41 protein-coding genes (1 of these 41 running past the window's edge) are annotated in these 57,671 nt (G+C 50.2%); 21 read left to right on the forward strand and 20 right to left on the reverse strand.

Going from position 1 to position 57,671, the window contains the following annotated elements; genetic code table 11:
* The first annotated feature begins 783 nt into the window (after positions 1-783).
* Both ilvA and H164_RS0109115 read left to right on the forward strand, forming a co-directional pair.
* Positions 784-1,995 carry a threonine ammonia-lyase gene (gene ilvA / locus H164_RS0109110; protein WP_025829870.1) on the forward strand — a complete coding sequence of 404 codons (1,212 nt, stop codon included), beginning with the start codon at positions 784-786 and terminating at the stop codon, positions 1,993-1,995.
* A 5-nt stretch (positions 1,996-2,000) separates the two neighbouring features.
* Positions 2,001-2,375: a RidA family protein gene (locus H164_RS0109115; RefSeq protein WP_019968327.1), complete on the forward strand. Its 375-nt coding sequence runs from the start codon at positions 2,001-2,003 to the stop codon at positions 2,373-2,375.
* A 19-nt stretch (positions 2,376-2,394) separates the two neighbouring features.
* Here the strand turns inward: H164_RS0109115 and H164_RS0109120 are convergent, their stop codons facing one another.
* Together H164_RS0109120 and H164_RS0109125 are read right to left on the reverse strand one after the other, a co-directional pair.
* On the reverse strand, positions 2,395-2,592 hold the full coding sequence (locus H164_RS0109120) for a hypothetical protein (RefSeq protein WP_202898926.1): 198 nt from the start codon (positions 2,590-2,592) through the stop codon (positions 2,395-2,397).
* A 187-nt stretch (positions 2,593-2,779) separates the two neighbouring features.
* The gene (locus H164_RS0109125) at positions 2,780-3,958 is read right to left on the reverse strand and encodes a phosphoribosylaminoimidazolecarboxamide formyltransferase (RefSeq protein ID WP_019968329.1); all 1,179 of its coding nucleotides are present in this window, start codon (positions 3,956-3,958) and stop codon (positions 2,780-2,782) included.
* 84 nt (positions 3,959-4,042) lie between these two features.
* Between H164_RS0109125 and H164_RS0109130 the strand changes: the two genes are divergently transcribed.
* Together H164_RS0109130 and H164_RS15545 are read left to right on the forward strand one after the other, a co-directional pair.
* The gene (locus H164_RS0109130) at positions 4,043-4,306 is read left to right on the forward strand and encodes a hypothetical protein (RefSeq protein WP_019968330.1); all 264 of its coding nucleotides are present in this window, start codon (positions 4,043-4,045) and stop codon (positions 4,304-4,306) included.
* Positions 4,307-4,529: 223 nt separating this feature from the next.
* Positions 4,530-4,670, forward strand: a complete 141-nt coding sequence (locus H164_RS15545) for a hypothetical protein (RefSeq protein ID WP_154652134.1) — start codon at positions 4,530-4,532, stop codon at positions 4,668-4,670.
* Between the two features lie 535 nt (positions 4,671-5,205).
* Here H164_RS15545 and H164_RS0109135 read toward each other — a convergent pair.
* The 3 genes from H164_RS0109135 to H164_RS0109145 all read right to left on the reverse strand — a co-directional run bounded on the left by H164_RS0109135 (position 5,206) and on the right by H164_RS0109145 (position 8,423).
* Entirely contained in the window at positions 5,206-5,961 is a 756-nt protein-coding gene (locus H164_RS0109135; RefSeq protein ID WP_019968331.1) for a porin family protein, read from the reverse strand.
* On the reverse strand, positions 5,958-7,109 hold the full coding sequence (locus tag H164_RS0109140; RefSeq protein WP_019968332.1) for a PCMD domain-containing protein: 1,152 nt from the start codon (positions 7,107-7,109) through the stop codon (positions 5,958-5,960). Before H164_RS0109140 ends, H164_RS0109135 begins: the two co-directional genes overlap by 4 nt.
* Before the next feature lie 72 nt (positions 7,110-7,181).
* On the reverse strand, positions 7,182-8,423 hold the full coding sequence (locus H164_RS0109145) for a D-alanyl-D-alanine carboxypeptidase/D-alanyl-D-alanine-endopeptidase (RefSeq protein ID WP_019968333.1): 1,242 nt from the start codon (positions 8,421-8,423) through the stop codon (positions 7,182-7,184).
* Positions 8,424-8,557: 134 nt separating this feature from the next.
* On the opposite strand from H164_RS0109145, the gene H164_RS0109150 reads away from it, so the two are divergent.
* From H164_RS0109150 to H164_RS0109175, 5 genes are all read left to right on the forward strand, one after another.
* On the forward strand, positions 8,558-9,958 hold the full coding sequence (locus H164_RS0109150; protein ID WP_019968334.1) for a threonine/serine exporter family protein: 1,401 nt from the start codon (positions 8,558-8,560) through the stop codon (positions 9,956-9,958).
* A 143-nt stretch (positions 9,959-10,101) separates the two neighbouring features.
* Entirely contained in the window at positions 10,102-11,409 is a 1,308-nt protein-coding gene (gene eno / locus H164_RS0109155; protein ID WP_019968335.1) for a phosphopyruvate hydratase, read from the forward strand.
* 397 nt (positions 11,410-11,806) lie between these two features.
* A complete protein-coding gene (locus tag H164_RS0109165) occupies positions 11,807-12,694 on the forward strand; it encodes a LicD family protein (protein ID WP_019968337.1) in 888 nt (295 codons plus the stop codon).
* Positions 12,691-13,410 (forward strand): IspD/TarI family cytidylyltransferase, encoded by a 720-nt coding sequence (locus H164_RS0109170; protein WP_019968338.1) that lies wholly within the window; start codon positions 12,691-12,693, stop codon positions 13,408-13,410. The genes H164_RS0109165 and H164_RS0109170 overlap by 4 nt, the downstream gene beginning before the upstream one ends.
* A 10-nt stretch (positions 13,411-13,420) precedes the next feature.
* Positions 13,421-14,455: an NAD-dependent epimerase/dehydratase family protein gene (locus H164_RS0109175; protein WP_025829876.1), complete on the forward strand. Its 1,035-nt coding sequence runs from the start codon at positions 13,421-13,423 to the stop codon at positions 14,453-14,455.
* A gap of 562 nt (positions 14,456-15,017) precedes the next feature.
* Here the strand turns inward: H164_RS0109175 and H164_RS0109180 are convergent.
* From H164_RS0109180 to H164_RS0109220, 9 genes are all read right to left on the reverse strand, one after another.
* A complete protein-coding gene (locus tag H164_RS0109180; protein ID WP_019968340.1) occupies positions 15,018-18,299 on the reverse strand; it encodes a glycosyl hydrolase in 3,282 nt (1,093 codons plus the stop codon).
* Positions 18,300-18,325: 26 nt separating this feature from the next.
* Positions 18,326-19,627, reverse strand: coding sequence for a histidine-type phosphatase (locus H164_RS0109185; RefSeq protein ID WP_019968341.1), 1,302 nt, complete (start codon positions 19,625-19,627; stop codon positions 18,326-18,328).
* 70 nt (positions 19,628-19,697) lie between these two features.
* The gene (locus tag H164_RS0109190; RefSeq protein ID WP_019968342.1) at positions 19,698-21,656 is read right to left on the reverse strand and encodes a glycoside hydrolase family 97 protein; all 1,959 of its coding nucleotides are present in this window, start codon (positions 21,654-21,656) and stop codon (positions 19,698-19,700) included.
* Between the two features lie 548 nt (positions 21,657-22,204).
* Positions 22,205-22,969: a glycerophosphodiester phosphodiesterase gene (locus tag H164_RS0109195; RefSeq protein WP_019968343.1), complete on the reverse strand. Its 765-nt coding sequence runs from the start codon at positions 22,967-22,969 to the stop codon at positions 22,205-22,207.
* Between the two features lie 48 nt (positions 22,970-23,017).
* Positions 23,018-24,031 (reverse strand): DUF6528 family protein, encoded by a 1,014-nt coding sequence (locus H164_RS0109200; protein WP_019968344.1) that lies wholly within the window; start codon positions 24,029-24,031, stop codon positions 23,018-23,020.
* 14 nt (positions 24,032-24,045) lie between these two features.
* Positions 24,046-25,626 carry a RagB/SusD family nutrient uptake outer membrane protein gene (locus H164_RS0109205; protein ID WP_154652135.1) on the reverse strand — a complete coding sequence of 527 codons (1,581 nt, stop codon included), beginning with the start codon at positions 25,624-25,626 and terminating at the stop codon, positions 24,046-24,048.
* A 10-nt stretch (positions 25,627-25,636) separates the two neighbouring features.
* Positions 25,637-28,957, reverse strand: a complete 3,321-nt coding sequence (locus tag H164_RS0109210) for a TonB-dependent receptor (protein WP_019968346.1) — start codon at positions 28,955-28,957, stop codon at positions 25,637-25,639.
* 142 nt (positions 28,958-29,099) lie between these two features.
* The gene (locus H164_RS0109215; protein ID WP_019968347.1) at positions 29,100-30,101 is read right to left on the reverse strand and encodes a FecR domain-containing protein; all 1,002 of its coding nucleotides are present in this window, start codon (positions 30,099-30,101) and stop codon (positions 29,100-29,102) included.
* 193 nt (positions 30,102-30,294) lie between these two features.
* Complete coding sequence (locus tag H164_RS0109220) at positions 30,295-30,894, reverse strand: RNA polymerase sigma-70 factor (protein ID WP_019968348.1); 600 nt, start codon at positions 30,892-30,894, stop codon at positions 30,295-30,297.
* 186 nt (positions 30,895-31,080) lie between these two features.
* Between H164_RS0109220 and H164_RS0109225 the strand changes: the two genes are divergently transcribed.
* On the forward strand, positions 31,081-32,709 hold the full coding sequence (locus H164_RS0109225; RefSeq protein ID WP_025829880.1) for an alpha-L-fucosidase: 1,629 nt from the start codon (positions 31,081-31,083) through the stop codon (positions 32,707-32,709).
* 28 nt (positions 32,710-32,737) lie between these two features.
* Here the strand turns inward: H164_RS0109225 and ybeY are convergent, their stop codons facing one another.
* From ybeY to H164_RS0109240, 4 genes are all read right to left on the reverse strand, one after another.
* Entirely contained in the window at positions 32,738-33,163 is a 426-nt protein-coding gene (ybeY, locus tag H164_RS0109230; protein ID WP_025829881.1) for an rRNA maturation RNase YbeY, read from the reverse strand.
* Entirely contained in the window at positions 33,163-33,678 is a 516-nt protein-coding gene (coaD, locus tag H164_RS0109235) for a pantetheine-phosphate adenylyltransferase (protein ID WP_019968351.1), read from the reverse strand. The genes ybeY and coaD overlap by 1 nt, the downstream gene beginning before the upstream one ends.
* Before the next feature lie 84 nt (positions 33,679-33,762).
* Positions 33,763-33,921 carry a hypothetical protein gene (locus H164_RS15710; RefSeq protein WP_155808032.1) on the reverse strand — a complete coding sequence of 53 codons (159 nt, stop codon included), beginning with the start codon at positions 33,919-33,921 and terminating at the stop codon, positions 33,763-33,765.
* Positions 33,922-34,423: 502 nt separating this feature from the next.
* Positions 34,424-35,926 carry a sulfatase gene (locus tag H164_RS0109240; RefSeq protein ID WP_238315154.1) on the reverse strand — a complete coding sequence of 501 codons (1,503 nt, stop codon included), beginning with the start codon at positions 35,924-35,926 and terminating at the stop codon, positions 34,424-34,426.
* 348 nt (positions 35,927-36,274) lie between these two features.
* Here H164_RS0109240 and H164_RS0109245 point away from each other — a divergent pair, with 348 nt between their 5' ends.
* The 11 genes from H164_RS0109245 to H164_RS0109295 all read left to right on the forward strand — a co-directional run bounded on the left by H164_RS0109245 (position 36,275) and on the right by H164_RS0109295 (position 54,974).
* Complete coding sequence (locus H164_RS0109245; RefSeq protein WP_026356322.1) at positions 36,275-39,454, forward strand: SusC/RagA family TonB-linked outer membrane protein; 3,180 nt, start codon at positions 36,275-36,277, stop codon at positions 39,452-39,454.
* 12 nt (positions 39,455-39,466) lie between these two features.
* Positions 39,467-41,170: a RagB/SusD family nutrient uptake outer membrane protein gene (locus H164_RS0109250; RefSeq protein WP_019968354.1), complete on the forward strand. Its 1,704-nt coding sequence runs from the start codon at positions 39,467-39,469 to the stop codon at positions 41,168-41,170.
* A gap of 81 nt (positions 41,171-41,251) precedes the next feature.
* Positions 41,252-43,183 carry a heparinase II/III family protein gene (locus H164_RS0109255; RefSeq protein WP_019968355.1) on the forward strand — a complete coding sequence of 644 codons (1,932 nt, stop codon included), beginning with the start codon at positions 41,252-41,254 and terminating at the stop codon, positions 43,181-43,183.
* A gap of 4 nt (positions 43,184-43,187) precedes the next feature.
* Positions 43,188-45,272: a beta-glucuronidase LacZ4 gene (gene lacZ4 / locus H164_RS0109260; protein ID WP_081622281.1), complete on the forward strand. Its 2,085-nt coding sequence runs from the start codon at positions 43,188-43,190 to the stop codon at positions 45,270-45,272.
* Positions 45,273-46,030: 758 nt separating this feature from the next.
* The gene (locus H164_RS15920; RefSeq protein ID WP_155808034.1) at positions 46,031-46,228 is read left to right on the forward strand and encodes a peptidase associated/transthyretin-like domain-containing protein; all 198 of its coding nucleotides are present in this window, start codon (positions 46,031-46,033) and stop codon (positions 46,226-46,228) included.
* Positions 46,229-46,260: 32 nt separating this feature from the next.
* Positions 46,261-49,368 carry a SusC/RagA family TonB-linked outer membrane protein gene (locus H164_RS0109270; RefSeq protein ID WP_019968358.1) on the forward strand — a complete coding sequence of 1,036 codons (3,108 nt, stop codon included), beginning with the start codon at positions 46,261-46,263 and terminating at the stop codon, positions 49,366-49,368.
* A gap of 17 nt (positions 49,369-49,385) precedes the next feature.
* On the forward strand, positions 49,386-50,978 hold the full coding sequence (locus H164_RS0109275) for a RagB/SusD family nutrient uptake outer membrane protein (RefSeq protein WP_019968359.1): 1,593 nt from the start codon (positions 49,386-49,388) through the stop codon (positions 50,976-50,978).
* A gap of 23 nt (positions 50,979-51,001) precedes the next feature.
* Positions 51,002-51,892: a hypothetical protein gene (locus H164_RS0109280; RefSeq protein ID WP_019968360.1), complete on the forward strand. Its 891-nt coding sequence runs from the start codon at positions 51,002-51,004 to the stop codon at positions 51,890-51,892.
* A gap of 5 nt (positions 51,893-51,897) precedes the next feature.
* On the forward strand, positions 51,898-52,584 hold the full coding sequence (locus H164_RS0109285) for a fibrobacter succinogenes major paralogous domain-containing protein (RefSeq protein ID WP_238315143.1): 687 nt from the start codon (positions 51,898-51,900) through the stop codon (positions 52,582-52,584).
* A gap of 9 nt (positions 52,585-52,593) precedes the next feature.
* Positions 52,594-53,619, forward strand: a complete 1,026-nt coding sequence (locus tag H164_RS0109290; RefSeq protein WP_019968362.1) for a TlpA disulfide reductase family protein — start codon at positions 52,594-52,596, stop codon at positions 53,617-53,619.
* Positions 53,616-54,974 carry a TlpA family protein disulfide reductase gene (locus H164_RS0109295; RefSeq protein WP_019968363.1) on the forward strand — a complete coding sequence of 453 codons (1,359 nt, stop codon included), beginning with the start codon at positions 53,616-53,618 and terminating at the stop codon, positions 54,972-54,974. The genes H164_RS0109290 and H164_RS0109295 overlap by 4 nt, the downstream gene beginning before the upstream one ends.
* 211 nt (positions 54,975-55,185) lie before the next feature.
* On the opposite strand, the gene H164_RS0109300 is transcribed toward H164_RS0109295, so the two are convergent.
* Positions 55,186-55,902 (reverse strand): hypothetical protein, encoded by a 717-nt coding sequence (locus H164_RS0109300; protein WP_019968364.1) that lies wholly within the window; start codon positions 55,900-55,902, stop codon positions 55,186-55,188.
* A 79-nt stretch (positions 55,903-55,981) separates the two neighbouring features.
* Positions 55,982-57,671, reverse strand: partial view of a methionine--tRNA ligase gene (gene metG / locus H164_RS0109305; RefSeq protein WP_019968365.1) — the 3' portion only. 374 nt of this gene lie beyond the right edge of the window; 1,690 of the gene's 2,064 nt are visible here — the last part of the coding sequence; its start codon lies off the right edge, out of view — the gene reads right to left on this strand; the stop codon is at positions 55,982-55,984.

The raw sequence follows: 57,671 nt of genomic DNA on the forward strand, positions 1-57,671 counted from the left end.
TCTTCAAATAGAAGATGACTGAAAATGTACTTCTCATTGCTTTTGTTCCTTTCGTTTGCAAAATTATTTACTGTGGAGCAGTTGTCCACTAAGCAAATCAAGGGGAACGCGGAATAAGAAACCGACGGATGGAAATTTTCAGCCTAACAGCCTATTTCAGAGCGAATTTCCTTGATTTTCCACCTGTCTATCATCCCCCTTGCAGGGGTTACGAATAGGAGACGGAACGCTGTCACTGTTTGGCATAAAGACCGTACACGGTTGGCTTTACGCTGCTTTCAAAAGTCCTTTTAAGTCTTTGATTGATAACTTTATCGCTTCATTTTTCCAAATTTCAGATTTTATATGTACTTTCATGAGGTGAAATGAGCCATATTGCGCGGTAAAATGGGTGAGATTATCGTGCAAAATGGCTATGATTGGAACGTAAGGTATAAGTCGTTGATTATCAATGTGGCTGACTTGACGGGTTACCCGAACGCATGTAGGGACCTTAACTTTGACCTTTGAACATTGAACTTTGACCTTTATGAATAGTCCTATTATGAAGATGATTTGCAGACAAGAGGCATGTAGGGACGCACGGCTCGTGCGTCCGCTCCGTAACCCGCGTGCGTTCGCCCAAGTCATCGCCATGGATTTCATGGAAAGGGCAGCCTTTTTAGCCTTCTTGCCTTTTTACTTTTATCCGCTTTCCTTTTCACTTTTTTTCCTTTTTCCTTTCATACTTTTCCAAATTATAGTGTTAACTTTGCAGGAGAATGTTGGTTCATGCACTATGATATGTTGCAATTAGACGATTTTTATAAGGCGCGTTACGTCTTGAGCACTGTGTTGCGCAAGACGGAACTGGTTCATGCCAAGACCATCAACCCCGAAGTAGACGTCTATCTCAAGCCCGAATGCCTGCAAAAGACAGGATCGTTCAAGCTACGTGGGGCATATTTCAAGATTTCCCGGCTCTCCGACGAGGAGAAAGCCAAGGGCGTTGTGGCCTGTTCTGCAGGCAATCACGCGCAAGGTGTGGCTTTGGGCGCCACAGCCATGGGCGTGAAGAGCCTGATTTGCCTGCCCGAGGGTGCCCCCATCAGTAAGGTTGAGGCCACACGGAAGCTCGGTGCCGAGGTTATGTTGGTGCCCGGCGTGTATGACGACGCCTATCAGACGGCCCTACAGCTGCGCGATGAGCGGGGATATACCTTCGTTCACCCATTCGATGACGAGAATGTCATCGCCGGTCAAGGCACCATCGGGCTCGAACTCCTTGAGCAGCTGCCCGATCTTGATGCCGTTGTCGTGCCAGTGGGCGGCGGTGGACTGATTTCGGGCATCGCTTTTGCCATCAAAAGCCTCAATCCTCGCGTGAAAGTCTACGGTGTTCAGGCCGAAGGTGCACCGAGTATGGTCAACAGTTTGCATGATCATGCGATTGAATGTCTGCCGAGTGTGTCGACCATTGCTGACGGTATCGCCGTGAAGGAGCCGGGAAAGCTGACGTTCGAGGCCTGCGCTGAATATGTAGATGGGCTTGTCACCGTCAGTGAAGACGAGATATGCGCGGCCATTCTGAAGCTCATTGAGTCGGAAAAGATGGTGGCCGAGGGTGCAGGTGCAGCGAGTGTGGCCGCCGTAATGTTCAACAAAGTGCCCGTGAAAGGCAGGAAAACCGTGTGCATCGTCAGCGGTGGCAACATCGACGTAACGATATTGAACCGCGTTATCAACCGCGGACTGGCCAAGAGCGGCCGTTTCTGCACGCTCGACCTTGAACTTGATGACCAACCGGGCAAGCTTGTCGAAGTATGCACAGTGATTGCGCGCGCTGGAGCCAATGTCACGGGCGTTCATCACGACCGTTCGGCCAACCGAAAGAAGGTGAATGCCTGCATGTTGCGCGTGACAATGGAGACCAAAAACCAAGCACACATCAACGAAATCCTAAAGGCTCTCGACGCGAAAGGCATCACCATATTGAATAATCCTAACTTAAAATAAAACGTATGAAAGCTATCCACACAAACAATGCGCCTGCCGCTATCGGTCCGTATAGTCAGGCTATCGAAGTAAATGGTTTTGTCTTCGCGTCAGGACAGATACCTATCGACCCCAAAACGGGCAACTTTGTCGAAGGAGGTATCAAAGAACAGACCACACAAGCCCTCACAAACGCCGGAAATATACTGAAAGAAGCCGGTACCGACCTTGCACACGTCGTCAAAACCACGGTATATCTGGCCGATATGGCCGACTTTGCCGCCATGAACGAGGTCTATGCCACTTTCTTCTCGCAGCCCTTCCCTGCCCGTTCGGCTGTGGCCGTGAAGGATTTGCCTAAAGGTGCGCGCGTTGAAGTAGAGGTGTTGGCCGCGAAATAAGGGACAGAAGGTCGGAAGTCTATTTTCTTTGTGACTTCCGGTTGGCCCGTTGTTCACGGTATTTGGCCTTTTGACGGGAACTTCCTGAGCCATGTGCGCCCGTAACATACTTCTTTTTCTTGGCTTTGGTCTTCACTTTGTCGTCGTCTTTCTTTAGTCCCGACGCTCCTTTGAAGCTGATGCCGTGCTCTAATATGCTCTGAAAATCGTCCAACATGAGTCTGTTCTTTGAAGTTTGAACATTGAGTTTTGACTTTGAATATTGATGTTTGAACTTTGAACTTTGACCTTTGAACTTTATGATTTGCATTGAATATATGAACTAATCATAAAGTTCAAACTTCAAACTTCAAAATTCAAAGAACAAGATGATAAAGTTCAATGTCCAAAGAGGGTAAATAGAGTTAATGATGAAACAGGCGAATGCCCGTGAAAGCCATGGTAATGCCGTACTTATCGCAGGTGTCGATGACGTTATCATCGCGAATTGAACCGCCAGCCTGCGCAATATAGCGGACCCCACTCTTGTGGGCACGCTCGATATTGTCGCCAAATGGGAAGAAAGCATCGCTGCCGAGGGCCACGTTTGTGTTGCGGGCTATCCACGCTTTCTTCTCTTCTTGCGTCAGCACGGTAGGCTTTTCGGTGAAGAACTGCTGCCATACACCGTCGCGCAACACGTCATCATGCTCCTCACTGATGTAGACATCGATCGTATTATCGCGGTCGGCACGTCGTATTCCGGGCTTGAAAGGCAGGTTCATCACCTTAGGACACTGCCTGAGCCACCACGTATCGGCCTTGTTTCCGGCCAGACGTGTGCAGTGAATACGGCTTTGTTGGCCGGCACCAATACCGATAGCCTGTCCCTCTTTCACGTAGCAAACGGAGTTACTTTGCGTATATTTCAACGTAATAAGGGCGATAATCAAATCACGTTTGGCCTCATCAGTGAACGCTTTATTCTTGGTTGGGACATGCTCAAACAGTGAAGGTACGTCGAGTTTTATCTCATTTCGGCCCTGTTCAAAGGTGATACCGAACACCTGTTTTCGCTCTATAGGCGCAGGAACATAGTCAGGATCAATCCGAATAACATTGTAAGTGCCCTTGCGTTTGTCTTTCAATAACTCGATGGCTTCGTCAGTATAGCCCGGAGCTATCACGCCATCGCTGACCTCACGCCTGATCAATGTGGCCGTAGCTGCGTCACATACGTCGCTCAAAGCAACGAAATCGCCATACGAACACATGCGGTCTGCACCGCGGGCACGGGCATAAGCGCAGGCAAGTGGCGAAAGAGGAAGCGCATCGTCCACAAAATAAATCCTTTTCAGCGTGTCGCTGAGTGGCAATCCAATGGCGGCTCCCGCAGGAGAAACATGCTTGAAGCTCGCTGCGGCTGGCATACCGGTAGCCGCTTTGAGCTCTTTCACAAGCTGCCAGCTGTTGAGTGCGTCGAGAAAATTGATGTAACCGGGTCTGCCGTTAATGACTTCGAGTGGGAGTTCTCCGTCTTCCATATAGATTCTGGAAGGCTTTTGGTTGGGATTACAACCATATTTCAAAGCGAATTCTTTCATTTTGGAGTTAATTGAACTTTTTGCAAAGGTAATAAAAAATAATGATTACCTTTGCAGCACAAGAACTTTATTTCCAAGTATGTTATGAAGCGGAGAATGGAAGAACTGTTGAAAGAGGTCAGAATGAAAGTCGGTGAGCGGCAAGGGACAGGGAATGACTATGAAAGGTTATCCGGATTATTCTCCCGTCACCATGTCAATCTTGCACCATCTTCATTAAAACGATTGTGGAGATACCTCACCGGGGCCGAAAAACCATCGACGGAGATGCTTGACCGACTGGCGCTCTTCGCCGGATTTCAGGATTGGAAGAGCCTGAAAGAAACGTTTATGGACGAGAAGGAATGAGCATTAAGCTTTGAACTTTGATGTTTGAACATTGCAATACGCCCATGATAGGCATGTAGGGACCTTGACTTTGACCTTTGAACATTGAACTTTGACCTTTAGGATTAGTCCTATTATGAAGATGGTTTGTAAGCAAGAGGCATGTAGGGACGCACGGCTCGTGCGTCCGCTCCGTTGAGAATGTAAGTCAATATACATAGGTTTGTGCGTCCGCGCAAGGGATTTGAAAGCAAATAGCGTGGTTGTTGGAGCGAATGCACGCAGCATTTTGAGCGGACGCACGGACCGTGCGTCCCTACATGCACTCGCGCAACTTGCCATCTCAACCATTTTGCGCATCAATATAGCCATGACAAGCATGTAGGGACGCACGGCTCGTGCGTCCGCTCCGTTGGAAATGTAAGTCAATATATATTGGCTCGTGCGCACGCGCAAGGTGAATGGCAAGCAAGTAGAACGGTTATTGAAGCGAATGCACCCAGCGTTTTGCGCGGACGCACGAGCCGTGCGTCCCTACATGCACTCGTGCAATTCGTCATATCAGGCGTATTGATTACCAACGACTTACACCTTGCGTTGCAATATCAGCCATTTTGCACGGTAATCTCACCCATTTCACCGCGTAATATGGCCCATATTACCGTGCAATGTGGCTGATATTGCAACACCATTCCAATGCGATGATTTTACGATTAATGACAGTAAGGGAAATTAACCGATAGTTCTTGCAACGCCATTCTTGCTACTATGCTTTCCAATATCCCCCACGCTATTCGCCCTCCCCTCCTTTGGAGGGGTCGGGGGAGGCTCTACTCCGCCCTAAAGAAGCCCTCGCTGTTGGCCCTCCCCTCCTTTGGAGGGGTTAGGGGGAGGCTCTTAAACACTGAGGTAGGCCCCCCTCACAGCTCATACACCACACCTACCGTTGCAAAAATGGGGTAGAGGGTTTGCTCAATGGTCTTGAAACCGCTGTGATGAATGCCGGTCAGGCCCCAATTCAGGTCGAGATAGCCGCCTAATCTGTCTGCAAACAGCCAGTCACAGCCAAGAGTCAAGCCCACTTGAAAGCGGCGCATGTCGTCACTAAAATCGTAATCTCCGCGCTGACCCGGCCCTTCTCCGATGCTGATTTTAGCTCCCGTGGGACCCCCGACGCGCAGATAACCGCCGTGAGCACAGCCTTCAAACTGTTTTGAAACAACGTAAGAGAGATACGGACCGGCCTTCAGTCGCACCTTATCGCCCACATGCAGGGTCGCCATCACGGGCACCGTGAACATCCATTCGTTTACTTTCGTCTTGGCATCGCCCGTGTATTGGCCCTCAAGATATTGGCTTCCCTGACTGAAGGCCATGTGATAATTCTTCACACGAGCGTCTTCCTGCATGCCTTTGTTCTCGAAACGGAGGCCCGACATGATGCCTATGCCGCTGCAGAACCGCCTTTCTACGTCGATACCCAACTGGAAATTAGGCATCAGGGTGTAGCTGTTCAGCCGGCGAATGCTGCGAGGAAGCCCCACGGGAGCCGTTCCTCCGACGGAATAACCCAGCCGTGTCGTGAACGAAATGTCGTTTTTAGAACAGCATTGTGCCTGTGCTGTGCCGGCTGTCAAGACGATGATGCCGGCCAAGATGAACTTTCTCATGGTCATTTCTCCTCCTTTTTGCAAATGATTCTCACTTTGTCGACGCACAAGGTTGAGCCGATGGCACCGATGAATTGGTCGCCGCGCTTACTCGAAGAGAACACGATGGCCAAGCTATAGCCGTTATGTTCGAGCACGTCGAGGTCGATATTGCTGACGTATTTGAATGAAACTTCGAACGCTGTCCACGCTTTCTGCGGCTTCACATAGCCCATGTCGGCCGTTGCGATGATAAGCGGTGAGGTCTTGATGTTGGTGCCGTCGAGCACAACGGCATTGCCTTTGGCGTCGTGGTTGCGGTAGAACACGGCGTAAACGGCGGCACTATCCTTGATATCCACCGTATGGAGCTCCTGATCGGTCACATGTTCGGCCGGATTATACGTATAATAGCCCGTGAAACGAATGGGTTTGCGATTGAAGGGATGCCCAAATCGCGTGGCTTTCAAGGCGTCTGCAAGTGCATTTTGCAGGTCGAAGGCACCGTAAAAGAGGTTACCTGCGGCGATAGGTTTCTTGACCATCTTGCCCAATGCGCCCGTACTTCGGGTGGTCATCTGCACACCTTTGCCCTCCATCCCATTGATTGGAATCGTCGGGTCGGCGTCAATCGGTTGGTCCCATGCCGACAATGAGAAGCCGGCATTGCCCGTTCCCCACACGTCTTCCATGCCGTTGGGTCCTTTTTCCTGCCATTTATAGAAGTCGACAAGGCCGGTCAGGTTGTCTTTGGCCACGTTTTCGAAGTCGAACTTCACCACGTCGCCCACCATCTTTGCGCTGCCTTGGAAGCTGACACGATAGACACGGCTGCTGTTTCCGTCCTCTGAAGTGACGGTATATACCACAGGTCCGCGACCGAAATCATGTGCCGAGCCATTTGCCGGCGTGATGGTTGCGCCCTCGGTCAGCCTGAACTTCGGTGCAAAGACAGTCTGTTTGGGCTTTCGTTTGGTGCGGAAAACAATGTCAACCGTGGTAGACGGAATGTTGACCAGCGTGTCGTTGGCATTGTAAAAAACGTCTCCCGGCTTCTCAATGCTCACGAATGCCTGTTCGATATCACACTCTGCGTTCGGTGCTTCTTCCTTGATACACGACGTGAATGCGGCACAAAGCAAGGCCACGGACGCCATTCTGAAAATCATCTTCATCGTTATGCGTGTTAAAAACAATGCAAAGATACGAAAAAATTGCCTTTTTTCCGTTTTTATCTTTTTACTTTCTTACTTTTCAACCATTATCTCGCAGAGCTTTCTTTGCAGCACTCGCGCGTCAAGTACCGACATCTTGTGGTCCATAATGGCAAAGGTAAGCAGATGACCGTTGCTGTCTTGACAGTAACCGGCAAGCGAACTGATACCGTAAGGGTGGGAGAGTGTGCCCGTTTTTCCGTGCACTTTGCCTTGCAATTTGGGGCTTGCCAGCTCACGACGCAGCGTACCGTCGATGCCGGAAACGGCCAGATGGTTGTCCAACATGCGGTAAATGGCCTTGTTGTGATAGCCATATCGCAGAACAGTGGTCAGCGTTCGGGGTGAAACTTGGTTGTGAATGCAGAGTCCGCAGGCGTCATGTATCACGTGAGAGGTGTCTCTTATGCCCAGTTCATTGCGCATGAAGCCACGCAGATAGGCCAGTCCGGTGGCGATAGGTTCGCCGTTCGGGTTGACATGATGGCCGATGGTGTAGAGCAAAGCCGTGGCCTGTGTGTTGGAACTGTTCTTCCACATGCGGTCGATGACGCGGTCGATGGAACGGTAGAAACGGAAGATGCAATGCGAACCGCGTGGCGTTCGGCCCCGAACCACCTGCTCATCGTCAATAGAAATGCCCGCTGTTCGGAGCGTATGCTTGAGGGCTTTCTCAACACGTTCGGCTCCCCTGTAGAACAAACCATATCGGGAAAACGCCAAATCCCACGGATACCAGTGGACTTCGCTCTGCACCGGGGCTGTCAAAACAAGGTCGATGACGAGCCGACCGTCAAGTTTTCGGATGCCTTTACGGCGCAAGGCACGGGCAAACATGTCGAGGTCGGGCTCGTTCACCTGCGGATCCAAGCCGGCCTTGAAGCTGATGTCACCCTTGAAAGTGCCGTCTTTCGTGACGCCTTTTGTGTAAAGCGATGTGGTATAAAGATATTTTGTGCCAAGCAAATGCAGTCCCGCTATGCCGCTCAGGAGCTTCAAACACGAGGCTGAAGGCTGCACCGTGTCTTCGTTACAGCCGTAAACGGGCTTCTCTGCCGTGAGGTCATAGACATGAAAACCAAAGGCCCCGGCCGGTCGGGGCAGTGCAGCAAAGTCGGAAAGTCGGTGCCGGAGTGCCGTGTCTACAGGGATATTGCCTGCCTCGGAGTCCGTTCCTGCCTGTCCGTTTCCTTTGTTCTTGCTGCCGCAACCGCCCATCATCGCGGCTGCGAGGGCTAGCATGAGCCCTATCCTGAAGCTTCTTTTGATGTCCATTGCTTTGTTTTTGTCGTCATGCAAAAGTAATAAAAAAACTTGAAACGGGCTGTTTCGGCGTGCGAATAATCGAGATAGGGCCGACCATATTCGGAAAAAAGCATTAACTTTGCACCGCAATTCAGACAAAGACAATGAAAGATAGCATCGTATTGAAAGAACATGAGGAGGTTGTGAACCGCAAATTGGGCCTCCTTTTACAGACAGGTTGTCTGCTGATGGAGTGCTCTGCCGACACGACACGCATCATGCGGACCCTCAAAAGAACCATCGCTTTCCTCGGACTTCGCAACGAAAACCTTCATCTCTACGTCAACTACGACATCTTGATGGTGAATTATCACGACGACACCCACTCGTTTACGAAGTTCCAACACTGTAAACGACACATCATCGACATGGCCGTTATCTCCGAAATGAGCCGACTTTCATGGAGTTGTATCAAGGAAAACCTCTCTTTGGACGCCTATGCGGAGAGGCTGCATCAGCTGGGTAAGAAGAAAAACCGGTACACGCCGTGGGAAGTATCCATTGGAAGTGGCTTCGCATGTGGCGGCTTTTGCGTTCAATTCGGTTGTGACTGGACATCGTTTTTCTATGCATCTATCGCCGCAATATTGGGCTTTCGGCTCAAGATGTTCCTTGCGAAGAAGGGCACGAATGCCTATGCCGGCATCGGAATCTCAGCCTTTGTGGCAACGATGTTGGCCTGGCTTTTCACGTTTCTCTCAGTGGGTCCGGTGGCTCATGCAGTGCCTGCGTTTCTCCATTCGGCCACTCCTTGGCACCCGTTGCTGGCCTGTGCGCTCTTCATTGTGCCCGGAGTGCCGCTGATCAACTTTGTGAGCGACATGCTCGACGGCCACATTCAGACTGGCATCACGCGGGCTTTGAACACGCTAATCATGGTGGGAGCGATGTCATTCGGCATCGCCTGCGCCATTAAAATATGCGGAATAGACAACTTCGTGACCGACCTTCCGATCACACCTCACCACAATTATTTTGAATATGCCATTGCCGCAGCCATCTCGGCCATGGGTTTCTCGATGATATACAACACACCTCGCCGTCTGCTTCCAGTCATTGCGGTGGGCGGAATCATTGCCGTTTGCTGTCGGAATTTCGTGAACTTAGGAGCCAGCAACGGTAACATTGGCCTCGACCAAGGCGTGATTATCGGTTCGTTGACAGGCTCCATGCTCGTCAGTCTCATTATTACTCGCGCCCAACATTGGTTCCATACGCCCCATCAATGCATCTCCATACCGAGCGTTATCCCCATGGTTCCGGGCGTATTGATGTATCGTGCGCTCTTTGCCTTCATCGAAATGACGGGCGTTATCGGTCAAGTGACGGTGGCCATGAACAATCTTATCAAGGCTTCGCTCGTCATCTTGTGCATTGCTTTGGGCGTGGCTTTGCCTCATATCTTCGTGCATCGGTTGCTTGAAAGCAAGCGTAAGCAACGTCTCTACGACTTGCTTTGCGAGCGACATCGCATCAATAAAGAGCAAAAGTTGCAGGAGAAGTGACCCGCTTCGGGTGCTTCTGTCTGCAAAACAGCCGAAACACGTAGCCGAAAAAATGCAAAACATTATATATAGGTATTGCATATAATAAAAAAAATGGCTATCTTTGCCTGAAAATATATAGTATCAACTTAATAAAAGAGATTATGAAGATTGAAAAAATTCATGCAAGAGAAATCCTCGATTCAAGAGGTAACCCGACAGTTGAAGTAGAAGTGACGCTCGATAACGGCGTGATGGGCCGTGCAAGTGTGCCGTCTGGGGCATCAACCGGCGAGAACGAGGCCCTCGAACTCCGCGATGGTGACAAGCAACGTTACTGTGGTAAGGGCGTATTAAAGGCCGTAGAGAACGTCAATAACGTGATAGCTCCAGCACTGAAAGGGGAAAATGTGCTTAACCAACGCGCCCTCGATTACAAGATGCTTGGCTTGGATGGCACCCCAACAAAGAGCAAATTAGGAGCCAATGCCATTCTTGGTGTGAGCCTTGCTGTTGCACAAACGGCTGCCAAAGCCCTTAATATTCCATTGTATCGTTACATCGGTGGCGCCAATACTTACGTGCTTCCGGTTCCTATGATGAACATTATTAACGGCGGAGCACATAGCGATGCGCCGATTGCTTTCCAGGAGTTTATGATCCGTCCAGTAGGAGCTCCGAGCGAAAAAGAGGCAGTTCGCATGGGTGCAGAGGTGTTTCATGCATTGGCAAAGAACCTGAAAAAGCGCGGACTTTCAACGGCTGTGGGAGACGAAGGAGGCTTTGCTCCTAAGTTCGATGGCATCGAAGACGCGCTCGACTCTATCATTCAGGCCATCAAAGACGCCGGTTATGAACCCGGAAAAGATGTAAAAATCGCCATGGACTGCGCCGCTTCGGAGTTTGCTGTACAGGAGAATGGCAAGTGGTTCTACGACTATCGCCAGCTGAAGAACGGCATGCCGAAGGACCCAAACGGCAAGAAACTCACGGCAGATGAGCAGATTGCTTACCTTGAGCAGCTCATCACGAAATATCCTATCGACTCTATTGAGGACGGACTCGATGAGAACGACTGGGAGAACTGGGTGAAGCTGACCACAAAAATCGGCGACCGTTGTCAGTTGGTAGGCGACGACTTGTTCGTGACCAACGTGAAGTTCCTCGAAAAGGGCATCAAGATGGGTGCGGCAAATTCTATTCTTATCAAGGTCAATCAGATTGGTTCGCTCACCGAAACCCTTGAGGCTATCGAAATGGCTCACCGTCATGGTTACACAACCGTGACCTCTCACCGTTCCGGAGAGACCGAAGATACGACGATAGCTGATATTGCTGTGGCAACAAACTCAGGTCAAATCAAGACAGGTTCGATGAGCCGTACCGACCGAATGGCCAAGTACAACCAGCTCATTCGCATCGAAGAGGAACTCTGCTGCACCGCACAATACGGTTACAAGAAGTTGAAATAAGAGCGAAGTTCCTGTTTCGAACAACGCATTATTAATAACATGGAAAAAGTGTCCGACCACATTCGGGCACTTTTTTTATGATTTATGCCTTCCGAAACTACCCCTACCGGTTTATAGCGGAGTGCAAATTACGCATCAATACGGCTGGTTCTGTTGTTCTTTTTAAGCCATAGAAAGGGAAACAAGTCCTCCATACGCTCCCCACGCCCATAACCATTACCCTGTATAACAACAAAATCCGGGGAGAAAAGCCACGTACTAATTGCCATGGAAAAGGTAAGAATGAACCCAAATAAAGCAACAAATATTCTCCATTCATATTCAACTGTGCCGAGAAAACGGATATTTTAGCGACGAAAGCGGCTGCAAATGAAAAAAAATATGTAAGTTTGCAGCTATGCAAGAGGTGACAAAAGAACTCCAACCACGGTGGAACGCCGTTATCATTGACGTGCTTTCGGTCTTTATCCGCATCTGCGAAGCGCAGGGACTACGCTATTTCTGCGCGGGAGGAACGGCCATTGGGGCCGTGCGCCATCAGGGAATGATTCCTTGGGACGACGATATCGACGTGTTCATGCCGCGTCCCGACTACGACCGCTTCCTTGCTTTGGCGGCCCATTCGATGCCCGAAGGCTACGAAGTACTGTCACCTTACGCGACGAAAGACTATCCGATGTACTTCGCCAAGATGTGTAATGCACGCACAACGCTGCTCGAAAACGAGCGAATACCCTGCGTCTTCGGACTCTATATCGACATCTTTCCCTTGGACGGTGCCTGCGACGACGTGGAAACATGCTATCGGGAGAAACGCCGTTTCAAGCGGTTGATGAACAAACTGGAGGCCGTTTCCACGCACAACAGCTTCGGTGAGTACGTTGGTCTGCTGGCGAAGCGGCGCGAATGGGGTCGTTTTGCCGTGAAGACCGTGGCTTTTTGCTGTCGTTCGTGGCTCAGACGGTGGCTCTTGAAACAGATGGACAGCATCGCATACGGCCATGATTACGCCATGTCTTCAAGGGTTGTCACCTACAGCGGGGCCTATCAACGGCAGGAAATCTACCCGAAAGCATGGCTCGAAACGCCGCAGATGTTTGCCTTCGAGGGCCTCATGGTGAACCTGCCCCACGACTACGACGCCTATCTCCGCCATTTCTTCGGCGATTACATGACGCTTCCGCCCGTGGAACAGCGGGCCTCGCATCACCAAAAGGTATTTTTCGACCTTGACAAACGCCTCGATTTGAAAGCTATCAAACGCATATTGAACCTCAAAAAATGAACATTGCCGTTATATTTGCCGGTGGATCGGGACTTCGGATGCATACGAAATCGAAGCCAAAACAGTTTCTCGATCTCAATGGAAAGCCCATTATCATCTATACTTTGGAGCTTTTCGACAACCATCCCTTGATAGATGCCATCGTTGTTGCCTGCATCGAAGGGTGGATTCCCTATCTGGAAAAGCAGCTAAAGAAGTTTGAAATCAACAAAGTGGTAAGCATTGTGCCCGGCGGAACGACCGGACAAGACTCCATTTACAACGGACTTTGCGCCGCAGAAGCCTATGCAAAGGGCGACAATGCCACGGTGTTGATACACGATGGTGTACGACCTTTGATCACTGAAACAACGATAACCGACAATATAAATAAGGTGGAAGCGTGCGGATCGTGCATCACCTGCGTTCCTGCAACAGAGAGTTTCGTTGTCAAACAAGCTGATGGAAGCCTCGAAATTCCGCCGAGATCGGCCTCTCTGATAGCCCGTGCACCGCAGTCATTCAAGCTGAATGACATTCTTACAGCCCACAGAAAGGCCATCAAGGAAGGCCGCCATGACTACATAGACTCGTGCACCATGATGAATAGTCAGGGCATGACGCTGGGCACAATCATTGGTCCGATGGAGAACATCAAGATAACCACGCCGACAGACTTCTTTGTTTTGCGGGCCATGGTGAAGGTGCATGAAGACCAACAGATATTCGGTTTATAGGTTGTTTGGCATGAATAAGGTTTTAGAAAACGATATCAAGGCCTTCAAAACGCATTTCGAACTTGGCTCATCTTTGGTCGGAACGACGGTTTGCGTAACGGGAGCGACGGGCCTTTTGGGCAGTTTGGCAGTGAAATGCCTGCTGAGTATCGGTGCAAAAGTGGTGGCCGTCGTTCGCGATGTGGCCAAGGCCGGACGCGTGTTGGGTGCCGAAAGCGACCAGCTTCGCTATTATGTCTACGATTTTTCGTCGGACAACGGAACCTTCATGCCTCCCGTTGCAGTGGATTATGTCCTTCATTTCGCCGCTCCAACGGCTTCCAAGTATTTTATAGACAAGCCGGTAGAGACTATCGACACGGTGTATCGCGGCACAAAAGCCGTGTTGTCGTATGCCATGGAACAGCCTTTGAAGTCGTTGGTCTTTGCCTCTACGCTCGAAATCTACGGCACGATAACCGACGATTCTACCCCCATTACGGAAGAAGTGCAGGGCTATATCGACCCCATGTCGGTGCGCAGCAGTTACCCGATGGCTAAAAGACTCGCCGAAACCCTGTGCCATAGCTATGCCAAGGAGCACGGATGCCCGGTCAAGATAGCCCGTTTGGCGCAGGTATTTGGCGCAGGTGTGGCCCCTGACGACACGCGTGTGTTTGCCCAATTCGCCCGTTGTGTCATTCAAAATCAAGACATCACGCTTCACACAACGGGCGACCTTTGCCGCTGTTATTGCTACACCATGGATGCCATTTCGGGCATTCTGTATGTCATGTTGAAAGGAACGGCCGGCGAAGCGTATAACGTTTCCAACCGCGAAACCTATATTTCGATTCGCGAAATGGCCGAGATGGTGTGCCGAGAGTTCGGTTCTTCCATTCGCACGGTGGTCAGGTTGCAAGGCGACATGGGCTATTCTCCGACGACAAAGCTGCTGCTTTCGGCCGCAAAATTAGAGGCCTTGGGCTGGAAACCGCGGTACGATTTGCACGAAATGTACGACAGATTGATAAGCTCCATGAGGGAAACGACGGCGGCACTTTGAATATTGAACATTGAAGTTTGAGTATTGAACTTTGAAGTTTGGGGGCTTTGAACATTGAAGTGTGAACTTTGAACTTTAGGATCAGCCCTATTAAAAAATGATTTGTAGGCAAGAGGCGTGTAGGGACGCACGGCTCGTGCGTCCGCGCAAGGTTAATAACAAACAAACAGCACGGTTGTTGGAGCGAATGCACGCAGCATTTTGAGCGGACGCACGGACCGTGCGTCCCTACATACGCCTAATCGGTTTTTCATATCAGCCATTTTACGCGATGAAATGGCTGAGATTGCACAGTGAAATGGGTCATATTGCGCGGTAATATGGCTGACATTGGAACGCAGAATGCAAGTCGTTGATTATCAATGTTGCCGACACTCCGTTCCGTTTGAATACATGTAGGGACGCACGGCCCGTGCGTCCGCTCGCGTTTCAGTTGACAATTGACGCGTAAACGGGCGAACAAGTTGATTGTTGCGCAGCATGTAGGGACGCACGGCCCGTGCGTCCGCTCCGATGTCCATGCGTATTTGTCTCCCATCATTTATCGATTGGGACCGTCACTTCACTTCAAACGATAGGCACGGAGCACGACGGGGCCCAGCAATCCCGATGGCCGAAGGGGTGAATCGGCCTTGTAAAAAGGATAACTCGTGTAGGAGTGTGGCGTTTTCACGTTCGGTTGACTGTCGCCAATCAACCGATTCGGCCAGAGATTGGTGACCTTTACCTCCAAACAGTTAATGCCTTTGCGCAGTGCCGGCCTGATGTTTGCCACGTAAGGAGACTTCCAAAGCACGCCCATAGACCGGCCGTTGACGACGAGTTCGGCCATATCGCCCACCTTTCCCAAATCCAATGTCACCCTTGAAGCCCGTTTCAGCGTTTTGTCGAGCCGGAAGTGCGTGGTATAAACGGCTGTTCCCGAGAAGTATTTGACGGCGGTGTCGGCCAATTCAGTGTAAGAGCGCAATTTATCGAGGTGCATTGGGCCGGGACCGTCGGGCGTTTTGCCGAAAGAAACGTTCCAAGTTGTAGTCACGGGCCACGTGCTGACGAGTTCTTCCCGTGGCGTTTCGAAATGTGTTAGCGTAGTCGGTTCGTCAAACACGACAAACAGCGCGTCGTTCTCCGTCAGATGGAGCCGGACGGTCGTTTGTTCGTTCTCCATTCGATAGGCAACGGCCTCTGTTCTGCCCGTTTCGGGATGCCACAACCGCGGTCTGCGCCCCGTCACACGAAAGGCAATGTCGGCCATTCGCTGTCGGGGGCGCATGTTGCCTATCCAATAGATTTCGGCTTCGGGTAAAGTGCGGTGGACAAAGCGTAGGTCTGACATATCATTACAGGTAACGTCGGGCCTCACGGCCATTGCCTTCAAAGCGTCTTCTACCCGCGATGCAACGAGAACATTGGGACGGTTGGTGTGCCATATGTCGTTTATCAAGCGGCGAAACTCTTCCTTGTCGCCCGTCAGCGATGGCTCCTCGACGGGTTCTTGGCCGCTGACGAACGCTCCCTGCCTGACCAATGCGGCAATCTTCCGCAGTACGGGAAGCGACATGCGGGCAGCATTCTTATCCAAGAAGAGCAAATGATAACGCGCTCCACTGGGTGTTTGCAGTCGATTGTCGTGACAAGAGACGAGATGCATCAGTGCGTCGGCGTTGATATAATCGAAAGCGTAGCCTGACGGTATGTCGGGAAGCTGCCACGAGAAGATTCCGGTGATGCAATTGTCCTCACCGTAATAGTAAAGAACATCGGCCACGTTGTGCCCCTGCTGCAACAAATAAGAGCTACGTGCAAGGTAATTGATCCAAGGTTTGGCCTGATTGGCCCACGTTTCGTGCCGATTGAACCAATGACCATACTGCGCCAAGCCCAGACCCGGCCGCTTGTCGTCGACGGGTTGATGGGCCGAGTCGTGCAAGAAGAACTTGTTCACGCCACAAGCCAATGCCAAATCGGCCACGGGTTTCAGGTTGCCGGGAAAGAAAGCATAGGCGCGGTTGTTCAATCCATCGACCGTGAAACTCTCGCAGGCGACGATTGGCTTTCCATAAAGATGGGCCGTGGAAGCCGTTTCGCGGATATCGCATTCAGACATGACATGGTTTGCGCCGCCAGCACTGTCACGTGCCCAGATGGCGGCCATCGGAACGTCGGCCCATTTCTTCACTTCCATTCCGTCAGCCAAATAAATACGGCCGTTCTCGTGCGACTCAAAGTAGGTCTTCATGCCCCATTGCCTCAACACCCTTGCGGTTTGTCGGTACAGATTGTCGGCAATCAGTTCGCCGATGGTCTTGCGCCAATCCCACAGGAACTGTTCGCTCTGCCGCACACTGCCAATGGGTTGCCCGGTCAATACTGGCAACCACTTGAGTAAACCGTAGCCGCGGCGTCTCTCAAACTCCTCGGCCATGCGCTCGGTCCACGTTTCCCATCCCGCTTCATAGCTGTCGATGAGGAACGAACGAATACCTTTCGCCCCCATGTTTCCCTTAGTTGCCTGACGATACATCTGCAGATAGGTCGTAAGGTAATCGGAAACGGCTGCCGAATCCAGCTTGTCGACTTCCAATCCCGTGGCTTCGGGCGGTGCCGGATGGTTTTTCTTCCCTGTAAGCGAGCAGCCGAAGCGATAAATCCGCCATACACCTGCCGGGGCATTCCACGTCAAACGTCCGTCGGGAGCGACTTTGTCTGTCAGCAAGACAACATCGGCAGCCGAAGGTACATCGGCATCTTCGGGCGTTGCATAGCGCATCATGTCGTGCGGCGAGGCATAACCGGCCTTCTCCTCCGCGTGGTTTATCTTCGTCACGGGGTAGAATACCAACTCTGAGACCTTGATATCGCGGGCCGGTTTGGCTCCCCGCATCGCGGCTTCGAAGGTCTCTACGACAGGATTGTCAAACACAATGCGAAAGACCTTGGCCGTTGTGGGAGGGATTGTGACGGTCTGACAGACGATGCCACCGTGCGGAATGTCGCAAATACGGCGGAAATGCACGCCATCATCGCTCACCTCGACATGTTTCAACACCGGCGCAGGCGCACAATACCAGTTGTGCCGCGCCCTGCCGTCGGCTATACGGACAGCTTTCATGGTCTGGGGTGTGGCAAAGCGATATTGTATCCACGCATAACCGCGGCCGTCGTCGCGTGGCAAAGAAGACGCATTCGTCAGGTCACCGTCTGTCAACTGACCGACCGTAAAGCGGCCCCCGCTTGATTCCACGACTGCGCCGAGCTGCGACAAGCTCCTGTCCGACGAGCTCAAGCGTACGCCCACCACGGCGATGTCATGGTAATAGCGGTCGGCTTCGGTCACACCTCCGGTCTTCAGGTTCTGATAGCGGCCGGGCATCTGATAAGGTTGAGGCAGCGATACCGTGATTTTCCGCCCGCCGTCAACGACAAATTCGCGCCACACCAACTTTTTCATCGCGCGTGCGGGGCTGACCCACGGACCACCGGTATTGCTCCAGCCCGGCGCACTCGTAATACCGCCCTCCATCTGCAGCGAGTCGAGAAGATGCAAAGCATATCGGAACGCATCTTGCCAGCCCTCGTCCATATAGATCAGACGCTTGCCCACAACCTGCGGCGTCTTCATTCCCGCATCGAAATGGTGAAGTCCCGCAATTCCCACGCGATCCATCCACAGGATATCCTTGCGGATACCGTCTTTCGTTACGTTCCCATTCATCCAATGCCACCAGACACAAGGGCGCGCCGAGGCTGGCGGAGCGACGAACAGCCGCTGCAACTGGGCCGTCTGCGCATACAGTATAGACCCCGAAAGCAGCAGAAAACTGAAGAAAAAATAGCGTTTCATCGTCCAAATTATTTGTGGTTACATTTCTAATTGCCCTGCAGATGCCCCGCATAGCGTTTCAGTTTCTCAAACACATACGCCTTGAAGTCTGTCCAATGATAATAAGCTTTGGCCACGACCGGAAGGGGCAACATCGCTTCGTTCTCATTCAAAAGCACTTTGAAAAGCACATCTTTCTCTCCGCGCATGCGACGATAGAAAACGAACTGCAGGTTACAAGCCATCGGGTAAATCCGATAGTTGCGCCAACCGCCCTCGGCCAATTTCTCCAAATCGGTTATCTGTTTTCCGAAGCCATTGACGTCGAGCAAACAAACCAACGGCATCATCATCGTATCGTGCCCATAGCGCAGCGTTACACCCGGACGTTCAAGCGCAATACAGCTGTCGGCCTCTTCTATAATCCTGCGAATAAGGAAACGCTGCGAATATACCTGCAGTCCCCCGTTCAGCGGACTCGGGCCATAGTTGATATACCACCACGCGTTCTTGCGCAACCAGCAATCATACAGCTCCTCGTCGGTGAACAAGTCGTAAAGAGTCTCGCTATGGCGCAGCTCTGTGCTTTGCACATTGCAGGCCAGATGATAAAGCTGGTCGTTCAATTGCAGGGCATTGATGGAGTCCCGCCAATAACGTTCGTCGTTAAACAGCTTCCGCATCAGGGAATCACACCGCGCATGACGTGCAGAGAAAGCCGCGAAGGCCTCCTTGGCAGTGGGCGTCATTTTCAGGCTGTCGAGATGCGCGTCACGGTAATTCATGTAATACATGTCGTGCCGAGAAGCGTCATGCTTGATTTGTAGACGAGAATTCAGCACCAACAACTGCTGCAGCGCGTTTTCCATCGATAAAATACAGCGAATCACCACCGTACTCTTAGCGTCTACCACGGCCCGTCCTGCGAAGATGCCCGGGAAACGCTCATACATACGTCGCGCAATGTCCTTATGCTGCCGTGCACCCAGTTCCGTCAATTCGCCCTCACGTCCTCGCGCCTCTTCACGAAAAAGCGCCACTCGGCGGAGAACATCCTTTCCAAAACGTGTGAGCTTGCCTTGCTGCTCGGCCCGACGAAGGGCCACGAACGGTCTGTTATAATCGTTCACATTGATTAGATAGCGCGAACCGTGCCGCCCGTAATGACTGATGTAGAACGGCACATAGCCCTTCGGCGCCGGCGTGAGCTTCTGGTTTGCGGGCCCAGGATAGGCCACGTAGTTATTTCCCGAAAGGTTTTTATTCAGAAGTATCTCTCTGCGCGAAGTTTGCGCCGCGATGCTGATGGGAAAACAAAATAAAACTGCAACGAAAATGATGTTTTTCATACCTTATTATATTAGTAACGGCTACCGTCTGAGATGCTCGGCGGCAGCCACCTATTTCTATATATCCTCATTAACGGCGCGCTATGACCGCTGCCCAACCGCCATTTCTGACCATATCTATAGTCAGCTCCGTACCGTGGTCTACATTTTGCTCGCTCGTGCGATAGTCCATCGCCTGATAGCCGGCGTTCGGTCCGTCACAGAAAGCAGAAATCCGATAATCCACCCCGGCCGACAGAAAATCGAGCCGCACACGGAAATGGCGCACATTTTCTTTGCCGTTGCAGAAGCCACCCACAAACCAGCTGTCTCCCTTGCGGCGCGCCACGATGAAATACTCCCCTGCGCTGGCTTCCAACACACGCGTTTCGTCCCACGTAACCGGCACAGAGGCAATAAATCGCGTGCACTCCTCGTTTTTATAGTAATTTGTGGGATTATCCGCCAACATTTGCACGCCACTCTCAAAAATCACATATAAAGCCATGTTGTAACACCGTGTGCCGATAGCGGCCGAGTTGGGACGCACAGAGCGATACACCTCCGGTTGCATGTTGATCATCGCGCCCGGTGTATAATCCATCGCACCCGCTGTGTTGCGGATAAATGGATAATAAACCGTGTTTTCGGGCGTGCATCTGCTCATCATCTCCATGCCCACAACACCCTCGTACGACAGCACATTAGGAAACTTGAATTCCAATCCCGCCGGACTGTAGGCTCCATGGAAATCGACCACCAACTTGTGTTTGGCAGCCGCTTCTGCCACGCGTTCGTAAAAATTAACCATCCACTGATGACTGTGGTCCATAAAATCCACTTTCACACCGGCCACGCCCCATTCCTCATATTTTTTGAACAAATCGAAGTGCCGCTCAACGGTGAGCCACGATAACCACAGAACGACGCCCACGCCTTTCGATTTTCCGTAGCGAATCACCTCCTGAAGGTCAAGCGCATCATTTGGCACGAAAGGATCGCGCGTAGATTTGGCCCAGCCCTCGTCGAGCAGAATATATTCCAAGCCGAAACGGGCAGCAAAGTCGATGAAGTATTTATAAGTTGCCGTATTACAGCCCGCTTTGAAATTTACATCTTTCCCATAGGGTGTGGCGCCACACCACCATTCCCACGACACTTTCCCCGGCCTTATCCAATCAGTCTCCTGCAATGCGCACGGTTCCGAGAGCACCACGGGAAGCGTTTGCATGGCTATCTCCTTCGAAGTCCCCAAAACCATATAGCGCCAAGGAAATGCGCGCGTTCCATTCGTGCGCGCAATATACGTCTCTTCACTCGTTACATTCATCGCACGGTCACTCTCTTCGGCCCACGCCAGTGGGCACTTGGGAAATGTAGCCGAGAAGCCGCCGCTTCCGTTGCGCTTTAAAAACATTTTCGGATAATCGAGCACACCTGTCTCCGACACCAATACGTTCATATCGTCTTTTCCCGTTAGCAGTGCAGGCAGTGTCGCCATTTTGCCGTCTGCAGGAGCAAAGAGTTGCTGGTGCACGTAGCGCGTCTCATACGAGGTGCGGAACTTGTCGGTTGGTTGTAAATGTGCCGTCATGGGTACAATCGTTTGCAGATTGAAACTTTCGTCATCAACATCGAGCATCTTTCCCAATCGAGTCGCAAATCGATAAGCAACGGCATGGTCTGTCACCCTGAATTCTATGTAGAAATTTCCTTTGAACTTCAAAACGGCTTTTCGATACTTCGTCTCTATGCGCGAAAACTTCAACGGAACAACCGGTTCTTTCGTCTCATTTACAATGCTTGAGTTGGCCGATAGTAGTTTGGCATTCCTCCCAAGCGTCCCTTTATTCGTTGTCAACGTTAAGTTGTTCTGCCGTAAAAGTTCTTTTCCGCCGAACGACACGCTGTAAGAAATCTCCTTGTCGGTCTGAACCGCAACTTTAATTTTTCCGCCCGGCGACAAAAGTTCTAATGTAGCAGCCTCAGCCCTTAGCCCGAGCAATGCGCTGAGCACAATTATTGTTCTTATGAATAATCTGAATATCATGTTTATAATATAAAAAGTTATTTCTATCCGTTTCTATCTAAATTATTTAAAATCCATTTGGCGATGATGCGGCCGAGGCCTCGGAAAGTAAAAATCATCTGACGATGGCATTTCCGAGGCCTCGGAAAGCAAAAAATCATCTGACGATGACATTTCCGAGGCCTCGGAAAGCAAAAAATCATCTGACGATGGCATTTCCGAGGCCTCGGAAAGCAAAAATCATCTGACGATGGCATTTCCGAGGCCTCGGAAAGCAAAAAATCATCTGACGATAACATTTCCGAGGCCTCAGAAAACAAAAAACCATTTGCAAATAGTAAAAAATCATTTGTTTCTAAGTAAAATCATTCATGAAACACCTTTACACTTCCCTATCGTATAAAAAGTTGTATGTCAGTGCTGTACACTCCCCTCCCTTGAGAGAGATTGAAGTTGGGCATCTCAATTCGTACTCCCCTCCCTTGAGAGAGATTGGAGTTGGGCTTCTCAATTCGTACTCCCCTCCCTTGGGAGGGGTTGGGGGTGGGCTCCCCCCCCCAAGGATAAACTTAATGCGCTTTGCATACCTCAATGGCTTCAAGAGGTTTGTTAGTTGTAAGGAAATCCACTCCTGCCGCTTTCAATCGTCGCATATCTTCTACTTTATCGACTATCCACACGTTCACGTCCATGTGTAAACCGTGCGCTTCGTCTATCCAGTGTGGATTTTTATCAATAGCCTTTAGGCTGTAATCGATACCCGTGAGCCGTTCAACAAAAAGCTGTGCCGGCGTACGGTTCCCCGATAAATACGCCACTCTCGCCTTGGGATTGCATTTAACCAATTCAAGACACGCATCAAGACTAAATGAAATATACTCCACCTTGTCCGCCACGCCATATTCGTCAACTGCTTTCAAAGTGGCACGTGCGGCCTCTTCATTCTGTGGCTTGGTTTTGTGTCGTTTAATCTCAATGATGAGTTTAGTCTTGCTCTCGGTTTCCTTCATCATTTGAAGCAAATCTTGCAATTGCGGCATTTTTTCACCATTCGAGAGCGTCAGCTCTTTGCACTCCTCATACGTGGCCTGTTGCAATACCACTCCCTTATAATCTTCGTCATGATTCACCATCAAATGTCCGTCGGTCGTAAGCCAGATGTCGATTTCCGAACCGTAAATGTTCAGTCGGAGCGCATTCTGCAGCGATGCCCTTGAGTTCTCGGCTGCGCCCGGCGTATCCCAATAGCCCCTGTGGGCAATCACTCTGCACTGTCCCCACGCAATTGTTGTTCCGATAAGGACGAACAGCAAATTTATAAATACTCTTTTCATTTTTATAAGTATGTAAATTCAAAATAAATGTTCCAAGTTGCGCGCGTATTAACGGCTCTGCGTAAAAGTATGCTCGTCGGGATAGCTGAACGCGTTCTGCAACATCCAGCGCGCCTTGTATATTTTGGCATTAGGCTTCATGTAGATTGTTCGGCCGCCACTGTCGATGACCCTGTCAGACCAGTAGTTTTTATTGGGCGCAAGTAGAACGATGGGATATTCCTTTGGACCAGATGAAATACTCTTGATGTTGCTCGTAACCGCGCCCGAGAATTTTGTAAAAGTCTTTGTAGTTACATCAAACTTGTAAACCGCCGAGACCGTTGTAACCCAAAGCCCCTTCTCGCCGTACACGGGAAAGAGGTCGTGAGCTTCGGCCGCTCTGTCGGGCAAGGCGAACGTCTCGCGAGGAACGAGGGCCATCTTCCCCCCACTCTTCTCATAAGCCCAGCTCAGCAGCTTATCGTCGGCCGTAGTCCACAGTCGGAAATGCTCTCGGTCCCAAACGGCGTTATGCGCAAAAAAGTTGTCGAACTCGCCAATCGGTTCTTCCGAATAAACTGCCGTGCTGTCCACTTCGTACAGCTTCAATTTGTTCCCCAACTTGTCGGGCGCATCCGAGCAGGCCACCACGACGTTCCCGTCGGGCAACACCTCCGCTGAATGCGGGTATCCCATAGGCAACGCATAGAACATCAGCTTGCTGTCGCTCATTCTCACGATGGCAACACCGCCGCGCGTAGCCGTAATCAGCAGATATTTGCAATTGTAAATGGGCTTTACTTCATCAAGCAACGTAAACTTCGGCTTTTCACTGTCGGGGATGTTCGATTTCTGCGGGTTCCACTCCCACACACGTTCGCCGGTCGATACGTTGACAACCACCGCTTTGTCTTCTTGTTGGTCTGCCATTGCCAGCAGCCGGGCACCGCCTTCTACCGTGTTACTCAAGGGTGGGAGCGGTATCATCGGACCGTAAGTCTCTTCACACGAGGGGAGCGTCCCCACGCCTATCAGCAGCAAGCAATAGGCTAACAGTTTGTTTTTATTTAGTTTCATCATAAGATTGTTTGTAATTACCAATTGGGATTGTTGGGGGCTAATTTCGGGTTATTTTCCATCTGCTTGGTCGGTACGGGCCACCAATAATCGCGAGCGGCATTGAAGGTACGCCTCTCGATAACCGTTCCGTCAAACTTCTGTACGTCGATATTATTCATTTGGGTCTCGGACAAGCGCAAACGACGCAGGTCGTTATACCATGTCCCTTCTCCCGCAAATTCTATTCTGCGTTCGTAAAGCAGGGCTTCTGTCACCGCTTCGGGCGTGGAGGGATAGTTCAATGCGCCTGCAACGGTAAAGCCGGCACGCTTGCGAATGGCCTTCACGGTCTGTTCCCACACCGTGGCATCCATCTCACCCAAAGCATTCTTTGCCTCGGCATACATCAACAGCACATCTGCATAGCGCAGCAACATGATATTGATGGGCGAACAATTCTGCCCCAAGTTCTTGTCGGCCTTGCTTGGTGCCTTATCTGTGTAGACCGTGTATTTTCGATAGATAAACCCGGTTTGCTTGTTGGTAAAGTTCTTGTTCGTATTATTCGCCGTGACCTTCTCACCCATCCATGTAGCTCCCGGATAAACAATGGTAGCATAGAAGCGTGGATCCATGTCCTTATAGCCCTTCGATTTCTTATAGGCAGACGCGGCACGCTTCTTTCCATCTTTCATCAAATACGCGTCTACGAGATCTTTCAGCGGTGCCGCTCCATTATACTGGCGCATTACAAGATCGAAACTATGTCCGTTCCCTTTCGGTGAGGAGATACATTCGAGGTCAAAAATGGATTCATCACAGCCCTCCGCTTTTAGCGTGAACAGTTCGCCGTATTTAGGATATAGGCTATAAGTGCCCAGGTCTATAACAGCTTTGGCGGCATCAGCAGCTTCTTTCCAACGCTCCATATTGTTATTTGGATTACAGAGCGGACTTGCCTCAAACAATAACAATTTTGCTTTCAATGTCAATGCAGCTCCTTTCGTAGGTCTTCCGGTCCCCTCTTTACCATAGCTTGTAGGCAGTATAGGAGCAATGGCGTCAAGTTCAGACACGATAAAGTCTACTATCTTGCGGTGCTCGGTACGAGGCAAATACGTTTGTGATAAGTTGGGGCTTGAAGTTATTAAAGGAGCCGAATTGTAATAAACCGCCAAAAGATAGTAATAGAAAGCACGCAGAAATCTTGCCTGCGCTTTCATCTTGTCAATATCATCAGCCGAGAACTCTTGGTTCTTATCGATATTTTCCAACAACGTGTTGCATCGACCGATACCGACGTAGCAATTGTGCCACCGCCCTGAGATAACGGAGCCGTCGGCGGTATGGCTTCCTTTTGCAATATCACTCCAATTTAGGCTGTTACTGTAGCAATAAGCATTCGGAGTGGCACATTCTTCCAATGTTACCGAGGCATCACCAAACATCGTATTGCTTAAAAGTGGTAGGTAGCACGCCGTGAGTCCACCTTCTGCGTTCTTGGCACCATACCAAAATGTGTTATCTGTATAAGAGGTCGTCGGTTCAAAATCCATATTGCAGGAGCAAAGACCGATGAGCGCAGCTCCCAAAAGGATATTTTTTATTGTTTTCATAATGCGATGATTAGAAAGTGAGGTTTAGACCGAAAGAAAAGGTTTTTAAGTTAGGATACTCATAGAGATTGGTTCGTGTACTGGTGATTTCCGGATCCCACAGCTTGAAATCTGACAATGTCCACAAATTCTGGGCACTCACATACACTTGAAGGGCGGTCGCATGCAACGGAGCGATTATTTTTCGTGGCAGACTATACGCCAATTGTATGTTCTTCAAGCGTAAATAAGCACAATTATACAACCACTGCGTAGAGGGTATAAAGTTTTGTGTTGCATTCGTCGCTGTTGTCAGCAAAGGAAGTTTAGCTTTGGGATTCTGCGGCGTCCACGAATTGGTTGCCCAATCCATTGTCACACCGGCTCCGTTGTTAAACGGATAGGCCAGATTATCTTTCAAATAAGCATAAACGGAACCAACTCCTTGGAATTGGGCTTCAAGAGTAAGCCCCTTCCAACCACAAGACATACCGAAAGAATACGTCAGTTCGGGGATAGAGTTCTTCGTAATGATTTTGTCTTTATCATCAATGATTCCATCGGCATGGTTATTGGCATAACGAATATAGCCGGGACGCAGACTGGCCTTGTTTCCATAAACGGCAGTTGCATTGTCTATCTCTGCCTGATTCTGGTAGAAACCGTCTGCTTGATACACATAGTAGGAGCGAATGGGATACCCTTCTTTGGTTATTTTAACATTATCGCCCGATATAATCTGACTGCCGTTCAACGATACGACCTTATTCTTCACATAACATACGGACCCTTGAATGCCATAATAAAAATCTCCCAAATGCTGACGCCATGAAACTGACGCCTCGAAACCCCGGTTTCGCACTGTTCCCACGTTGGTTTTGGGCCCTGAAAGGCCTCCTAATTGCGCCGGGACTGTACGCGACATAATAATATCGTAGGTACGTTTGTTGAAATAATCGAGTTCTACGTTCAGTTTCCCGTTAAATGCCAGCAAATCTATGCCGATATTAGTGGCAGCTGTCTTCTCCCAACCCAGATTCGGGTCAACAAGACCAGTGATGGCATACCCTCCGGCAATCTTATTCCCGAAAGAATAATTCTGACTTAAACTCCTATAAGTCATATAATAGCTGTAGGGGTCGACGGATTCGCTTCCCATTATACCATACGAAGCCCGTAACTTCAACAAATCAATCTGTTTGATTTTGAAGAATTTCTCACGACTGATGTTCCAACCGGCCATGATTGAAGGGAACCATTCCCATCGGCGTTCGCGAGAAAGATTGCTCGAACCGTCATAGCGCAAGGTTCCTTCCAACAAATAGCATTCATTAAAGGTGTAAGCCAAACGTCCATAGAAAGAATTGATACGCTTCTTACTCGACGAACCCGTAGCCTTTGCGAGCGTTTGATTGGTCAATGCATCGAACTCCTCCAATGTGTTGTCGTTAAAGCCTTCGTTATAAGCCTGAAAGTTCGTACTGCCGTTATGTTGCCAATCCTGTCCTATCATCACATGGATGTCATGCTTTCGATAAGTGTTTTCCCATACGAGCCGATGCGAAATCGTATATTGATTGGTCACTGCGTCAAATTCTTTCAAACGGGGCGCACTGTTGTTGAATTGCTTCACGTCTCCTGTCTTAGGATTAATGGTGTGCATCAAAGGAATAAAATTCTTACTGAAATGGTCGATACGCCGAAATCCTAACGTTGCATAATATTTAAGGTGCGATGCCAACTGTACATCCGTACCCACCGTGGCTAACAGCTCTTGGAAATTACGATAGGTCACGCCCTGTTCTACTTCCATACGTGGGTTCTCCACATTATTACGACCGGGCGTAAACACCCATGTGGAACCGTATTTCCCGTCTTTATGATAATCCGAGAAGATAGGAAGACCCCGCATCACGGTCGACAATATCGTGCTGGTTCCATATCCCATCTCGTTGAAGTTGCGGATATTGCCCTGAACGGTCCCACTCAGATTGATTCCCTTTGCGACACGGGCATTTAGTTTCATGTCGAACGAATAACGTGCTGCATCATCATTCTTGATGAATACGCCGGTCTGCCCCGTATAACCCAGCCCTATTGTATAAGTGACATCATCAGTTCCACCGGATACACGGGCGTTATGCTGCTGCATGAAACCGTTTTTCATGCAGATTTTGAACCAATCGCTTGCCGGATATACGTCAGGATTGGTTTTCATCCCATCCATATATTCGTAAATCTGGCCGTCTGTATAAGACACGGCACCGGGTGCCACGCCCGAATTTATTTCGGCAAGATTGCGAAGCCGCATGTAAGCAATCGGGTCAGTAACGACATCAGGTAGATAGGTAGGGGCCTGTATGCCAAACTTTGCGTGGTATTCAATCTTCGGACGCCCTTTCTTGCCTTTCTTTGAAGTGATGAGGATAACGCCATTGGCAGCTTTCAAGCCATAGATAGCCGCCGACACGTCTTTCAACACGCTGATGGATTCTATCGTGGCCGGGTCGATTTCGTTGATACTGTACTCCACTCCGTCAAGCAATACCAACGGTGCTCCACCGGTAGCATTCAGCGAATTCACGCCACGAATGGTGATATTGGCATTGTCAACACCCGGTTTCGCTCCGCTTTGATTGACCCAAAGCCCCGGTGTATTATAGAGCATCTGCGTGGAATTGGTGATGGGCTGGTTGGCCTTCCGTTCTGCGTCAATTGTTGCGACAGAACCGGTCAACGATACTTTCTTTACAGTTCGATAACCCACCACGACCACTTCGTCAAGCGCCTTGTTGTCTTCAGACAGCACGATATTGATTGCTGAACGATTACCAACATGCACCGTTTGAGGCAGATAACCTATATACGAAATCTCCAGCGAGGAATGTTCCGGAGCGTCTAATGTAAAGTTACCGTTAACGTCGCTTACCACGCCTTGCCCGGTAGCCTTGACTCTGATACTGGCCCCGATAATCGACTCGCCATTCCGGTCTTTGATAGTTCCCGAAACTTTATGGGATTTCTGTTTCTCCGACTTTGTAGAAGGAACCGAGCGAGATGCCGGCTTTGACACGATAACATTCTTACCTTTTATTTCGTAAGCAACGTCCTGACCGGCTAAAATCTGTTGGACGGCTTGCCGCAGGTTGGCCGCAGAAACCGTTATGTTCTTCTCGGTGTTCAGGTCGGTTCCCTCATATACAAAAGAATAGCCGCTCTTTTGCTGCAGTTCTTCCATCGCCTGTTTCACGGTAACGTTTTTCAGATTCAAGGAAAGGTTTTGTGCAAATAATGATAAACTGCCACAGACAAAAGCCAATGTTATGATCCAATGTCTTTTTTTGTCATTCATGATAATGTTGTTTGAAGGTGTTAAAAATAGGAATAAATGATACGCAAAGCTTTCGGAAAGCATTCCGAGAGTTGCTTTCGTGCTTAGGGCGAGAAGGAGGTTATTCGTTTCATCATAATGGTTTTAAATGGTTTATTGTCGATTAATAGATAATCACTTTGCGTCCGTGGCTCTTGTAACGCAGCTTACCTGTCGCGGCAAAAGCATCGAGTATGTCTTGCAAGGACTGTTCCTGCGGATTGAATGTGCCGAAGAAACGCCGCCGGGCCACACGGTCGCCTTCGAAAGAGATGACTACGCCGTAATAACGTTCAAGGTCTTTCACGACTTCTCCGAGCTTTTCGCCATTAAAGGTGATGATGCCGGCAACCCATTGCGTTGACGCTTCCACGGGAGCATTCGCAACTGAGACCTTTCCCGACGGCTTTTCCAAGACTGCTTGTTGGCCCGGCACGAGTATCATGTCGCCGTCCTGACGCACCAAACTGCTCAGTGCAATCTCTCCTTCCGTCAGTGAAACGATGCTCCGTTCATCGCCGGGATAATCCTTAAAATTGAACTTCGTGCCCAAATCGCGCACTTTCAGATGCTTTGATTCCACGATGAAAGGTAGCGCTTTGTTCTCTTTCACCTCGAAATATCCCTCGCCCGAAAGGCGGACGTGCCGATCTTCGATGCCGAAGCGCTGTGAATAGGTTATTTTCGACTGGGCATTGAGCCAAACCGTCGTACCGTCTGGCAGCGTCAGCTTCATGCGTGAGCCTACGGGCGTCTCGATGACGACGTCTGCCACCGTCCGAAGGGCACGATTCGTCCAACCCACGTACACAAGACTGCTCACAACCAGCAACGCCGCAAAGGAAGCTGCCGCGTACCACAGCCTGCGTCGATGCCTTTTCCGGATCAACGTGCTTGCTTCGTCAGCCATACGCTGCTTGAACAAGGCAAAGGCTTTCTGCGAATCATACCGACCCAGCGACGCTGCATCGGCCGAAACCCAAACCTCCCGCCATGCGTTGAAATAGGTTTCGTTCTCCGGCGCGGCCGAAATCCATGTGCGAAGCTCCTGTTCCTGCGGGGCGGTCAGTTCGTTGGCCAGATAACCCACGATAAGGTCTTGAATGTGATGGTCTGTTGTTTTCATAAATGGTTTGTTATGTTGATGACGAAATAAAATAATCAAAGGGTAGTCGGAAAGCAATTTTTTTGCAAAAAGTTTGATGCCTTTCCCAAAAAGCTATTGAACTTCTTCCAAAAAGCTCATAAGCTTTTCCGAGATTGCTCATAAGCTTTCTTGGGAAAACAGTTTATAAGAAGTATTTTCAGCCAAAGGGACATCAGCATCCGGGCAGCAACATCAGCACGAGCGAAATGAGATAGCGGTGCAAATCTTTCGCCAAAAGCTCCAGTGCGTGCTTGATATGATACTTCACAGTGTTGATGGAGATGCCTGATTGGAGGGCAATCTCATCATATTTCAGCCCCGAAAAACGGCTCATCCGAAACACCTTTCGGCATTCTTCGGGCAACCGACTGATGGCTTTCGCGATTTCCTCCTCAAGTTCGTTCTCCAATAAGCGCCCCAGCGGATAACTGCTGTTTTGCAGGCTGTCGATGCCGGGCATTTCCCGAGGGCTTATCCCCGACATCTGTACTTCGCGCCGGCGATATTGGGATTTCAATTCGTCTAAACAGCGGTTGTGAACACAGCGAACTAAATAATTACGAACAGATGTATTGATCGATAAACGCTCGCGAGCCTCCCACAAATGAAAGATAACGTCGCCCACTATCGTTTCTGCCAAGAAGTCATCGTGCACATATTGCACAGCGATGTGGCACAAAACAGCATAATGCCTATCGAATAAGTATCGATAAGCACGCTCATCTCCTTGTTTCAGGGCCTCGACGATCAGCTCTTCGTTATAGGTTGTCATATTTTTCTGTCACCGATTTTGGGTGCAAAGGTAATGCTTTTTGACTGTCCGCGCCTGATGTCTGCCGAAAAAAAAGCCGTTTCTGCAGGCGAAGAAAAGCCAAATGACGGGCCAAGTTCTTGCAGGTTCGGGAAGAAATGGATAACTTTGCAAGCAGAAACCTATGTCTCAATCAACCAACCTGACATGACAAGAACAACCATGCTCACCTTCTTACTGGCATTGCCACTCGCATTGCCGGCACAAAACAGCTACGACAGTCCGCAAGAAGCCGAAAAGGCCATCACCGTAAGGGTTGACACATCGCGCGAACCCATTCAAAAAGGAAAGTACAAGCCCACATGGGAGTCACTTTCCGACTATGAATGCCCGGCTTGGTTCCGCGATGCAAAGTTCGGCATCTGGGCACATTGGGGCCCGCAATGCCAGCCCGAATACGGCGATTGGTTTGCCCGCAGAATGTATGAGCAGGGCTCTGATGCCTATACCTTCAGCAAAGAGGCCCGCAATCCGCAGAAGGATTTCGGCTTTAAAGACTGGATACGCGAGTGGAAAGCCGAGAGATGGGATCCCGAAAGACTCGTGAAACTGTATCAAGACTGCGGGGCCCGCTACTTCTTCGCACTGGCCAACCACCACGATAACTTTGACCTTTGGGACAGTAAGTACCAACCTTGGAACGCAGTTTCACTCGGACCGCAGAAGAACATCATAGCAGGTTGGGCCGCAGCCTGCCGCAAATTGGGAATGCCTTTGGGCCTCAGTGTGCACGCAGCCCATGCATGGACGTGGTATGAAACAGCCAGAGGAGCCGACACTTCGGGTACTTTCAAGGGGCAACCTTACGACGGCTGCCTGACAAAAGCCGACGGAAAGGGAACATGGTGGGGCGGTCTCGACCCACAAGACCTCTACGAACAACGGCATACACGCAGTAAAAACAACGGCGAATGGGACTGGAATCCGACGCAAGTGACGCTGCCCGACCAAGCTTACTGCGACAGATTCTACAACCGAACCATGGACCTGATTAACAAATACGACCCGTCCGTGGTCTATTTCGACGACACTGTGCTGCCCCTCTATCCCTTTTCCGACGTGGGATTACAGCTCACTGCCCACCTCTATAACAAGAGTATGGCTCGCAACGGGGGCCGAAATGAGGTCGTGGTGACGGGGAAAGTGCTCAAAGAATGGCATAAAAAGGCGCTCATGTGGGACGTGGAACGCGGCACACCCGATCGCATTCAGCCCCAAGCATGGCAGACTTGCACGTGCATTGGCTCGTGGCATTACGACAAACGTCGCTTCTTTGACGGCACTTACAAGACTGCACAAGCTGTCATTCAAACCCTTGTCGACGTTGTAAGTAAGAATGGTAACCTCCTGTTAAGCGTGCCTGTGAAAGGCGATGGCACGATAGATTCGCTCGAATATAAGGTGGTTTGCGAGGTAGGAACATGGCTGAAGGCCAACGGAGAGAGCATCTATGGCACGCGACCTTGGGTCATTTTTGGTGAAGGACCGGCCGTAGATAGCCCCCAACCGCTAAAGGATCAGGGCTTCAATGAGGGAAAAGTAACGTTCACTTCGGCTGATATTCGCTACGTTAGGAAGGGCAAAACGCTCTATGCAACCACCCTCTGTGCGCCGCAACCCGGCTCGATGGTCACGCTGAAAGCCATCAAGAAGGCCCGCCGTGTCAGCCTTTTGGGCCACGGAAAAGTGGCGTTTCGCCAAACCAAACACGGACTTTCCGTCACGCTTCCTGCCACGCTTCCCAATCAAATCGCGCTCGTGATGAAGATAGAATAGGGGACTGCGGAGGCTTTTTGGACCGAAATCAAGCCTCCAAAGCCTTTAACAACGCCAATGCTTTATTCTCATTGGCCTCCATAATCTCGCGTTCTCCCGGTCCCTTGTCATTGATTCCGCAGAGATGGAGCACGCCGTGAATGATGACTCTGTGGAGTTCTTCGTCATAATCCTTGCCGAATTGCGCGGCATTCGTGCGCACAGTGTCGAGGCTTATCACGAGATCTCCGTTGATGGTGTCGCCCTCATCGTAGTCAAAAGTGATGATATCGGTATAGTAATCGTGTCCCAGATAGTTGTTGTTGACCGCTAATATCTTCGCGTCATCAACGAACATGTAACCAATTTCGCCCACCTTCCGACCGTAACTTTCTGCAACGGTTTTGATCCACCGGTTGAGGAGGCGTCGCTTGAGCTTCGGCATTGCGATGCCGTCTGCGTTGTATGTGATCATCATTCAGTTTGTTTAAGCGTCTCATGCCCTCCGAAGCGAGCCTGAGAAGGATTGCCAGAGCAAGGTTGGGGCAGCCATTCTGCCACGTCTTTCCCAAAGAATTGCAGCTCTCTGACCATCGAACTACTGATGCTCGACAGCCTCGGATCGGCAAAAAGCAGCAGGGTTTCGATGCCGCCGAGCTGCTTATTGATGTCGGCTTGCTCGCGTTCATACTCGAAATCCTTGGCAGATCGCACGCCACGAACGATGAACCTCGCCCCTTCTCTGCGTGCCATGTCGATGGTCAAGTCGGCATACGGCCTCACTTCCACGCGCTTTTCGCCCGCGAACACGGCCTTGATAGCCTGCACACGGGCCTCGATTTCCTCGCTCGTATGCTTCAGTTTGCTCACCGCAACGGCTATCACCAGCTTGTCGAACAGCGGCAACACGCGGTCTACAATGTTCTGATGACCAATCGTAAAGGGGTCGAAAGTGCCCGTGAAGAGCCCGATTCTTGTTTCTTTTTCCATCTGCTGCAAAGTTAATATATTCCTTGTTGAAATGCAAATCTTTCTACTTTGAAGTTTGAAGTTTGGGCTTTTGAAATTGAAAGTTTAGCCTTTGAAGTTGCTGATTACCTGCCGGAATGCATGGATTGCGCGCCTTTCCGCCCCCTTCCCCATGCTTTTGGGTTGCGTGATGAACGGACGCACGAGCCGTGCGTCCCTACATGGAAGACGGTCACGGGCATCTTGTATTTCAATCGCAGCCATTTTACCGCGTAATCTCAGCTATATTGCGCGGTGAAGTCAGCCATATTGCACGGTGAAATGGCTGAGATTGAAACGCAAGGTGTAAGTCGTTGGTAATCAATGCGGCCCATGTGGTGAGTTGCTCGAGCGCATGTAGGGATCTTGACTTTGAACTTTGAACATTGAAGTTTGACCTTTATGATTGGCAGACCTTGAACCTTGAACATTGAAGTTTGACCTTTATGATTGGCAGACCTTGAACTTTGAACATTGAAGTTTGACCTTTATGATTAGTCCTATTATGAAGATGATTTGCAGACAAGAGGCATGTAGGGACGCACGGCCCGTGCGTCCGCTCAAAAGGCTACGTGCATTCGCTCCAACAACCGCGCTGTTTGCTTGTTATTCTCCTTGCGCGGACGCACGGATTGCGCCTGCTCGAGGGACGATTACAACAAAAAACGCGTATGGCTTGCGGGAAGCCGGGCGCGTTGTGATGGGGTTTGGGGTGCAGAGCGGCCGTTTATGGCTCGTCGGGCCACGGGCATGGACGGCCCGAACGCTTATCTGATGGGCGTTGTGCGCCCATCTTGCGCAGGTAACGGCCCAATTTCTTCGAGAGTTTTGTCACGAGTGAGGGGCGCGAGGCGGCAAGATCGTGTGCTTCGCCGATGTCGTTCGGAATGTCATAGAGCTCTTTTCGGCGCGTCTTGTAATTGTAGATGAGCTTCCAAGGGCCCTCGCGCAAGGCGCAGTTGAGGCTGATGCCCGGTCCCGTGTTGCCCCAAATGTTGGGATAGTTCCACACGAGTGGGCGGCGCGATGGCTTTTCTTGTCCTTTCAAAAGGGGGACAAAGCTCTTGCCGTCTACCTTCTGTGGCACCTTATAGTGCTTGATTCCTGCCATTTCGAGCAGGGTGGGGAAGAAGTCTTCAATCATAATGTATTGTCCGCACACTGATTTCGGGCACACAACCGACGGCCATCTGACGATCATCGGCTCGCGTATGCCGCCTTCGTACATGGAGCCTTTGCCCGAACGCAGGGGGAAGTTCTGCGTGAAAAGGGGCTCATCGCGCCACTGAGTTCCTGTGGCATAGCCGCCATTGTCGCTCATGAAGATGACGATGGTGCGGCGGCTCTCGTCGTTTTGGTCGAGCCAGTCGAGAATGTCACCGAGGCTCTTGTCCATTCCCTCGACGAGCGAGGCGTAGGCAGCCTCTTTCTCAGAGAGTCCTTTACGCAGGTATTTGGCAAAGTAGCGGGGATCGCGGTCGATGGGAATGTGAACGGCGTAGTGAGACATGTAGAGATAGAACGGTTGGTTGTAGCGTTTGGCCTTGTCGAGCGCCGAGATGGCCTCGCGAGTCAGGGCTTCGGTGAGGAAGACGCCCGTGTTCCAATACTTCTCAAGTCCCGGTATAGCCATCTTATGTTGCTTTTTCGGGTCGGTAGTGTTGCCGAAACAGCGTTCGCTGAGATAGGTGGCTGGCCCTCCACCTGCGTGTCCTGCGATGTTCACCTCAAAGCCCCAGTGCGTAGGATTCTCGCCCGGTGTGTCTTTGGCGCCCCAATGTGCCTTGCCACAGTGTATGGTATGGTAGCCAGACGCTTGCAAAAGGTTGACGAACGAGACGGCTTTGTAGGTGTTTCGGCAGCCATCGACGCGGCTGATACCGTTGTAGTTCCAGTCGGGAAGCGCCAAGCTATCGTCACTAAGGTCAGTAGATTTGTTCTTTTCCAACGTCCAATTGGTCACCCGATGCCTTGCGGCGTTGCTCCCCGTCATCAAACTGCAGCGGCTCGGCGAGCTGATGGGGCAGGCATAAGCCTGTGTGAACATCATGCCTTGGGCCGCCAAGCGTTCCATGTTGGGCGTTTCGTAGCGGTCGTTATAGAAGGTGCGCTGGTTCCAAAAGGGGAGTGACGTGTCTTGCCAGCCCATATCGTCGACCATGAAGAGGATAATGTTGGGGCGTTCTGTGTGGTTGTGCCCCGCTTGTGCGAATGCTGTAGAAGGCAACATCAGGGCCGTGACGGCCATGAAGAGGTTGCCCGGTGGTGTAGGTTGTAGGGGTTTCATAGCGTTTGTGTTGATGATACAGACTACAAAGATATACCTAATAAATCAAGGTTGGTCATACTTGGAGACAATTCGGGACGATTTTGGAAGCAATATGTATGATAATCGAACTTAGCGGGGCGACAGATGCGGGTTGAAGCATGGATATCTGTAAGTTGACAGGGTGAATTTCGGACGATTTTGTACATTTTTTGTACGATATTACCCCTTAAAACGCGATCAGAACGTTATCTTTGCAATCAAAACTGTTGAAAAACAATCGTATTATTAACCTAATACTTATTTTACTTTATGAGAAATAATAGCAATTATGTACCTTGGAGAAAGACTTTTCTCTGTGCACTTGCGCTGACATCTTTGTCGGTTCATGCAGGTATGACGCCGGAAAGGACAGGCGGTACGAGTGTGTTGAAAGCTGCGCCTACGCAAGAAGGCTTTACGGTTTCGGGCAACATATCGGACGCTATGGGGCCGATGATCGGTGCAACCATCAAAGAAAAGGGGACATCTAACGGTACGGTGTCCGACCTTAACGGTCATTTTACGTTGAAAGTGTCGTCGCCCGATGCGGTTCTTATCGTGTCAAGCGTGGGCTATACGACGCAGGAAATCAAACTTCACGCACGCAAGACCGTGGCTGTCACGCTGCAAGAAGACAACAAACTGCTTGGTGAAGTTGTCGTTGTCGGCTATGGTACGCAGAAGAAAGTAAACATGACGGGAGCTGTTTCCGCCATCAATGTGTCGGAATTGGCAGAAAGCCGTCCGTTGACCAATGTTTCTCAGGCCTTGGCGGGCTTGGCATCGGGTGTGTCGGTCACCTCTAACCATAATCAACCCGGTAACGACAACGCTTCCATTCTGGTGCGTGGTCAGGGAACCCTGAACTCTTCGGCCCCATTGATTATCATTGATGGGTCGGAAGCAGGCATCAATACGGTGAATCCGCAGGATATAGAAAGTATTTCAGTGTTAAAAGACGCTGCTTCGGCTGCCATTTACGGTTCGCGTGCGGCTAATGGTGTTATCCTCATCACCACCAAGAGCGGAAAGAGCGGGAAAATCAACGTAGATTATAATGGATATGTGTCGTTTGAGTCTATCCGTAAGACCATGACACCTGTCTCTGACTATGCGCGCTACATGGAGTTGGTGAACGAGGGCTACAGGAACAGCGGCAAGCGGCCTGTTTTCAGCCAGAAAATGATTGACGCATGGCGGAACGACGGCGGGAAAGACCCGTTGAAATATCCTAATACAGACTGGATAGACGAGGCATTTAAGAACTCAGTTTCGACCAATCACGTTGTTTCGATTTCTGGAGGCTCCGATAAGATAAGGTTCTATGGGTCGTTTGGTTACCTGAATAACCCCGGTGTCATGTATAATGCAGGCTTCACGAAGTACAACGGGCGACTCAATCTGAGTGTGGATGTGGCCAAATGGCTTAATGTCGGCTTCCAAATGAGTGGCTATGTGTCAGACATGCAGCCGGGATATAATGAAATGGAAAACGTCTTCAAATATTCTAAAGGTACAACACCCGGTATGGTGTTCCGTGCTCCCGATGGAAGATTCGGTGCTGTGAACAATGAAGAAGATGCTGCACAATGCGCAGTTAATAATCCTGTGATACGTTCCTATTTTTGGGCAGGAATGAATCGCAAGAATAATTTCCATCCGCGCTTCCTTGCCACCATTAAACCTATGAAAGGGCTTTCGTTGGCATTGAGTTATTCGTATGAGATGGTTGACGGAGAAGTGACACGCAAGCCTGTTATACAAGAAGGTTGGAATTTTCTGACCGGGCAGAAGACGTTCTCTTCGAAGAATAAGTTTACTTTCTATCATGGGATTAGTAAGATAGAACGTTATTTCAATGATGCCGTGTTGCGTTATGAGAATAAGTTCTTCAAGAAGAGTCTGGCCATGAACTTCATGTTGGGTGCCAGTCAGGAACTTTATCGGTCGAAGACGCTTGATGTTACCAAGCAGGATATGATAGACCTCAGCATGGATGCCCTCGATGGAGCTATGGGACAAGCCAGCGCAAACGGTGGTAAGACGGAGTGGGCGATGCGTTCTTTCTTCAGCCGACTCAATCTTAACTGGAAAGATCGATATCTGTTGGAGTTCAATCTCAGGGCCGATGGTTCGTCAAGGTTCCGTTCCAATAAGCGTTGGGGATACTTCCCATCGGTTTCGGCAGGCTGGCGTATCGATCAAGAACACTTCATGGAGGGTGCACTCAATGAGCAATTGAGCAACTTAAAACTGCGTGTGTCCTACGGTTCGCTTGGAAATAATTCGGTAGGAAACTATGACTCTCAATCGCTTTACACAAGTAATAAAGGTGCTTTGAACTATGTCTTGGGCAATTCAATGGTGACGGGTATGGCACAGGTTGCTTTGGCCAACGAACAACTCTCATGGGAAACTACGAAAGTATTTGACTTAGGTGTTGACTTTGGCTTCTTCAAAAATCGACTCACTGGAACTATCGATTACTTCAATAAACGTACGACGGACATTCTTATCGATTTACCTGCACCAGCAGTCCATGGTACGGCAAGCCTACCCAAGATGAACAGTGCCACGGTAACCAATCAAGGCTTAGAATTAACCTTGGGCTGGCAAGATAAAGTAAGTGATTTCACTTATGGAGCAACGGCCAACTTTACATTTATCAAGAACAAGGTAAACAAGTTCAAGGGAACGGATAAAGGCGGTATGTCTATTAATGGTGCCAACCTGATTTGGGAAGGGCACAGCATCAATTCTCAGTATCTGTTGCGGGTAGAACGACTGCTTCAGACCGATGAAGATATGAAGCGTGTGCAGGAAATCATCGATAATGCACCCATAGGGAAAGACGGAAATAGAGTCAATCCATTTGCAGCTTTCGGTACACCTAAGAAAGGTGACCTGCTCTACAAGGACGTCAACGGCGACGGAATTATTGACAATAACGATAAGGAAATCGTCAGTGATGGACCGAATCCGAAGTTCATGATGGGCTTGAACCTTAACGCTGGTTGGAAAGGTTTTGATTTTTCAATGCTGATACAAGGTTCATTCGGGGCTAAGGTATATTGGCAAAACGTTGGTTATAACACGCCGACCGTACGTTATGGCTATCAAATTGTCAAGAAGATTGCCGACGGACGTTGGTATGAAGGCCGTACCGATGCTACATATCCTCGACTTGTGGAATATCAAGATAAGCTGAATACCCAGCAGAGTGACTTCTATTTGGAGAATAAGAGCTTTGTAAAAATCCGTAATATCCAGTTGGGATATACATTGCCGAAGGTGCTGACCACAAAATTCCATATCGAAAGAATTCGTTTTTATGGCAGTTTGGAGAACTTCTTCACGTTCACTAAGTACAACGGATTTGACCCCGAAGTCAGTGGTATGGCCTATCCTTCAATGAAACAGGCGGTAATCGGCCTGAATGTATCATTCTAAAAACGCTGTAATATGAAAAAGAAATATATCATACTCGTAGCATTTGCCATGACAATATCCTTGTCGGGATGCTATGATTTGGACCGAGTTCCTGCCGATCAGTTAAGTTCTAAGCAATTCTATAAAAACGAAGAGCATGCCAAGGAGGCCATGATGGCTGTCTATAGTCAGATGCAGAATGATAATGTCTTCGGTCTTCAGTTCTCCATGGACGGTTTGGGAGGTATTGCAATGGGATATGACCCACCTTCTTATCAAACGTTCCAACGTGGCACATATGATGTGAAGAACGATTGGGTATTGAACAAATGGGAAAACCTCTACGAGGGGATTGCACGTGCCAATGGCGTGTTGCAGAATGTAGACCGCTGCCAAATGGCCGACGAACTTAAGGTACAATACAAGGCAGAAGCCAAGTTCATGCGTGCCCTTTATTACTTCACACTGATGGATTTCTTTGGCGGTGTGCCCATTTATGACGAGAGTGTAGTTGTTAGCAAAAGCTACAGTGATATGAAAAATGCGCGTGAGCCGATTGAAAAAGTACGTGAATTCGTGCTGAAAGACCTTGCCGAGGCGATTGATAAACTGCCCGAAGCATGGGATAAGACCAACTACGGACGCGCCACAAAGTATGCTGCGATTGCATTGACGGGCAAAGTTTATCTCTATGCCAAGGAATATCAGAAGGCTTTGGATAGCTTTAAGCAAGTCGTTGCTTCGGGAAAATACGCGCTTTATAACGATTATGCCGGTCTTTTCAAACCCGGTGGGGACGAGAGTTCCGAGATGATTTTCGCCATACAGAACATGGGTGGCGTCGGAACAGACCATGGAATGCCGATGAATTTCTACATGGGAACACGCGAATCTTATGGCAGTTGTTGGAATAACGTGATGGTTTCGCCTTACTTTGTCGATACTTATGAGTATAAAGACGGTCGTCCGTTCGATTGGGATGATTGGTTCCCGGGCATCAAAACCGACAATGATATCAAGGTGAGGACGTTCCGTGCGACCCTTGCAGAGGGTAAGGTGACAGCCTATCCGGCAGGGAAAGCCAAGTTGTTGCAGATGTATCAGCAACGCGACCCACGTATGAACATGACCGTTATCCTGCCTTATACACGCTACAACGGCTGGTATGCCAACGCTCCGGAAGACTGCGAGTTTGTCATTGCACCGTCTATCACAAGTGGAAATGGCTACATTCGTGTCAATGGAAACTACGAAACCTATCTTTGGCGCAAGTTTGTTGCTGAGGGAAACATGGGCGGTGCCATCAATAACAAGGAACACACGCCGATCAACTTCCCGCTGATCAGATATGCAGACGTGCTGTTGATGATGGCCGAATGCCAGAATGAGTTGGGCAATCAGAGTGCAGCTGTGGCACTGATCAACCAAGTCAGGGCACGTAAAGGCGTTGAAATGCCGGGCATTAACAGTGGTCCGAGCTATCTGAAAGCCACTACCAAGGCCGAAGTTTTCGAAAGAATCCGACACGAAAGAGCTGTGGAGCTGGCAGGAGAAGGCTGGAGTTTCAGTGATATGAAGCGCTGGAACCTACTCGAAACACTTGATAAACGCAAGGAAAGTGATATCACTGGGAAGTTCCGTTACACACGTTCAGTAAAGAAACGTGACTATCTTTGGCCGATACCGGCAGACGAGATAGAGAAGAACAAAGCCCTCATTCAAAATCCGGATTGGTAGTTTTAGGTTATATATAAACATGGATTATATTTCCCGAGAGATGTGAATCTGTGCGGGATTTAGCTTTTTAAAATCAAAACGATGAAGAAAACAGTCTTCACAATATGTCTGCTTTTCATGGTTCTCTTGTCATCTTGGGGCTATGAACAGCGGAATTTGTTGCAAAATGCTGCTTCTGAAGCCCTGATACGTAACTCACTTGTTATGAAACAAGCATGGGTTCCGTTCCCGAAATACACTGACCGTGCAGACTGGGATCAGCTTTTCGGAAAGGAAAAAGAAGCTATCATAGAGGCCGGTTCGAAGTTTCTTGACTATCACTGGCAGGTTATCCGGGCGACCGATTATTTGGAATATGAACGCTCGGGCAGCCGAAACTCCATGCAAGACACCTATAATCAAAACATCAAAGTCTTTAGTCATTTGCTTGTAGCCGAGCTTGCCGAGGGCAAGGGACGCTTCATAGACGACCTGATAAACGGTGTCATGTTCTTCTGCGAGATGACTTCGTGGGCAGAGTCGGCCCATCTTTTCGGCGCTCAAAAGAGCAAACGGGCCATGCCTGATTACAGAGAGGACATTCTTGAGCTGCGCCAAGGAGACGTTTCCCAAATGCTTGCGTGGACCTACTACTTCTTGAAGAAACCGTTTGATAAGATTGATCCGATGATTACCTCTCGGTTGCGTTACGAGTTGCAGAAGCGAGAACTTACGCCTTTCCTCAAGCGTAACGATTTTTGGTGGATGGCAAGGAACTACAAGCAGGATGGATTGCTCAACAACTGGACACCGTGGTGCAACGCCAATGCCTTGCTTTGCTTCATGTTGCTGGAAGACAACCCCGACGTACTGGCCAAGGCTGTTTATCTGTCCATGCAATCCGTCGATCAATACCTGAACTACGTGAAAGGCGATGGTGCCTGCGAAGAAGGACCAACCTATTGGGGCCATGCGGTCGGTAAACTTTATGAGTATCTTACGGCTTTATCACTGATTACCGGCGACAAAGTCAATATCTTCCACAGTCCGTTGATCAAGAAGATGGGCGAATATATCACGGCTTCGTATATCGGAGACGAATGGGTTGTCAACTTTGCCGATGCTTCGGCAAAGGCCGGAGAACTCAATACGATGCTTATTTATAGATATGGTGTGTCGGTAAACAGTCCGACAATGCGTGGCATGGCAGTCATGCGGGCTAAGGCTCACCCACTGACACGGCCTTGGACTTGGCTGGACCTGTATCAGGAGCTCGGCAATCTCACCTATCGCCCGCTCTTGGATAGCGATGTTGCTTCCTATCAGCCAGAGAACTTCGTGTGGTATCCTGAAACCCAATTCTGCTATATGCGAAACGGTCACATGTTCCTTGCTGCCAAAGGTGGTCACAACAATGAAAGTCACAACCACAACGACGTGGGAAGCTTTATTCTTGCCATCGACAATCTGCCCGTTATGATTGATATTGGTGTGGGAACCTATACGCGGAAGACGTTCAGCCGCGAGCGTTATTCGATTTGGACCATGCAAAGTAACTATCACAATCTGCCAATAATCAATGGGCAGCCTGAGGTCTTCGGGGCATCTTATAAGGCTGGCAAGGTGAGTGTCGACAAGAAGCAGTGCCTTTTCACGGCCGACATCGCGCAAGCCTACCCTGCAGGGGCGGCGATAGACTCTTGGCTGCGTTCTTATCAACTGAAAAATAACAGCCTGATTGTCACTGATGACTTTACGTTAAAGGAGAAAAAGGCTGCCAATCAGCTCAATTTTATGACGTGGGGTGAGGTGGATACGAGCAAAAAAGGACGCATTCGTATTCGCGTGAACGGCGTGAGTGCCGTGCTGAATTATGATGATGCCACGTTCACTCCGGCCATCGAGAAAATCGATTTGACCGACCCTCGCTTGTCAAAGGTGTGGGGCGACGCCGTCTACCGCATCACCCTCACGGCCAAAGAACAGACACTGAAGGGCACATATCGCTGCACCATCAGTCGGGAAAACCATTAATACGATGATCATGTCTACTTATCACAAATTCAATCATGGCAGAAGTCCATCGCTACAGCGCTGGCTTCTGCTCTTTTCATTATTGTTTTGCGGCCTTATAGCACAGGCCGAACGAACCCTTATCCCTATCAATGACAACTGGAAGTTCCGCTTTTCGCACGAAGTTCACAAGGAAAGCGGACAGCAAGTCAGCCTTCCACACACGTGGAATGCCATGGATGCACTCAGCGGAAAGCCCGACTATAAACGCGGAATAGGCAACTATAGCCGTTCGTTCCGCGTGCCCATGGCGTGGAAAGGCAGGCGTATCTTCATCCGATTTGAGGGAGCCAATGCCGTTACCGACCTCTTTTTGAATGGCAAACACGTGGGAGAACATCGCGGAGGATACGGCGCTTTCATCTTCGAACTGACCGACCTTGTGACCTATGGTGCCGAAAACAAGCTGCTTGTTCGGGTCAACAACGCCGAGCAATTGGACGTGATGCCGCTCGTGGGTGACTTCAATTTCTATGGCGGAATATACAGAGAGGTGGCCTTGATGCTCACCAATGACGTGTGTATCTCGCCACTCGACTACGCTTCGCCGGGCGTTTACCTGCGTCAGACGAAGGTCGATGACCGGCAAGCCGACGTACATACCGACATTATGTTGGCCAACCGCACCGACAAGACGCAGGAGATCAGCGTCACAGTAGAGGCTTTCTCCGGCGAAAAGGCCGTGGCAAAGCAACAGAAAACCGTGAAGGTTAGTGCGCATGCCACCCTGCAGAAACTCACGATTCCATTCACCATCCTTCAGCCTCACCTTTGGAACGGCACGCAAGACCCCTATATATATAAGGTGAAAGTGTGCGTGTGGCAAGGTAAGACGCTGCTCGACGAAGTGGAACAGCCCTTGGGCTTGCGCTCGTTCCATGTCGATCCGGCCCGCGGTTTCTTCCTCAATGGCCGTCACCTGCCGTTGCATGGTGTCTGTAGGCATCAGGAACGGGCCCTCGTGGGCAATGCCCTCACACCGCAAGACATCGAGGAAGACGTGCGGTTGATGCGCGAAATGGGCGTCAATGCTGTGCGGTTGGCCCACTATCCGCAGTCGGCTTATACCTACGAACAAATGGACCGGGCCGGCATAGTCACTTGGGCTGAGATACCATTTGTGGGCCCCGGAGGCTATGCCGACAAGGGATTTGTCGATAGCGAGGCCTTCCGTGCGAACGGAAAGCAGCAACTTCGCGAGCTAATCCGGCAGCATTTCAATCACCCGAGCATCTGTTTCTGGGGACTGTTCAACGAACTTAAGTACGACGGTGACAACCCCGTTGACTACATCAAAGAGCTGAATAATATTGCACATGCAGAGGACAACACGCGCCTGACCACCTGTGCAAGCAATCAAGATGGCGACATGAACTTCATAACCGACGTGATGGCGTGGAACCGTTACGATGGTTGGTATGGCTCAACGCCCTCGACTTTGGCCACGTTCCTCGACAAAATGCATGCCGAACACCCCCAATTGCGCATCGCATTGAGCGAATATGGCGCGGGAGCATCGGTCAGACAGCAGCAGGATTCGCTGCGTCAACCCCGGCCGAACAGCTGGTGGCACCCCGAAAACTGGCAGACGTTCTATCACATTCGCAACTGGGATATCATCTCACATCGCCCATATCTGTGGGGTTCTTTCGTGTGGAACATGTTCGATTTCGGCGCAGCTCACCGCACAGAAGGCGATCGTCCGGGCATCAACGACAAGGGATTGGTGACGCACGACCGCCATATCAAGAAAGATGCTTATTATTTCTACAAGGCCAATTGGACCACCGAACCGATGGTTTTCATTGCCGGAAAGCGTTGCACCCGGCACGAAAAGGCCGAAACGGAGGTGTGGGTGTTCTCGAATTGCAGCGAGGTTGCCCTCTCACTCAACGGTAAACCGATAGCCTCTCTCGCCCCGAACGACATCTCGCTCTGCACGTTCCGCGTCACGCTTCAGCCCGGATTGAACCGCCTTGTGGCCACAGCCGTGAAGGAAGGCAAGCGTGTCGAAGATGTATGCGAGGTGGAATTGGCAGACCGTCCTTAAGCCTTTGTACCAAATTATTGCAACAACTTGATACATTTGCTTTGTTTATTGGCGGGCAACTCCTGAACCTTCAGGCCCATTCCAGCCCTCCCAAGAGGCTTCTCCGGCCTCTTCAAAAGAGGGCATAGTTAACCTGTCGATAGAAAACGGGTAAACACGTTGATTGTCGATGCGAATGTAGGGATCTTGGCTTTGAACTTTGACCATTGAACTTTGACCTTTAGGATTCGTCTTATTATTAAGATGGATTGCTGACAAGAGGCATGTAGGGACGCACGGTTCGTGCGTCCGCTCAACCAACCATGCATATATGTTTTCAATTCTAATGGAGCGGACGCACGAACCGTGCGTCCCTACATGCCTGTCGTGGGCGGATTGATGCGTAAAATGATGGAAGGGACAAGCTACTCCTATACATGCTGATTATCAACGGCTTATACCTTTCGTTTCCATCTCAGCCATTTTAGCGTCTAATATGGGCCATTTTGCACGACAATATGGCTGATATTGTGTGGCGAAATGGCTAGAATAGCAATACCGTTTCATAGGGATTGCACAGCTTGATGAACTGGACTGTGATGCGTCGGAGGTTTGGTTTCGTTACTTTATTGGGGTGTTTCTTGTGCGTTTCACTGATTTTTGTTACTTTTGCATATCAAATCGTAACTCGCGATGGTCGTGTTCCCCTCGTAAACGAGGGAGGCTACGAGGGAGCGGAGGCCGCTGTGCATCGCAGAAGAGACATAATGAAGATGCAGATGAATAGAATAACGTGTTTATGGCTGTGCTTGTTTGCAGGCATGACGGCCCATGTCGAAGCCGACGCAGCAGTAAGCAAGCTGCAAGAAACGGTGCAACAGGCTGATAACGAAGTGGCAGGACAGGTGCTCGATGAGGCCGGTCAGCCGCTTCCGGGCGTCACCATACGTATCGATGGTACCAAGAATGGGGCGTAGCCAGCGACTATGATGGCCGGTTTGCACTGCCCGTGGGAAAGAATCAAAGCCTGAAACTGACGTTTTCCTACATTGGTTGCAAGCCTCAGACACTGACCGTAAAGGCCGGAAAAGATGTCATTGTAATCATGGAAGACGATAAAGCCACGTTGAAAGAAGTGGTTGTGACGGGTTATCAGCAGATAGACCGCCGCAATCTGACGAGTTCCGTCTCGAGTGTCAAGATGGATGACATCGCCCGGGCAGGCATTTCGTCCGTCGATAAGATGCTGCAGGGGCGCATACCCGACCTTGTTCTCTCCACAACGAGCGGCGAAGTGAATGCCACACCGAAGATACGTATTCGCGGAGTGAGCACACTTATCGGTAATAGGGAGCCGCTTTGGGTGGTCGATGGCATTATTGTTAACGACCCGGTCAACCTGACTTCCGACGTTATCAACGACCCCGACTACGTCAATCGCATAGGGAATGCCATCTCAGGTATCAATCCTCAGGACATTGAACGCATCGATGTGCTGAAGGATGCGGCTGCAACAGCACTCTATGGAACGCGTGCAGCGAATGGCGTTATCGTTGTAACAACGAAGAAAGGACGGGCAGGTAGGCCCGTCATCTCCTATAATTTCACGGGTACAGTCCGCCATCGTCCGCGCTATAGTGACCGGAAAATCGACCTAATGAACGCCAAAGAGCGTACGCAAGTGTCAAGGGATTTGGCTGCAATGCACTACACTTTTCCCTCAAATATGACCTATATTGGCTATGAAGATGCCCTGCAGAAGTATTACGGGGGCACCTATAACAGGAGCCAATTCGAGGCAGCTGTGGCCGCAGCCGAGGTGCAAAATACGGATTGGTTCAAGCTTCTGACACGTGATTCTTTCTCACAAGACCACTCAATCAACCTCTCTGGAGGTGCTGATAAGTTCCGTTATTACGCCTCATTGGGCTACACCAACGACAATGATGTCATCAACCGCAACGGCAACGACCGCTATACAGCGGCCGCAAATCTTGACTTCACGCTCAACAACCAATTCCAATTGAGTCTCAATTTGGGTATGCACACCGATAAACGCCGCTACGATCAGGGTGATGTTTCGCCCATTGACTATGCCTATAACACCAGTCGGGTAATCCCATCTCATACGGAAAGCAGCTATTTCTATTATAAAAAGATGTCAGTTGGCTCTGGTTCGTATGATTTCAATATCCTTAACGAACTCGATAACAGCTATATGCGCCAGCGAACTAACGGCTTCAAGGCTACGGCCAACCTGCGTTATGCACCACTGGATTGGCTGGATTTCAATGCTATTCTGGCCTTTAACACCTCGAATACGAACATCGAGGGCTGGCATGGTGAGAAGAGTTGGTATGCAGCCGCACTGCGTCAGTCGCCTTACGGTATAGAGGCTCCGTCCACAAGTGAGATGCCTTTCGGCGGAGAACTCTCTGAAAACGATATCGATCAGCGTGATTGGACGGTGCGCCTACAGGGCAATCTGAACAAGAACTTCGGTCCCGAAGGTCACCACAACCTCAATATTGCGGTGGGTTTAGAGGCGAGTTCGACCCATTATATGGGTAATCTTTTCACGCAACGTGGCTACTATGCCGACCGAGGAAAGAGGTTCACGACAGAGATTCCCGATAAGTATGCAGCCTATTTGAGATGGCTTGGGCGGAATATTCCGGTCATTACCGACAATCGAACCAACCTCGTTTCGGCCTATGGTACGGCATCTTACAGCTATAAAGAGCTGTTTACACTGAACGCCAACACCCGTTATGACGGCTCAAACCGCTTCGGTGACCGCAGTAATGAGAAGATATTGCCCGTTTGGTCCGTGTCGGGTTTGGCCAATATCAAGCGCATATCAGACCTCAAAGCCACTTGGTTAGATGCTTTGGTTTGGAAGATTTCGTATGGAGGACAGGGTAATATGCTCGAAGGACAGACCCCTAAGCTGACCGTAAAGAAGGGAGCTTACGACACACATTACGGTGAAATGATATCCGAAGTGGACCGTTTTGCCAATCCGGACCTGCGTTGGGAGAAGACAAAGTCGTTCAACACGGGCATCGAGACCGCCCTTTTTCATAACCGACTGCTACTCTCTTTGGAGTATTACTACAAGAAAACAACCGACGCTTTCATGAATAAAACTATCTCCGATGTGAATGGTTATTCGGCTTATTACGTCAATTCGGGTCGCATTATCAATAAAGGTTACAACCTTTCTGTCACGGCAACACCCGTCCAAACACGTGATTGGAACTGGTTACTTTCGGCATCTTTCTCGAAAGTCATCAACAGAATGAACACCATTCCTGGTGAAGATGCCTACGAAATCAGCGACTATTTGGCAGGAACGGCTATCATTAATGGACAAGCTATCGGCACTTTTTACTCCTATCGTTTCGTGGGATTGAACCCTCAGGACGGTGGTCCTATGTTCGATGATTGGCAAGATAGGGCCCATGAACTTGTGGGATTGAATAAGTATGAGACTGCCATGAGGGTGCTTGAACGTAGTGGGAAGCGCGATCCTGACGTCACCGGGAGCTTCAGTTCCACTCTTAGTTACAAGCATTGGCGGCTGGGTTTGCTCATGGATTACGCTTTGGGAAAGAAGATCCGCCTGTTCAAACTGTTCAATCAAGGCTCAGGTAGCAACACAGGGCCGGGCTATATCTATCCCGAATACAATCTGAACCGCGCGCTACTCGACCGTTGGAAGCGACCCGGAGACGAGCGCTTGACAGACATTCCGTCGATTATGAGCATCAGTTCTCCCAACTTTTATCAGTATACCCAGCCTTGGTTCAATGGCGACAACTATAAGGGTGTGAAGTTAGGGACCGACCTTTGGACGATGTATGACTACAGTAACGTGCGCGTTGTCAGTGCCGATTATCTGCGATTGGCCTCCCTCAGTCTCACTTATGAGCTACCCCTCGCCCTCTTGATGAAGTGGGGTGTGCAGCGAATCGCTCTCTCTTTGACGGGAAACAACCTTTATACGTGGTGCGATAACAGGCTCAAAGGACAGACACCCATGCAGAGTGGCTTTGCCGAAGTGCAGCTTTCAGACACTCCTTATTATACCCTTGGCGTGAACATTCAGTTTTAACGGAAAAGAAAATAACGATGAAAGGCTTCAAATATATCCTCGCAGGCTGTGCAATGCTGGCCTTTGGAAGTTGCGGAGACTTCTTGAAAGAATACTCACAAGACACGGATTATGTGCGATCATGGCGCGATTTGGACGAGCTTCTCATAGGTTCGGCCTATCAACCCCTGTATGCTGCCGCTACATTATCAACGGTTTCAGACCCTCAATACTTCCTTCATTTCCTCGCAGATGAACTGGATGAGACCTCAACAAGCGTCATTTCGGGTTACATGTCCTATGACGGTAAGGAGCGAGTCTTTGGTTATTACACGTGGCAGGCACGTAGTGGGCAGAACGAAACCTATACGGGTTACAACACAGAAAACCAGAGTTGGCAAGACTATTACAACCGAATCAATGTGGCAAACAATATCATTGCCGAGGCTGCAGTGCTGAAAGAGGCCGGTGAAGAGGGCCGTCGAGGCCGATTGAAAGTAGACGGTGAGGCCCGTTTCCTGCGTGCTTATTACTATTTCATGCTGGTGAATATGTACGGAAAGCCCTACTCGGCAACTGCAACAACCGACCTTGGTGTGCCATTGAAGACAACCGAAGTGGTGGAAGACCGTAGGTTTGGCCGCAATACGGTGCAGGAATGCTACGACCTCATACTCACTGACCTTCAAACGGCAGAGACCGAGCTGGCCGAATATGGTGCGCAACGATCGAAATATCGTGCGGATGCCACGGCCGTCAGGCTGTTATTGAGTCGCGTTTACCTGTATATGCAATACTGGGACAAGGCTGCCGAGTATGCCCGAAAGGTCATCGAGGCTCGTCCGAGCCTGGTCGATCTCAAGCGATTAAGTACAACCGACGGCGTCATCTCGCCCACTTCACCTGAGCTAATCTTCTCGATGGGTAGCAATTCCGTGATGGAATACACCATCAACTACAGTAAATCGTTTCAAATTCCCGATGCTTTCTATCGGCTGTATGCCAACGACGACCTGCGAAAGACAAGGTATATATGGACCAACGGCGACTTCCATGGCTATAAAAAACTACCTGCCAACGCAGCTTCCTTAGCTGCTTCAAGTCGCACAGAGACCGACCCCAAATACTATTTCGATGTTTATTACTACGGTTATCAGAACCAAACGAACGACATTTCAGATAAGAATTGCTTTCGAAGTGCCGAGGCTTATCTCAATTTAGCAGAGGCCGAAGCTTGCTTGGGCCATGATGTTGCAGCACAACAAGCCGTGAATACCCTGCGAAAGTCGCGCTATGCATCGGGTAGCAACTATCGGTTGACCTTCACGGGTGCCCCACTTATCCATGCCATTCGCGAAGAACGGGCTCGCGAACTGCTGCTCGAAGGCCACCGATGGTTCGACCTTCGTCGCTATGCCGTCTGTAAAACGGCCCCACAAACGGCTACCATCACGCATCATTATTACTACTATCAGCAGCGCGACTCCGACGTTAAGACAGCCTTGCACACCTTTACATTGACGCCCGGTGACTGGGGTTGGACGCTTCCGATACCCGAATCGGCCAGAGAATTCAACCAGATGCCGCAGAACCCGCGCGGCGAACGCACCCATACAACACAGACTTTATGACCCGATTTTCAAGCAACAACGATATGAAAAGACGCAAACCATGCCTTACCCTCTTTGCCGTTGCCCTACTATTTACGGCTTGTACCGGCGAAGATGCCCTCACTCCAAGCCATGCCGACACTGATCCTTTCGTGGTTTCTGCGGCAGACAACAGGCCTGATACACGGCTCCGGCGCGACTTTCACGACAAAAACGGCAGCTATCTGCTCTTCAATGATACGCTCGCTAACGGCGAATTGTTAGACAACGGTTATGTGATGACGGCCGCAGAGAACAACATCGTCTATACCTACGACTATCTTTCGTCGTTCAACGAGAAGCAAAATGCCGCGCGATTTATCGAGCATGACCTCCTTCCCCACTTGGGAAAGCGGCTCCGTCCGTTCTCTTTTCTGCTCGTTAGTGGCATTCATCGGTGGACAAGAAACGGCACATCGTTCTATCAGAACTACGACGAAAGCGACACACCACAGCTGGTTACGGGCGTTAGGAGCACGGCTATCGCCATGAAAAGTGTTCCTTCCGATCCGGAAGAGCGGAAAACTTATGCTCAAACCTTGCTGAAAAGCATTCTCTCAAACGCCATTGTATTGCAGAGCGGTGGCAAGGTTGATGCCTTTAAAGCGGTCAGTAAAGATGCCTATGGCGGTCTTTATGACGGTCCGACTCCAGCAAACGAGGCCGAGAACATGTCACTGATGAATGCCAAAGGCTTTATTTCCGTTCACTATTCCTATGGTTTCCCCTATTTCGGAGCCTATCCTACGGTGTCCGAAGATGTGACAGCCTACGTTGTATTGGCTCTCGAAGCAACTGCCGACGCTGTGGAAACCACCTATTTAAGCTATCCGAAAATCATTGAAAAGTATCGATTGATGATAGAAGTCCTCAACGAACTGGGTTATATTAGATAAAGTGCATGATGAAGAAGACTGTTTTTTACCTGATGATAGGTCTGCTGACACCGCTTCTCGCCGCATGTGGCAGCGATGAAGCCCCCGTTTTGGTGGATTTGAGTGCCAATAAACGCGGCTCATTCACTGATGCGCGTGATGCCAACACCTATCATTACGTCTCTGTGGGCGGCCTTGATTGGATGACGGATAACCTGCGTTACGACACAGGAGATGATAACACGCGCAGCATTTATGCCACACAAGAGCTGCCGGGCGACAACGGAACGACCACTAACGCATGGACCGTGGCCCGCTATGGCTATCTCTACAGCTACGAAGGAGCCCTGACTGCCGCACCGGCTGGCTGGCGACTGCCCACTGATGAGGACTGGAAACGACTCGAAACAGCCTTGGGCATGACGCGGGAACAGGCAGACGGCGACCTTTGGCGGGGCAACGGACAGGCCGAAGTGCTTAACAGTGCGACGGGACTGAACTTGCTTTACGCTGGGTTTCACGACAAAAACTCCACCTCCTTTGCCCAACACTTCTTCTTCATGGGTGGCGTGGGCTACTATTGGACGGCCACTTCGCCCGCTGAAGGACTGGCCTTGTTTCGTAAGATACGCTATAACAGCAGCCAAGTCTACCGCCACACCACTAAAACCAACAATATGTTAAGCGTACGTTGCGTGCGCGATGCAAACTAATCCTGCCGTATGAGAAAGATATTCCTTTCGCTTTTCCTGCTATGGACGGTGATGCTGACGGCTCAAGAGCGCGGTTTCACCATCAAAGGTTATATTCCCTCGTTGCCCGACGGCACCGAGGTGGGCATCGACGCCGTGGAGGATTCGATTATAGGACTGGCCACTTCGGTGGTTAAAAACGGCCGTTTTGAACTGCACGGGCAGGTAGAACACCCCGTTTTGGCCTCGTTCACGGCCAACAACCTCAAGCTCGTTGAAGCGCATCATTGGCCTGACGACTCCATCAAATGGCACTATGAAGACTGTTTTGTCAGTAACGCAAACCTCACGATTGGGGCGGATTTTAAGCTGACGGGCACGCAGATACAGGCTGATTGCAACGAACTGATGGCCTTGGGCGACTGGCGCGACGCTGCTGTTGCATGGCGGTTCATTGACAAACACCCACAATCTGTGGTCTCGGCCTTCTTGGTCAATGGTATGTTGAAAGCCGGGTTCGGACTCACCGACAGTGATGTCGAACGCTTGGGACGGGCACTCACAGGTGTTCCGGCCGACACTTTGCGCTGGAAAGAATATCAATGGCGCGTGGCAATGGCCCGTAAAGCCACCATAGGGTCGCCACTAATCGACCTCGAAATCAAAAATACGGCCGGCAAGGTGATGCGCCTTTCAGATCAGATTCCGACCGACCAAGGACTCGTTTTGATTGACTTTTGGGCCAGTTGGTGCGGACAATGCATCGCAGCCTTCCCCGAATTGCAACGGCTGATGACCGAATATAAAGGTAAGGTGAGCCTGATAGGGCTCTCCATCGATACTAATGACACTGCTTGGCGCAGGGCAATGGCGAAGCATCCGCATGCTTGGCCGCAGTATTGTACGACACCCGGCGGCTATAAAGACCTGTTCCAGAAGTACCAAATCGGCAATGGAGTGCCCTATTTCCTGCTGGTCTCTCCGGCCAGAAAGGTGGTGAAGGCCTTGCATACCGTTGACGAAATCGAAGCATTTTTAAAGAATAATCCGATATGAAACGTATTTTAATCGGCCTTTTGGCCCTTTTTCCCTGCTTGGTCCACGCACAGTTGGCCGTCATAGAGACCTCGGACACCACGTTGTTGAGCGGAAGTATGCTCATGACGGAGGCCCAACCGTTCGATAAACTCACGTTCAATCAGAAGGGAATTGCCGTCTATGACGACCCAACTATCAAGGAAAAGGCACAGCTACAACTGCTCCTTGCCGACGGAACGTCCTATTTCTTGGTCGTTGAACCGGGCAAAACGCAGCGCATAAAGTTCACACGTGGTAAGGGCGGAAAGCTGCAGGTGGACTACAAAGGGGCTAACACGGCACTGTCGGTGCTCTTCAATGAATTTGCTAAATTCGTGCCCGAAAAGAACACGGGCTATGAAATGGCCAATCAATCCACTGACACCATCACCCATGAAGAGGCCCGTCGGCGACTCGATATGCGCTATCTGCGGCTCGTAAAAATGGCAGAAAAGCTCGAAACACCGGCCGAACGGGCCGACAATCTGCGCGACATCAACCTCGCTTATCTGGCCAGTCGGCTCCAACTCACGGCCGATGAAGACTACAAGTACGGCCGAAATCCCAACGAAGATGCGCGTTATATGACATTGATCAAGCAGATTAATCCAAACGATTCCGTGTATCTTCAACGCGGATTGATTGACATGTTCGTGCTCAGTAAGATGCCTCTTGCAACGCAAGAAACCTCAATTGGCGCGTATGGGGCTGCCTATTTGACGGCTGTCGACGCCCATATTGCCAACCCAAAAATACGAAACGAGCTCATGGAAAGCATGGTTGGCACTGTCTTGGGGCAGATACCTGCCGACCAAACCGATGCATTTTGGACCGTAGTTAAGGCCAAAGCCGACAGCAATATCATTCGGAAATACGAGTTTGTCGTCAGTTCCCGGAAGGCCACAAAGCGTGGAATGAAGTGCCCGGACGTGACGTTTTCCGACCCCGAAGGGCAGCAACACCGCCTCAGCGACTACTTCGGTAAAACGCTATACATCGACCTTTGGGCCACATGGTGCGTGCCCTGCATGATGGAAATCCCGGCTTTGGCCCGTCAGGTGGAGCATTATAAGAACGATGCTCGCGTGATGTTCATCAGCATCAGCATGGACAAGAACCGGCAATCATGGCTGGCGGAACTGCAGAAAGACCGTCCTGCGTGGCCCCAATTCATTGCCAACAGCGAGGAAGATGCCCTCATCTCGCGCGAGTTCGGTGTGATGTCGATTCCCCGTTTCCTGCTCATCAAGGCCGACGGCACTATTCTTGATGCCGATGCCTTCCGTCCTTCCGACCCGAAGTTCAGCGAAAAGCTCGATGCCCTGCTGGAGTAAGTCCGCAATTTCTTCCCCCTTGAAAATCAATTACTTAATGTCGCGTTCTAATCTCACCCATTTCACCGTATAATCTCAGCCATATTACACGATAATATGGCCCATATTGCGCGGCAAAATGGGTGAGATTGGAATGCAGGGTGAAAGCTATTGATTTTCAGGGCGAGAACGGTTGGTATTCAACTTACAGCTTCAAGCGATGCGAGGGCGGTCAGTCAACGTAGAACTTGTCGATGTCTCCGGCCCTGAGCAACATGGGAAAATCGCGCCGGTAGCGGCTGACGGGGAAGCATTCGTAGTCGTTTCCAAAGTAGAAGTCGCGAACCGACTGGTATTCTGCACCCGGAGAATGTTCGAAAACCGCCAATTCGAGCAGGCAAGGTTCCCCAAAACACACCCCGATCGTGATGGTATAGGAATATTTCCAGCCGTTTCCGGCTTCGTAATGTAGCGTGATACCATCCTCATCGGCAGCCAATTCTTCCTTGAACATGATGGCGGAAGCCTCCATGTTGCGGATAAAATAGGGGTAGATCCAACGCTTTCCCTCGCATGAGATAATGAGTAAGCGGTCGGTAAACAGGCTGTCTTGAAGGTCGTCTTGCATAAGGGTCATTGTCACGGGCGACAGGATTGCGGCGTGCATGCCCTTGAATGAGACTGTATCTTGCGTCACATAAAAGTCTGAAATGGTGAATCCTTGCCACTTATGATAGCCTCGATAGGGGTTTGGACAGCCGTTTTTCAGTCGCAAAGTGTCGCCCGAAAAGTGGGTCAAATGCTGAATGGGGCGGCCAAGATAGCATGCTGTGGTGTCCGAATGGGCATCGTAGCCGTGTTCATCAAGCCCGTCTGATGTCTGACCCACAGCCATGTTGCAGGCTACAAACAGCAGGAATAACAACAGATGAATGCGTTTTCGTTTCATTAGCATGATGGGTTCAATTCTTTTTATCAGCCGCTTTTGTCTGTCGGGACACACGGATTGTGCGTCCGTGCAGACCTTATTAACCCACTTGACTGCCCGGTTTAACCACTCCGATGGTGGTCGTGACGTTCAAACTGCCGTCAAAATTGACCGCACTAAGTATCATTCCTTGGCTTTCAATGCCCATCATCTTGCGCGGAGCGAAGTTTGCAACGAAGAGAACGTCCTTTCCTACGAGCTGTTCCGGCTCATAATAGGCCGCAATTCCGCTGAGAATGGTGCGGTCGGTGCCGCTTCCATCGTCGATAGTGAACTGAAGAAGCTTCTTACTCTTGGCCACTTTGCAACACGCTTTCACGTGTCCCACGCGGATATCCAGCTTTTCGAAGTCGTCGAAAGCGACCGTCTTCTTCACCGGTTCGGCCTTGTAAGCGACCGCTTCATTGGCCTTTTTGGTGGCCGAAAGCTTGTCGAGTTGCTTCTGAATGACGTCATCTTCGATTTTCTCGAACAGCAGTTCGGGTTCCGAAAGCTGGTGTCCGGGCTTCAAAAGGTCGGTGTTTCCGAGTTCACTCCAGTTGAAATCGGCCATGTTGATGAGCCTTCTCAGCTTCTTGGATGAGAAAGGCAGGAACGGTTCAAAGGCAATGGCGAGGTTCGCAACGAGCTGAAGTGAGATGTAAAGAACGGTCTCTACGCGCTTCGGATCGGTCTTCCAGACCTTCCACGGCTCGCATTCCGTGATGTATTTGTTGCCGATTCGCGCCAAGTTCATGGCCTCTTTCTGGGCCTCGCGGAACTTGAATGCGTCGAGATAGGCCTCAAGTTTTGCCTTCACGTCTTTGAATTCATCGAGTGCTGCGCGGTCTACGACCTGCAGTTCGCCACAAGCCGGCACCACACCCTCCCAGTATTTCTTCGTTAATTGCAGTGCACGATTGACAAAATTGCCGTAGATTGCAACGAGTTCCGAGTTGTTTCGCTCTTGAAAATCTTTCCAAGTGAAGTTATTATCCTTGGTCTCCGGGGCGTTAGCCGTCAGCACATAGCGCAGCACATCCTGCTTTCCGGGCAGCTCATGCAGGTATTCATGCAACCAAACGGCCCAGTTTCTGCTCGTCGAAATCTTGTCATCTTCGAGGTTAAGGAACTCATTTGCCGGCACATTGTCGGGCAGAATGTAGCCTCCATGCGCCTTGAGCATCGTCGGAAAGATGATGCAATGGAACACGATATTGTCTTTTCCGATGAAGTGAACGAGTCGGGTTTCAGGGTCTTTCCACCACTTTTCCCAGCTTCCGAAGCGCTCCGGGGCACCGTCGCACAGCTCTTTTGTATTGCTGATGTAGCCAATTGGCGCATCGAACCACACATAAAGCACTTTACCTTCAGCTCCTTTGACAGGTACGGGAATGCCCCAATCGAGGTCACGTGTCATGGCTCGCGGCTGAAGGTCCATGTCTAACCAACTCTTGCACTGCCCATATACGTTGGAACGCCACTCCTTATGCTCATCAAGGATCCATTTCTTGAGCCAGTCTTGATAGTCGTTGAGGGGCAGATACCAGTTTTTGGTCTTGCGAACGACGGGCTTTGAGCCCGAAATCGTGGAGTGGGGGTTGATGAGTTCCATGGGACTGAGGTCGCTACCGCACTTCTCACACTGGTCGCCATAGGCGTTTTGGTTGTGGCAATGCGGGCATTCGCCCATGATATATCGGTCGGCAAGGAACTGATGGGCCTCTTCGTCGTAATACTGTTCGGTCTCT

Origin of the sequence: Segatella maculosa DSM 19339 = JCM 15638, assembly GCF_000382385.1 — a bacterium.
Taxonomy (GTDB): domain Bacteria; phylum Bacteroidota; class Bacteroidia; order Bacteroidales; family Bacteroidaceae; genus Prevotella; species Prevotella maculosa.

Coding starts and splice junctions, on each gene's coding strand:
- H164_RS0109205 (WP_154652135.1), bottom strand. CDS start 25,626: ATGAAAACAATAAAAAATATCCTTTTGGGAGCTGCGCTCATCGGTCTT.
- H164_RS0109175 (WP_025829876.1), top strand. CDS start 13,421: ATGAATAAGGTTTTAGAAAACGATATCAAGGCCTTCAAAACGCATTTC.
- H164_RS0109135 (WP_019968331.1), bottom strand. CDS start 5,961: ATGACCATGAGAAAGTTCATCTTGGCCGGCATCATCGTCTTGACAGCC.
- ilvA (WP_025829870.1), top strand. CDS start 784: ATGTTGCAATTAGACGATTTTTATAAGGCGCGTTACGTCTTGAGCACT.
- lacZ4 (WP_081622281.1), top strand. CDS start 43,188: ATGATCATGTCTACTTATCACAAATTCAATCATGGCAGAAGTCCATCG.
- H164_RS0109130 (WP_019968330.1), top strand. CDS start 4,043: ATGAAGCGGAGAATGGAAGAACTGTTGAAAGAGGTCAGAATGAAAGTC.
- H164_RS0109170 (WP_019968338.1), top strand. CDS start 12,691: ATGAACATTGCCGTTATATTTGCCGGTGGATCGGGACTTCGGATGCAT.
- H164_RS0109240 (WP_238315154.1), bottom strand. CDS start 35,926: ATGTTGCCTTCTACAGCATTCGCACAAGCGGGGCACAACCACACAGAA.
- H164_RS0109180 (WP_019968340.1), bottom strand. CDS start 18,299: ATGAAACGCTATTTTTTCTTCAGTTTTCTGCTGCTTTCGGGGTCTATA.
- H164_RS0109290 (WP_019968362.1), top strand. CDS start 52,594: ATGAGAAAGATATTCCTTTCGCTTTTCCTGCTATGGACGGTGATGCTG.
- H164_RS0109245 (WP_026356322.1), top strand. CDS start 36,275: ATGAGAAATAATAGCAATTATGTACCTTGGAGAAAGACTTTTCTCTGT.
- H164_RS0109255 (WP_019968355.1), top strand. CDS start 41,252: ATGAAGAAAACAGTCTTCACAATATGTCTGCTTTTCATGGTTCTCTTG.
- H164_RS0109190 (WP_019968342.1), bottom strand. CDS start 21,656: ATGATATTCAGATTATTCATAAGAACAATAATTGTGCTCAGCGCATTG.
- H164_RS0109165 (WP_019968337.1), top strand. CDS start 11,807: ATGCAAGAGGTGACAAAAGAACTCCAACCACGGTGGAACGCCGTTATC.
- H164_RS0109225 (WP_025829880.1), top strand. CDS start 31,081: ATGACAAGAACAACCATGCTCACCTTCTTACTGGCATTGCCACTCGCA.
- H164_RS0109300 (WP_019968364.1), bottom strand. CDS start 55,902: ATGAAACGAAAACGCATTCATCTGTTGTTATTCCTGCTGTTTGTAGCC.
- H164_RS0109215 (WP_019968347.1), bottom strand. CDS start 30,101: ATGAAAACAACAGACCATCACATTCAAGACCTTATCGTGGGTTATCTG.
- H164_RS0109275 (WP_019968359.1), top strand. CDS start 49,386: ATGAAAGGCTTCAAATATATCCTCGCAGGCTGTGCAATGCTGGCCTTT.
- H164_RS0109185 (WP_019968341.1), bottom strand. CDS start 19,627: ATGAAAAACATCATTTTCGTTGCAGTTTTATTTTGTTTTCCCATCAGC.
- H164_RS0109140 (WP_019968332.1), bottom strand. CDS start 7,109: ATGAAGATGATTTTCAGAATGGCGTCCGTGGCCTTGCTTTGTGCCGCA.
- H164_RS0109145 (WP_019968333.1), bottom strand. CDS start 8,423: ATGGACATCAAAAGAAGCTTCAGGATAGGGCTCATGCTAGCCCTCGCA.
- ybeY (WP_025829881.1), bottom strand. CDS start 33,163: ATGATCACATACAACGCAGACGGCATCGCAATGCCGAAGCTCAAGCGA.
- H164_RS0109115 (WP_019968327.1), top strand. CDS start 2,001: ATGAAAGCTATCCACACAAACAATGCGCCTGCCGCTATCGGTCCGTAT.
- H164_RS0109285 (WP_238315143.1), top strand. CDS start 51,898: ATGATGAAGAAGACTGTTTTTTACCTGATGATAGGTCTGCTGACACCG.
- H164_RS0109210 (WP_019968346.1), bottom strand. CDS start 28,957: ATGAATGACAAAAAAAGACATTGGATCATAACATTGGCTTTTGTCTGT.
- H164_RS0109125 (WP_019968329.1), bottom strand. CDS start 3,958: ATGAAAGAATTCGCTTTGAAATATGGTTGTAATCCCAACCAAAAGCCT.
- H164_RS0109120 (WP_202898926.1), bottom strand. CDS start 2,592: ATGTTGGACGATTTTCAGAGCATATTAGAGCACGGCATCAGCTTCAAA.
- H164_RS15710 (WP_155808032.1), bottom strand. CDS start 33,921: ATGGCTGCGATTGAAATACAAGATGCCCGTGACCGTCTTCCATGTAGG.
- eno (WP_019968335.1), top strand. CDS start 10,102: ATGAAGATTGAAAAAATTCATGCAAGAGAAATCCTCGATTCAAGAGGT.
- H164_RS0109195 (WP_019968343.1), bottom strand. CDS start 22,969: ATGAAAAGAGTATTTATAAATTTGCTGTTCGTCCTTATCGGAACAACA.
- H164_RS0109200 (WP_019968344.1), bottom strand. CDS start 24,031: ATGATGAAACTAAATAAAAACAAACTGTTAGCCTATTGCTTGCTGCTG.
- coaD (WP_019968351.1), bottom strand. CDS start 33,678: ATGGAAAAAGAAACAAGAATCGGGCTCTTCACGGGCACTTTCGACCCC.
- H164_RS0109250 (WP_019968354.1), top strand. CDS start 39,467: ATGAAAAAGAAATATATCATACTCGTAGCATTTGCCATGACAATATCC.
- H164_RS0109280 (WP_019968360.1), top strand. CDS start 51,002: ATGAAAAGACGCAAACCATGCCTTACCCTCTTTGCCGTTGCCCTACTA.
- H164_RS0109150 (WP_019968334.1), top strand. CDS start 8,558: ATGAAAGATAGCATCGTATTGAAAGAACATGAGGAGGTTGTGAACCGC.
- H164_RS15920 (WP_155808034.1), top strand. CDS start 46,031: ATGAATAGAATAACGTGTTTATGGCTGTGCTTGTTTGCAGGCATGACG.
- H164_RS0109295 (WP_019968363.1), top strand. CDS start 53,616: ATGAAACGTATTTTAATCGGCCTTTTGGCCCTTTTTCCCTGCTTGGTC.
- H164_RS0109220 (WP_019968348.1), bottom strand. CDS start 30,894: ATGACAACCTATAACGAAGAGCTGATCGTCGAGGCCCTGAAACAAGGA.